Source organism: Chryseobacterium sp. 2987, from assembly GCF_031456375.1.
Classification (GTDB): Bacteria; Bacteroidota; Bacteroidia; order Flavobacteriales; family Weeksellaceae; genus Chryseobacterium; species Chryseobacterium vaccae.
In genome coordinates, this window is record NZ_JAVDUN010000005.1 from 115343 (window position 1) to 173013 (window position 57671).

Consider the following 57671-nt stretch of genomic DNA (forward strand, 5'->3'; position numbering starts at 1 on the left):
TCATAAAGCTTAAGGCTGTCTTTTGCAATGTTAAAATCATGAACTACAGCATCCGCATTTTTATAAAAATCGGTGTATTTATTATGAGCGTGTGTAAAACTGTGATTAGCCAGCTCAATCAATGGATTGCTTTTTAAAAGTTCCATATCATCTTTCTGTTTTTTGCTGCCATAAGCATGTTTTCCAACTAAAAATGCCGTAGCACACACATTTCTTTTATTAAGGATTCTGATGAGATTTTCTGTACCCTGATTGGGACCGTCATCAAAAGTAAGATAAATGACCCTTTTATCCGGATCTATCGTTTCTTCATCAGACCCGGGAACTATTTCTGCGGGGGGATATTCCTGTGAAATGACCTGTTGGGATTCTTTCACATCAGTTTTGTAATTACAGCTGTTTAGTAAAAATGAAGTTGCACTCACCAATGCAAGCATCCCTAGAAAAGTCTTGTTTACTGACTTTTCCGCAAAAATTTTTCTCATAAAGATAATGGAATTTTAAATTGTTAAAAAATCGTTAAAATTAACATGTAAATGTTAACAAAATATATGCCAGTATTTGTTAAAAATCTGCTTTTTAAGGTTATTTTAAGGTGTTTTCTTTTTAATGTTTTTTAACTAAAATGTTAAAATTTAGTTTATGTTTGATTATCTTTATTTTTTAACATTTATTGATGTTGACAATATTTCTATTAATGCTTTTTCTGATGAATAATACATTCTTCTTTTCCTGGTGATTTATTTTAATTGAAAACTTTATACAGGTTTGAAGCTGGGAGCCGGAAGAGGGAGGTTCTGAAGGTCATCAATAATAGATTTCCCTCTTTTTAGCTAATTTGATTTTACAGAGGCTTTCAGTATCTGTAACTAAAAGTAACTTCCAGCGTTATTATTTCTTAAATTCTGCTAGAATAATGCTATTCTTCTTATATTCGGAACTTATTTTGAAATCATGAAACTTAAATACCTACTTCTGCTGTTGGCGGCAGGAAAATTATCTGCTCAACAAATATCAGGAACAATTGTTACTGAAAAGCGTTCTCCGGTTTCCGATGCAAGAATCGGAGTTGAAAATACAGATATTGGAGATGTTACAGATAGGGAAGGAAAGTACATAATCAATCTCGAGGGCATTGAAAAAAATAAAACCTTAAAAATAGCAGTGAATGGTTATGAATCCTTTCAGATGAGTGTTTCGACGTTTGAAGCATTGGAAAACCATACGATTGTTCTTAAAGAAAAGACTATTGAAATAGATAAGGTGGAAATTACCCCTAAAAAATACATTCTGAAAAATTTTGGAACCAGAAATGCAAAGAGAAGTTACTGCGGCTATAACTCGGAAGATCCATCAAAATTATTCAGGGAATACGCTATAAGGGTTAAGAATACTAAAAAAGTTAAGATGAAGGAGATAAATGTTAACCTGGCCTTTTTTACATTGGAACAGCCTGTTACATTGATCTTTGATATTCAAAAATCTGAAAATGGTTTTCCGGGGGAATCTTTGGCCAATGAAACGCTGAAAATGACTGTTACCAAGGACGATATTAAAAATAATACGGTTTCTCTTGATGTGAGTGATAAAGGAATCTGGACTAATGAAGATTTTTTTGTGTCAATGAGAGTTTCTGAAGATTTTAAAGGAAAGCTTTACCTGGCTGGAAATATTTTTGCTTTTTCAAAGAATACTTATTACAGAAACTATTTTGGAGAATGGAAGAAATTTTCAGCGGGTGAACCTTCCATTAATGTGAATGTTCTGGTAGAAAAATGAAAATTCTAAATGTCTTTCTTAGTTTAATCCACTTCTAAAAGCTTTTTTAAATACAAAGCATTATTGATGGCCGCTGTTCCCCAGGTATTATTGAAAAATATAAAGACTTTCTTTTCCGCTTTGAGTATTTCTTCCGCAAGGCCATCAAGGAAGCTATAACTATATTCAGATTTGTAAAGGATAGGTTTTCCGTGAAGCCTGTAATAAAGAATTTCAGGATGATTAATGATGATATCCTGCGGGAGATCGCCCGGAAAGCTGACACCGGAAAAAATAATCTTGTGTTCTTTTAATAAGGTAAAGATATTTTCCTGCCACCAGGAATGATGACGGAACTCAATGACATTAATATATCCGAAATTAATATTGTTGAGGATCAGGTCCAGATTTTCCGGAGAATTTTTAAAAGAAGGCGGGAACTGATATAAAAACCCGGAAAGCTTTTCTTTTAAATGATCAGCAATATGGCTGCAGAATTCTGTAATCTCTTCTTTACATGCTTTCAGACGTTTTTCATGCGAAATGATTTTTGGGATTTTGATGAAAAATCTAAAATGATCAGGGGTTTCATCATGCCATTTCAGAAGAGTTTTAGCAGTTGGCTTACGGTAAAAAGTTGAATTGATCTCCACCGAATTAAAGACTTGTGAATATAAAGTAAGAAAGTCTTTACTTTGGGCATTTTCAGGATATAATGACCCTTTCCAGTCATTATTATAAAATCCCGAACATCCAATGTAAAGACTTTCTTTTTTCATGTGATGTAAAATTGAGGTTAATAAACCGTTTTTATCTCTGCTTAATATCCAGATCTACAGAATTTAATCTTAATGAATTCAGGATCACAGATAAAGAACTGAAACTCATGGCTGCTGCAGCAATCATAGGAGACAGCAGAATTCCAAAGAAAGGATACAATAATCCTGCCGCAACCGGAACTCCCAATACATTATAGATGAATGCAAAGAATAGATTTTCTTTAATGTTTTTAAGAAGTTTTTCACTCAGAAGTTTTGCTTTGGCTACTCCTAAAATATCTCCTTTCAAAAGGGTGATTTCTGCGCTTTCAATGGCTACATCAGTTCCTGTTCCCATAGCGATTCCAACATCAGACTGGGCTAAAGCAGGGGAGTCGTTGATTCCGTCCCCGGTCATGGCTACAATCTTACCTTGCTGCTGTAGTCTTTTTACTTCGTTTAATTTATCTTCAGGAAGGCAGTTGGCTTTGAAATGTTGGATGCCCAGCTCATCGGCAACTGCTTTTGCTGTGTGTTCATTATCTCCGGTCATCATAATGACATCAATTCCTTCATCCATCAGCTGTCTGACTGCTTTTTTGGAGCTTTCTTTAATCTTATCCGTAAAGCTGATGAAGCCCAATACGGTTTGATCCTGTGCAATATAAGAAATGGTGTGCGCCTTTGACTGTACTTCTACCGCTTTTTGCTTTAAATGTTCAGGAATGCTGAGATTATGGCTGGTCAGAAGGCTTTCGTTTCCTAAATAAACTGTTTTTCCATTGATATTTCCTTTTACACCTTTTCCGGAAATATTTTTAAAATGATCCACTTTTTCGGCAGAAATATGCTCTTCTTTTGCTCTTTTGATTACGGCGTTCGATAATGGATGTTCTGAATTCTGATTCAGTGAAAATGCCAGTTTCATCATCTGGTTTTTGTCTTCACTGCCGGTTGTTTCAATATATTCCACAGACGGTTTTCCTTCTGTAAGAGTGCCGGTTTTATCCGTAATTAAAACATTTACTTTATTCATCTGCTCAAGGGCTTCCGCATTTTTGATCAGGATTCCGTTTTTGGCTCCTTTTCCGATCCCTACCATTAAAGACATGGGCGTTGCAAGGCCAAGTGCACACGGACAGGCTACAATTAAGACCGCTACGGCGTTAACAAATGCGAAAAGGCTTCTTTTTCCTTCCGGTCCGAAAAATTGCCATAGAACAAATGTAAGCACCGCAATCAGAATAACTACCGGAACAAAAACTTTGGAAACTTTATCGGTTAGTTTTTGAATAGGAGCCTTACTTCGGCTGGCTTCATTAACCATTTTAATGATTTGTGAAAGAAGGGTTTCATCACCTACTTTTTCAGCTTTCATTATAAAAACCTGATTTCCGTTGATGGTTCCCGATGAAACTTTATCATCAATATTTTTCTCTACAGGAACGGGCTCTCCGGTAATCATACTTTCATCCACTACAGAATTTCCTTCAATGATTTTTCCGTCTACCGGAATTTTTTCTCCCGGCTTTACTTTTAATAAATCACCGATTTTAACCTGGGAAAGAAGAACTTTCTTTTCCTCTCCGTTCACCATAAGATTGGCTTCATCAGGTGAAAGGTTCATCAGCTCTTTAATGGCATTTCCTGTTTTTTTATGCGCTGCTGCTTCCATAAGCTGCCCTAAAATAACCAATGTTAAAATAACACAGACCGCTTCAAAATATAATGGAATCTCATGATTATGTCCACGGATTTCATGCGGGATAATATCCGGAAAAGCAATAGCGGTTATACTGAAAATAAAAGCAGCTGCAACCCCCAATGCAATAAGACTGAACATGTTTAAGTTCCATGTTTTGAAAGAAATCCAGCCTCTTTTCAATAAGAACCATCCTGAATAAAACATAACAGGCAGCGTTAATATAAGTTCTATAATTCCCTGTATCTGATGAGAAAAAGGGAAATTAATAAACATTCCGCCCATCGAAAGAATGAAAACAGGAATGGTAAAAGCAAGGGAAATAAAGAATTTCTTTTTTAAGATATTATAGGTTTCGTCCTCTTCATCGTCTCCGCTGTCAGGCATTCTTACGAGGTCCATTCCACAGATAGGGCAGCTTCCCGGTTCATCGCTGATGATTTCCGGATGCATCGGACAGGTGTATTTTGCGGTTTTTTTTTCGGGGTATTTTACCAGATCCATTCCACAGACGGGACATCCTACATTGGAGTCATAGGTTTTATCCCCTTCACAGTACATCGGACAATAGTATCTTCCTGCCATTTCATCTGTTACTGTCGGTGCTTCATGATGATGGTGTCCGTGATGATGGTCGTGTGAATGCGAATGTGAATGGTTGTGTTGTGAAGCATTCTTTACCAGTTCTTCAGTGATGGGCTCCAGGTGAATATGGCAAACCGGGCAGCCTGTATCTGAATTGTAGGTTTTATCCCCTTCACAGAACATTGGGCAATAGTATTTTCCAATATTATTTTTAAAACTTTCCGGTAGGTTTGATGAAGAGTAAGTAGGTTTGTGATTGGGATCTTTAGCGTGTTTTTCTTCAATAGGTACGAGGTACATACTGCAAACCGGGCATCTTTCACCTTGTTTAAAGTATACTTTATCTTCTTCACATTCCATCGGGCAATAATATACTGAAGAAGGGGAAACTCTGTCCTGAGGCTTTACAAATGCCTTTTCCGGTTTTTCCGGGTCTTCCAGTCTGTATTTTCCTATTTCTGATAAAGCCTGATTTAAAGCTGAAAGCTCAATTTCGTGATCGGAAGTGATGGTTGCTGTACTGTTTTCCAGATTCACATCGGCTTTAACACCGTGAACACTGTTGAGCTTTTCTGAGATTTTTTTCTGACAGCCGGAACACGTCATTCCGAGGATATTATATTGTCTTTCCATGATCCTTGAATTTTATAGTACAAATTTCCAAAAACGGAACTTAAGCCTGTTATAAATTTAAGGATAATAGTTATAGAATTAGGAAAGGTTATTGAGATGAGGGTTTTATAGGTTTAGAAAAGAAAAAGAATTTGAGAGAGTGGGGAAGCCTGTGAGACTGTTTTCCCTTTAAAATAATTATTTTACTCATATTATCTCTCTCAAACGATCTGATTTTAGATTTTCTTTTTACTTAGACGCTGTCCAGCGGTTTCCTGTGATGATCTTTAAGTTTTTTGAATTCAGTAGGAGTAAAGCCTGTAATGGTACGGAATTGTGTAGACAGGTGCTGAACACTTTTGTAACCAAGCTTGCCTGCAATTTCCGTAAGGTTGAACTCATTATACAACAGAAGCTCCTTGACTTTTTCAATTTTCTGCAGGATAAAAAACTGTTCGAGCGTGATATTTTCGTTTTGAGAAAAAGTTTTTGAAAGAGAGCTGTATTCTTTATGAAGTTTTGAACTTAAATATTCAGAGAGGAGAAAGTTTTCGTCAATATCCATCCCGCTGATCTTGATGATGATGATGTTCTTAATCTTATCAACCAGCTGATGGGCAGAATCTTTAATCCTTTCAAAGCCTGTTTCCAGCAGTTTTTCTTCAATCTGATGCATAACTCCATCTGGAATTTCAGCTTCTGTTTCGGCTTCTCCAAGAATAACTGAATGAAGCGGCGTCCCGGCATCGTTAAATATTTTTTCAACGGCAGCAATACATCTGTTGCATACCATGTTCTTGATGAAGATCTTCATGGCTTGCTCAGTCTGTCTTTCACAAATTCAATCTGGGTTTTTCCGTGAGGAGCCGGATTTCCGTCAGCATCAAGGTTTACCATAACAATTTTATCAACGGTGATAATGGTCTGATGGGTCATTTTGTTGCGGACATCACATCTTAAGGTAATGGAAGATGATCCGAAATGTACAGCTTCAATTCCTATTTCAATAATATCTCCCTGTTTGGCAGAGCTTACGAAATTGATCTCTGAGATAAACTTCGTAACTACTTTTGTGTTTTCCAGCTGGATGATGGCGTATAGAGCAGCTTCTTCATCAATCCATTGAAGAAGTCTTCCTCCAAAAAGTGAATGATTGGGATTCAGGTCTTCGGGTTTTACCCATTTTCTGGTATGGTAGTTCATGTCTTTAATAATTTGCACGACAAATTTAGTGTTTAAAACCGGGTTTATCAAGGAAATACTATTTACTGATCTGAAGAAAACCATTCATTTTCTCAATCATTTTCTTTTGGAGCGCATTGCTTTTACTTTAACAACTGAGCTGTCATTTAACAATTGCTGGTATTCCTGGCTTTCTGCGGGATAAACAGCTACTTTTCCTTCCTTATTATGATGAAACCCGAATCCGTAGCGTTTGGCTAACGGAGAAGATCTCAGACATGGCTGCCCTTTTGAGAAAAACCTAATTCTTTCTGATTCTTTTTCACTTTCAGTAATATCATTCTTTAAAGCATAGCATTCAAAAATAATATCATCTGACGAAAACTGATACGGATGTCCGGAAATTATTCCATACTGAAGGCTGGCTAATGTTTTTTCTTTCTTTTCAGGCGGGATTTGTGCCTGAGACACGGGGCAGTCTTCCGCCGTTTCAATAAGAGTATTGAGGTAATTGGTGGTATGCTGTTTCACATCAACGGATTTTTAATGACTCTAATATAATCTAAATTGGGATAAGATTATAGGAGGGAAGTAGTTGGCCTCAGATCACAAGTTCATGCTTCCCTCTTTCAGGGTATGATTTCTTATTCCTTATATTCCAGGATGTCTCCGGGCTGGCATTCGAGGGCTTTGCAGATGGCTTCAAGAGTACTGAATCTTATGGCTTTTGCCTTTCCGGTTTTCAGAATAGAAAGATTGGAGAGTGTAAGATCTACTTTTTCCGAAAGTTCGTTCAGTGACATTTTTCTTTTGGCCATGATGACATCTAAATTTACAATAATCGGCATAACTTATATGGTTAATTCATTTTCAGACTGAAGTTCAATTCCTCTTTTAAATACCTGGGCAATGATAAAGATAATTCCTCCGAAAAACAGATATTCAGATCCGGAACCTATAAATTCATACAGATTGGTAATGGGAGAAATCCCGGTTGTTACAGAATCTTTATCAAAAAAATAAGACTCGGCAATAAGGGAAATAAGACCTATTGAAAGGGCTGCATAGCTAATTTTAGTAATCATTATTCTGATATCCTCACTAAAAGGTGCTGCGAGATTGAGCTTCAGGAAAATTTTCACCACAAAATAGGTAAGGTAGGCTTTGTAGCAGGCAAGGAAAATAATAGTGGTCATTATCTGATAATACAGCTGTGAATTAGATTGATACAGATTGTAGAAACTAATGCCTTTATAGAGCTTTTTTGCTGCTTCGGGATTAACTACAGTGATAATGTATGAACAGGTTAATGCTCCTGCGGTAATACATGCTCCGATAAAAACGATCCATGAAATAACATTCATGATCGAAAGAACTCGTTTAGTGTTGGTTTCCATTGTTTTCATATTTAAGAAAAATTTATGAAAACAAATATCGGTAAATATTTATTGAAAAACAATAAATATTTTTCTTTTTTCAATTAATTATATTTTTGAATTCAACATAATGTGAGAAACACTGTAAAAAAAGCTTTGATTTGAAATTTTTAATTGTATCTTGCATACGTTTATATTTGGAATCAATATTTGTTCATTAATTTATGTTGTTTTTCTTTTATATACCCAAATTTTTATTAATTTTTTAATTTTATTTAAAATGAACATTTTTGTTTCAAACATCAATTACGCAACTAAAGAATATGAGTTGCATGATCTATTTGCAGAATTCGGTGACGTATCATCAGCTAAAATCGTTACTGACAGAGAAACTGGCCGTTCAAGAGGTTTTGGTTTCATCGAAATGGGTGATGAAGAAGGAAAGCAGGCAATTGAGGCTCTTAATCAGAAAGAATTCAACGGAAAAACTTTGAACGTATCTGAGGCTAAGCCAAGAGAAGAAAAGCCAAGAAGAAGCTTCGACAACAACAGAGGCGGAGGTTACGGAAATAACAACAACAGAGGCGGAGGCTATGGTAACAACAACCGTGGCGGAGGCGGAAATCGTTGGTAAAAATATAAGCGGCTTTTTTAAGCCGCTTTTTTTATGTCTGTTTTTAAATGGTTGGATTTAGCTCGGTCAAAAAACTAACTGATTGTCAACACTCCTTCCGCGAACCTACATTATATAGAGAGATTAATCTTTTTTCTTCTTTTTCTTCTTCTCTTTACTATCCTTGCTTTTCTCTTTTTCCTTTCCTTTCTTCCCTTTTTTAGGATTGAGTACTTCTTCAGCAATTTCAAATTTAGGTTCTTCAGCTTTGGCTGGCTTTATTTCTATTTTAAGGTCAAAATAACCCTTCAGGTCATTTTGTGAGATTAAATTTTCGTTAAATAAAAACTCAAGAATTTCCTTTCCGGAATCATTGAAAAAATGATGAGCAAGTTCTTTCAGTAAAAATTTCCTGTATTCTTCCATAGGAACAATCACGGAATATTTGAATATTCTGCCTTCTTTTTCTGTAGTAAGATACCCTTTTTCAACAAGTATTTTTAAATAAGTAGAAGCCGTATTTTGATGAGGTTTAGGCTCAGGATGCTGCTCCATAACGTCTTTCAGGTAAAAAGATTCCAGCTTCCAAAACAGTTTCATAAAGTTCTCTTCCGCAGACGTAAGATGATTAATTTTCATAGATGTTCTTAATGTTGAAATTGTATATCGCAATAAAGATAAACAAAAGATACCAGAAATGCTATTCCGGCCCCCATAAATACTTCTTTTATTGTATGTCTTTTTAATATAATTCTTGTAATTCCTACCAGTGTGGCGATGCCCAGCCAGACAAGGCCCATCTTCCAGTCTAGTGTAAAAAATAAGGCAGCCACAAATATATTGAAAGAAGTATGCATGGAACTTTTAATGAAAAAATTACTGATCTGCATGGTGATGAGAAGGATCAGAATAAACAGCATAACCAGATCGATGTATCCATTCCTTATATAGTGAAAAATAAGATAACTCATTAGACAGCCTGCTACAAATATATATAAAGTTTTCCTTTGTACACGGTCAGATACATCCATATTGGTGTATCTTCCTGTTTTTACATTCCAGATCAGCCAGATAATGACAGGAATAATAGTCATTAAAAGAATAGGAACAAAATAAAACAGAGAATCTTTAAGTGAATATTCTCTTACACTCATATAAAGGTAGAAAATAAACAGAGAAACTAAAGGGTTGAAAAAATCAGAGATGACTTTTGAAATTTTATGTACCAATGACGGCTGTTTTTCTTCCATGTTTAAGTTTAAAATTCAAATATAACACTATAAGCAAAAAAACAATTAGTATGTATACGATAAAAACAAAGTTTTTTTTATAATTTTGCTCAAATATTTCATCATAAATAAGCAAGAGCTATCACATGAAAGAATTTTCTAAAGAGGTATACCTGAAGTGGTATGAAGATATGACTATGTGGAGAAGGTTTGAAGACAAATGCCGTTCTCTTTATCTAAAACAAAAGATCAGAGGTTTTTTACATTTGTATAACGGCCAGGAAGCTATTCCTGCCGGCTTCACGCATGCAATGGATTTAACGAAGGACAGTATGATTACAGCTTACAGATGTCACATCCATCCAATGGCGATGGGCGTAGATCCTAAGAGAATCATGGCTGAACTTTGCGGTAAAGCTACCGGAACATCAGGAGGTATGGGTGGTTCTATGCACATTTTCAGCAAAGAGCACCGTTTCTACGGAGGTCATGGTATTGTAGGTGGACAGATTCCTTTGGGAGCAGGTATTGCTTTTGCAGATAAATATTTTGACAGAAAAGCGGTGAATATCTGTTTCTTCGGAGATGGTGCTGCCAGACAGGGGTCTTTACATGAAACATTTAATATGGCAATGAACTGGAAGCTTCCTGTAGTATTTGTTGTAGAGAACAACCAATATGCAATGGGAACTTCTGTAAAAAGAACAGCCAACCACGAAGATATTTATAAACTGGGTCTTGGATATGAAATGCCTTGTCTTGCAGTAGATGCAATGGATCCTGAAAAAGTGGCTGAAGCTGCTTATGAAGCGATAGAAAGAGCAAGAAGAGGAGACGGACCTACATTCATTGAAGCAAGAACATACCGTTACAGAGGACACTCTATGTCTGATGCTGAACCTTACCGTTCTAAAGAAGAAGTAGCGGTTCATAAGAATGATGATCCTATCGAACTGGTAAAACAGAGAATTTTGGCTAACGGATGGGCTACAGAAGAAGAGTTGGAGACTATGGATAACAAGTCAAGAGATTTTGTTGAAGAATGTATCGAATTTATGGAAAATTCTCCATATCCGGATGCTGAAAAAATCTATGAGTATGTGTATGCTCAGGAAGATTATCCATTCTTAGATAAATTAGAAAATTAATAAATAAAAATTAATTTGAAATTTGAAGTTTGAAATTTCCGAATTCTCAAATCTCAAATCTCGAATCTCAAATCAATATAGATTATGGCAGAAGTAATTACGATGCCCCGCCTTTCCGACACTATGACGGAAGGTAAAGTGGCGAAATGGCATAAAAAAGTAGGTGATAAGGTAAAAGAAGGAGATATTTTAGCTGAAATTGAAACAGATAAAGCTGTTCAGGATTTCGAATCTGAAGTAGAAGGAACTCTTTTATACATAGGAGTAGAAGAAGGCGGTGCAGCTGCTGTAGACTCTGTTTTGGCTATTATCGGAAATGAAGGAGAAGATATTTCAGGATTAACGGGAGGAACAGCTACTCCCAGTGCTGGCTCCGAAGAAAAAAAATCAGAAGAGCCTAAAACAGAAACTCCTGCATCTGCTGAGCAGACTGTAGCAGAAGTTCCGGCTGGGGTAGAAGTGATTACTATGCCAAGACTGTCTGATACAATGACAGAAGGTAAAGTAGCTAAGTGGCATAAAAATGTAGGCGATACTGTAAAAGAAGGTGATCTTCTTGCGGAAATCGAAACTGATAAAGCAGTACAGGATTTTGAATCCGAATTCAACGGAATATTATTGAAGCAAGGTGTAGAAGAAGGCGGAGCAGCTCCGGTTGATTCCGTTTTAGCAATTATCGGTCCTGCAGGAACAGATGTTTCAGGTGTAGGAGCTCCAAAAGCAGCTTCCCAATCATCAGAAAAACCTGCCGAACAAAAAACTGAAGCTAAAGCTGAGGAAAAAGCAGCTCCGGCTGTAAGTTCATCCTCTTCTGACAGGGTAGCAATTTCTCCTTTAGCTAAGAAAATGGCTCAGGATAAAGGAGTGGACATCCACGATATCCAGGGTTCAGGAGAAAACGGAAGAATCGTTAAAAAAGATGTTGAAAATTATCAGCCTGCTGCGAAAACAGCTGCGTCAGCTCCGGCTGCAAGTGCTGCTGCTCAGGTTGCTGTAAGCTTTGTTCAGGGTGAAGATACGGAGACACCAAACTCACAGGTAAGAAGCATTATTGCAAAACGTCTTGCTGAAAGTAAGTTCTCTGCACCTCACTACTATCTGATGGTAGAGATCAATATGGATAAAGCTATTGAGGCGAGAAAAGAGATCAACTCTATTCCTGATACCAAAATTTCTTTCAATGATATGATTATTAAGGCAACTGCAATTGCTTTAAGAAAACATCCGCAGGTAAATTCAAGCTGGGCAGGAGACAAGATCATCCACAGAGGAAATATCAATATCGGTGTAGCTGTAGCTATTCCGGACGGATTAGTGGTTCCTGTATTGAAGAATACAGATCAGATGAACTACACTCAGATCTCTGCAGCAGTAAAAGATATGGCTTCAAGAGCGAAAAGCAAAGGTCTTAAAGCAAATGAAATGGAAGGTTCCACATTCTCTATTTCCAACTTAGGAATGTTCGGAATTGAAACATTTACAAGCATCATCAACCAACCGAACTCTGCAATCCTTTCAGTAGGAGCAATCATTGAAAAACCGATTGTTAAAGACGGTCAGATTGTTGTAGGAAACACCATGAAGCTTTCATTGGCATGTGACCACAGAGTAGTGGACGGTGCTACCGGTGCTCAATTCTTACAGACATTAAGAACATATTTAGAAAGCCCATTAACTTTGTTACTGTAATTTTCTAAACTGAAAATAGTGAAGCCTCCCAATCCGGGAGGCTTTTTTTTATAGTTGCTAAATGATATTTTATTTCCATGTTATTTGAGGAATACTTATTATATTTAGTTATTGAAAAAACAAAAATGAAAAAGTTCATCCTTATTGCATCTCTCCTTCTCAATATGGTTTTATTGGCTCAGGAAATTAAAGTAGGCCAGGTCATTCCTAGTTTTACGATTAAAAGTGAAGAAGGAATGATAAGATCATCTGATCTGAAAGGGAAAGTTGTTCTGATCAATTTTTTTGCAACATGGTGCAAACCCTGTATGCTTGAGCTTCCTCATTTACAGACAGAGATTTGGGAAAAATATAAGAATGATAAAAGGTTCTCCTTACTTATCATTGGACGTGAGCATTCTCAAAGTGAAATAGCAGAATTTAAGGCAAAAAAAGGGTTTCAGCTGCCTATTTATCCGGATGAAGACAGATCTGCTTATTCTCTTTTTGCCAAAGAATATATTCCCAGAAACTATATCATGGATAAAGACGGGAAAGTGGTGTTTAGTTCTGTTGGCTTTAATGAAGCAGAATTTAAAGAAATGATAAAGAAGGTTGATGAATTATTAAGATAATATTCACTTCAATCTCATCAAAAATAAATTAGAATGTTTGCTTTGAAACATTTCGTATATTTATGTTTATTCACTATTTTTGAATCATGATTAGAGCAAGGAATATCCATAAATCATATGGGAATTTAGAAGTACTGAAAGGAGTTGATATCCACATTAAAACAGGTGAAGTGGTGTCTATCGTTGGAGAATCAGGAGCAGGAAAATCTACACTTTTGCAGATTCTTGGAACACTGGATCTTCCAACCAATTCCAATAAATACAATACAGAAATTTCTATTGCAGGAGAATCTTTCATTAATATGAATGATAAGCAGCTTTCTAAATTCAGAAATCAGAACATTGGTTTTGTATTTCAGTTTCACCAGCTTCTTCCGGAATTTACTGCATTAGAAAATGTTCTGCTTCCAACAAAAATAGGAGGAGCAAATGAGAAAGAAGCCCTTGAAAAAGCATACGCCTTATTTGAAGATCTTAGGATAGAGCAAAGGCTTCATCACAAGCCTAATCAGTTATCAGGAGGAGAAGCACAGAGGGTTGCTGTTGCCAGAGCTTTGATCAATTCACCGAAGATTATTTTTGCCGATGAGCCTACCGGAAATCTGGATTCAAAGAATGCCGATGATCTTCACCGGTTATTTTTTGACCTTAGAGATAAATACAACCAGACTTTTGTGATTGTCACCCATAACCCGGGTCTTGCTGAAATTACAGACCGGAAATTGGTGATGAAAGACGGTATGATCATAGAATAAACCTGCTTTTGATAATGAAAAAATTGATATTCCTATTTCTTTTTATCATTTCCTGTGCTAAATTTGAGTCGCAGGGAACTCCCGTTTCCGGAGGTATTCCGAAAGAAAAGATTCTGGAAATTAAAAGTTTTCTGAAGGGCAAAAATTACAATCAGGATATCGCGGTTTTTATCAACTTTAAAACCTATTCAGGACAATACCGTTATTTTGTGTATGACCTGAAAAACAATAAAATACTACAGAAAGCAATCGTTTCTCACGGTTCCGGTTCTGTAGTACGGAATTCAGAGGCTTTAGTATTCAGTAATACGGAAGGATCCTATCAATCTTCCCTTGGAAAATATGAAATTCTGCAGAGCTATAACGGAAAATTCGGTAAAGCTTACAGGATGAACGGTCTCGATGCTTCCAACAGCAGAGCTATGGAACGGGCAATTGTATTACACTCACTGGGATGTGTTCCGGATAAAGAATCATCATCTCCGGCCTGTTTAAGCTTAGGCTGTCCCATGCTCTCGGTAAATGCTTTCAATGAGACTGCAAAATACCTTGATCAATCTAAATATCCGGTTATTTTATACGCTTTCTATTAACAATCTATAACTCATCATTTATACCCTAAAAAAATGCCCATAAAACTTCTTGCCGAAGATGACAGACCCAGAGAGAAATTTTTGCTGAAAGGCCGAAATTCACTTTCTGATTCTGAATTACTGGCTATTATTATGGGAAGCGGAAGTAAAGATGAAACGGCTGTAGAACTGGCAAGAAAGATTCTTTCTTCAGTAAACAACAGCTGGCATCAGCTAAGTCAGCTTTCTACCAAAGAATTGATGAAGTTCAAAGGGATAGGAGAGGCTAAAGCCATTTCTATTATCGCAGCCCTAGAGATCGGGAGAAGAAGAGCTGTTCAGGATATTCCGGAAAGAGCCGTGGTTGTAAATAGTAATGATGCCTATCTTTTATTAAAAAATCAGCTGTCAGATCTGAGAACCGAAGAGTTTTGGGGAATATTTCTTAACCAGAGCAACAAAGTCATTCATATTGCCCAGCTGACTCAAGGAGGCATAAGCCAGTCTATCGTAGATGTAAGAATATTATTCAAGACCGCTCTGGATCATTTTTCAACAGGGATTATTATCGCGCACAATCATCCTTCAGGAAGCCTGAAGCCCAGCAAAGAAGACTTACATATTACACAAAAAATAAAAGAGGCTGGGAAAATACTGAGCATCCAGCTTTTAGACCACATTATTATTACGCAGAACTCATACTTTAGTTTCTCAGATGATGGATTATTATGATTAGAAGAGTGAAATATAACGAGATTGATTTCGTAAAATATACAAAATGCCTGGAAAATTCTGAACAGAGAAACTGGTATGCCAGAAAGGAAATTTTAGATCAGCTTTCAGGCAGCTGGCATGTCCTGGTTTATGGAGATTATGAAGCGGTAATGCCTGTTCATATAGATCGAAAAGTAGGAATTAATTTCGTTAATATGCCACTTTTCTGTCAGCAGCTTGGGGTTTTTTCAAAAGCTGATGATTCAGGAATCAATGATCTGTTTTTACAGTTTTTAAAAAAGAAATATATTCTTTTTCTCTATTCATTTAATCAGCATAATACATTTTCATCGGAGCCGGAAAAAAGAAAAAATTACATTATTCCCATTTCTGACTATGTCCTGTTAAGAAGAAAAAAATACTTTAAAGGAAGAAAATCTACCGCTAAAATGGCTCAGCACCTTCATTATAAGGAAATCGAGCTTAATGACCAGAGCATTCTTTTTTTTCGCAGTAATTTAAAAGGACTTTCCAAAGAATCGGATTGGCAGAAACTTAAAAATTATCTGTTCTTTCTTTCCGAAAATAATTCCCTTAAGCTCTGCGGGGCATTTTTTAATGATATATTAATCAGCCTGGCTGTTTTAGTTTCAGACAAAGAACAGTTTTCTTTGCTAAGTTTGGTCAATGATGAAAAATATAAAAATGAAAATGGGGCTTCTTTTGTAATCGACAGAATTCTGAATCTGTATATTCATGAAAAATCATTCAATTTCATGGGAAGCAATATCCGGGGAATTCAGGTTTTTTTCAAAAGTTTTGGAGCAGAACTTCATGAATATGGTGTTATTGAAAATAAATTTCTTAAAAGGTTTTATTAGACAATTTTGAACGCAGGACGTTACTCAGACCTATAAGCCTGTTTCTGCTCGTTAAATTTTTTCAGTAGAGATAATTTTTTTTAACTCATTGAAAATTAAATGTATATATTTTCTTGTTTAAGAGGGTATCCGAATTTATTATTTCATAGCTTAATCCTCACAAATTTGTGATTTTTTTCTCTTACAAAGTTTTTGTAAGGTAAATAGTTGTATATTCATGGTGTAAAAAAGCTAAATAAACCATAAAACTTAAATTTAATCATCATGAAAAAAACATTCATTTTGGCGGCTATTGCTATGGCTGCATTCTCAAATGCCCAATCAACATGGAATCTACTAGGAAATTTAGGAACCTCTCCGGGTAAAGAATATATCGGAACAAGAGATGAGCAGGATCTGGTTATAAAAACAATGAGTACTGAGCGGATGAGAATTCATGCGAAAGGAAGCATAGGAATCAATACAGCTCCTGATCCTAACTACATTTTTAAGGCAATGGGCAGGTCCCAATTCATTTCCACCACCACTTCTGATACATTTCAGGTACTGAATCACGGAGCCAATGTTGGGAATGGCTCTTCTTTGGTGTGGCTGTCGTACAAGGAATATCAGCCCAATAATCCAGGGATTTTTGATGTCTCAGGAATAACAAGCCTTAACGGTCCTTTTGAAAGTATCTTATCATTGAAAGCAAACGGTAAAATGGTTTTAGGACCTTCAAGTCTTACTTTCAACTGTTCTGACTGTAACGATTACAGATTATTTGTGAAAAACGGAATCAGAACTGAAAAAATAAAGGTTGACATTGCAGCAGACAACGGCTGGGCAGATTATGTCTTCGAAAAAGACTATAAACTGATGCCATTGAATGAATTGGATAAGTTCATCAGTGAAAACGGCCACCTTCCGGAGGTACCTACTACAGAAGAAGCTATCAAAAACGGGGTGGAGCTGAAAGAAATGAATATTCTCCTGCTTAAAAAAGTAGAAGAATTAACACTATATATGATTCAGCAGAGTAAAGAGATCAAGGAATTAAAAAATAAAGTACAGCAATATGAAAAATAAAGTATTAATTGCTGCATTTTCTTTATGGTCCGCCTTATCTTTTGCTCAAAATAAAGCCTACTATATAGAAATTGCAAACAACGATAATGTTCCCAAAATAAAAAGCAATGGTAAAAACCTGTTTTTAGAACATACCGACAGATCTGTTACACAAGTTTTATCGAAATATGAAATCTATAAATTTGAAAAAGCTTTTCCCCTGGCAGTTACCCCATTTCTGCAGAGAATATATCTGCTGGAGGTTAATAAAAGTGAAGTTTTCGAGGATTTAAAGCAATTCAGTAGATATTTTCCTCTGATAGAAGAAACCCGTAAACCGGAAATTTTATATACCCCGAATGATTATCATTATCCCATTGGAAGCTCAGCTCCCCGCAAAAGTCTTGATCTCATCAATATAACAAATGCCTGGGATTACACTCATGGAGATCCTAATATTAAAATAGGAATATGTGATACCCCTATCAGGCTTACCCACGAAGATCTTGTAGGAAAAGTAACCAGCCTGGATACTTATACCTATCCGGATTCTCATGGAACAGCAGTAGCAAGCCACGCTGCGGCAAATACCGATAATGGTAAGGGAATCCCTGGAACCGGGTTTAACTCTACTGTACTTTATAAAATGAACAATAGTGTTAACGGATTATTGGAATTATCAAAAAAAGGAGCAAGAGTAGTTAATGCCAGCTGGCATAACGGATATTGTGCACCAAGTACTATTGAACAAAGCGTTATTGATGAAATATATGCTAATGGAACAGTAGTTATTGCAGCGGCAGGAAATTCATCTACCTGTGGAGGTCCTTTCACTTATGTATATCCTGCAAGTTACAATCATGTGATCAGTGTTTCTACCGTGGGACATGAAGATGTAGGCTTTACTTACAACAATATTCCGATGATCTGGAAAGATCGAGTAGAACATAACATCGGAGATCCTGCAACCATTAACAGAGTGAACGATAAAGTGGATGTGTATGCTTCAGGATATAATGTTCTGGGAGCAACTGCAGAAAGTGACACTTCTTATGGAGGCGCGTGGGGAACTTCTTTATCAGCCCCGCAGATATCAGGTGTTGTGGCCTTATTATTTTCAGCTAATAATTGTTTGAATGCAGATGAAGTAGAGTCTATTCTGAAATTAGGAGCATCCGATCTTGATACCATTCCGGAGAACCTTCCATACGTCGGAAGAATGGGAGCGGGTAGAATTGATGCGGGAAAATCAACTAAACTGGCCTGGCAGATGAATCCGGTAAACGGCGGTGAGATGCTGGTTTCAGGAAGAGATTTTAACCGATATAGTTTTGAGCTGATTAATTCTCCTCAGAAAGTAAGAATAAAAGATCAGTCATTTGTAAACCAATCTGAAATTACCATTAAAGCAAAAGACTATATCCTTCTGGAAAATAATGTTGTATTGGCACCGGATCCTGGGAAATCAAATTACCTTTATATTGGCGATAATTCATGTTATACCTTCGCACCGGTGGCCACTAAAGCTTCTGAAACAGAACGAAACAGCAAATTATCAGATGTGCAGATCGCAGAAAGTAACCTTTTGGCTGTTGAAGTGTATCCTAATCCGTCATCAGGACTTATTTACTTTAAAAACCTGGAAAAGATCAGTGCTGGCGAAAAAATATCTGTAGCAGTTTATGATCTTTCGGGAAGACTGGTCATCAATAAACCGAATCTATCCGTATTAGGTATTGTACGTAACGGGTTTGATATAAGCGAATTAAAACAAGGCTCCTATTTGGTTGAACTGAGTTCAGGTAAAGAAAAAGTCAATAAGAAAATTATTAAAAAATAACTAAACAGACAGTCGGAGCTTTCCGGCTGTTTTTTTTTTTCTCTTTCCCAATTCCTGAAGGTTATTTTCCTGTATAAGGTTTAAAAAATTTCTATTAACGGATATATGCAAAAAATCTTTAGAACCCGGAAAATAATTAGTAATTTTGCGGTCTAAAATTATGACTAGTTTTTCAGGATATTTACCTTATGCTTTTGCATTGATTATTGCAATTCCTTTTCTGGTTTTGCTGAGACAATTTGTACATACCTATATTACCCTTAAAAATCAGGAGATCAAACTTCTTTCCGTAAAATCGAATACAGAAAACAAAACCCATTCTTATGAAAGGATGACTCTCTTTCTGGAAAGAATGAAACCTTCCAATCTTATTCAGAAATTTGATAAAGATCTTGCGGTTCATGAATTTATTTTCCTTACTGAAAAAGCAATCAATGAAGAATTTGAATATAACTCTTCACAGCAGCTTTATCTGACAAAAAATTCATGGAAGAATATCGTGGATTCTAAGAATGCAGTGATTGATCTGCTTCATAAAACGTATGAAGGGTTGAAAGGAAATGCTGATCTGGATGAATTCAAGACCATTTTCATCATGAATTACATGGAAAGTGAAGATTATATTGCCGATACAATAGAAGATCTTCGAAGAGAAATTTTAATAATAACTTAAAAAATAACAGATAAATAATGATTCCAAATTTTAAAGCACATCCATGGCATGGAATTACTGCGGGAGAAGATGCGCCAAATGTTGTAAACGTATTTGTGGAAATCGTTCCTTCAGATACCATTAAATATGAAGTTGACAAAGAAACAGGATTTTTGAAGGTAGACAGGCCTCAGAAATTTTCCAATATTATCCCTGCTTTGTATGGTTTTGTTCCAAGAACATACTGCCATAATGAAGTAATGAAACTTGCTGTAGAAGCAGGAGCAGATGATGTAACCATGGGAGATCATGACCCTCTTGATATTTGTGTATTAAGTTCGCACAACATTCACTCCGGAGGAATATTAATGGAAGCTATTCCAATCGGTGGATTTAAAATGATCGATGGAGGAGAAGCAGATGACAAAATTGTTGCCGTAATGATCGGAGATCATGCTTTCGGACACTTCAGAGATATCTCTGAGCTTCCTGAAGCTGAAGTAAAAAGATTAATGCACTACTTCCTTACGTATAAAAATTTACCGGATGAGCCTGCAAAATGCAGAATCCATGAAATTTACGGAGCGGAGCACGCTAAAAAAGTGATCAAAGCTTCTCAAACAGATTATGCCAATAAATTTGGCGGATAATATTCGCTGATTTTTATTATAGAAAAAGGGTAAACGATTCTTCGTTTATCCTTTTTTATTGGCTGTTTACAGGGATCAGGTCCAACACTTTTCCAACGCCGCAACTTTAAACTGTTGATTTTTTTTGATGTTTTAGTGATAATTATTTATTATATTTAATTTTCTATTATCAAAAAAATATTAAACTATGGATCTATTTGTGTTAGTGCCAATTTTTGGTGTTGTTGCGCTGTTGTATACTTTTTTGCAGAGCAATTGGGTAAGCAGACAGAATGCCGGAAATGAAAAAATGAAAATAATCAGTGGACATATCGCTGATGGTGCAATGGCTTTTCTAAAGGCCGAGTACAAGATTTTAACCTATTTCGTAGTAGTAGTGGCCATCCTTTTGGCTGTAATGGGTTCCAGTAACGCCAATTCTCACTGGAGCATCGGAGTTGCTTTTGCCGTAGGAGCTGTATTTTCAGCCCTGGCAGGATTCATTGGAATGAAGATCGCTACAAAAGCCAATGTAAGAACCGCAGAGGCAGCAAAAACATCCTTATCAAAAGCACTTAAAGTATCTTTTACCGGAGGTTCCGTAATGGGAATGGGTGTTGCCGGACTGGCTGTTTTGGGCTTGGGATCCTTATTTCTGATTATTAAACAGATCTTTGCTCCGGAAGCTACTGTGGATTCCCATGAAATGGAAAGAACCATTGAAATTCTCACCGGATTTTCTTTAGGAGCAGAATCTATTGCTCTTTTTGCCAGAGTGGGAGGCGGTATCTATACAAAAGCAGCAGACGTTGGCGCTGACCTGGTAGGAAAAGTAGAAGCTGGAATTCCAGAAGATGATCCAAGAAACCCGGCTACCATTGCAGATAATGTAGGAGATAACGTGGGAGACGTAGCAGGCATGGGAGCCGATTTATTTGGTTCTTATGTGGCAACTGTATTGGCAACCATGGTTTTAGGAAGAGAAACGATTTCCAATGATGCTTTCGGTGGATTTGCCCCGATTCTTCTGCCGATGCTTATTGCGGGAACAGGAATTATATTTTCTATGATAGGAACTTTATTCGTAAGAATTAATGATAATGAAGGCTCATCTACTTCCTCTGTTCAGAATGCCCTGAATCTGGGAAACTGGGGAAGTATCGTAATCACTGCCATATCATCTTATTTTTTGGTAAATTATACACTTCCAGAAACCATGACCCTCAGAGGGCATGAATTTACAAAAATGGGCGTTTTTGGAGCAATAATGGTAGGTCTGGTTGTGGGTACCCTAATGAGTATTATTACAGAATATTATACTGCCATGGGTAAAAGACCGGTTTCCAGTATTGTGAGACAGTCTTCCACAGGGCATGCAACCAATATTATTGGCGGCCTTTCTGTAGGAATGGAATCAACGCTGCTTCCGATTATTGTGCTTGCAGGAGGAATTTACGGATCTTACTTATGTGCCGGACTATACGGAGTAGCAATTGCTGCCGCCGGAATGATGGCTACAACAGCCATGCAGCTTGCAATTGATGCCTTCGGGCCAATTGCAGATAACGCCGGAGGTATTGCTGAAATGAGTGAGCTTCCGAAAGAAGTCCGTGAAAAAACAGATATTCTTGATGCGGTAGGAAATACAACTGCAGCTACAGGTAAAGGATTTGCAATTGCTTCTGCAGCATTAACAGCACTGGCCTTATTTGCTGCTTTCGTAGGAATTGCAGGAATTGATGGTATTGATATTTACAGAGCAGATGTTCTGGCCGGATTATTTGTAGGAGGAATGATTCCTTTTATATTTTCCTCTCTGGCTATTACAGCAGTAGGACAGGCAGCCATGGCTATGGTGGAAGAAGTAAGAAGACAGTTTCGTGAAATTCCGGGAATCCTGGAAGGAAAAGCACAGCCTGAATATGAAAAATGTGTCGCCATTTCTACCGATGCCTCTATCCGGAAAATGATGCTTCCGGGGGCGATTGCTATTGTATCTCCTTTGTTGATCGGGTTTATTTTCGGACCTGAAGTATTGGGAGGTTTCTTAGCAGGAGCTACCGTTTGCGGAGTTCTTATGGGAATGTTCCAGAATAATGCCGGCGGTGCCTGGGATAATGCTAAAAAATCTTTTGAAAAAGGCGTAGATATTAACGGTCAGACCTACTACAAAGGTTCAGAGCCACATAAAGCTTCTGTAACCGGAGATACCGTGGGAGATCCGTTTAAAGATACTTCCGGACCTTCTATGAACATTCTGATTAAGCTGATGTCCATCGTTTCACTGGTAATTGCTCCAACACTTGCAGTACTGCATAAAGATAAGATTGAAGCTAACAGAAAGGCTAAGCTGGAAAGTCTTATGGGAGCATCGCAGGCACATTCCACTACCGTGAGTGCTGTTCAGGAAGCTATTCCGGGAGAAGTGAAAGGGCATCTTAATGAAAACGGAGACTTTGTATATGAAACCGGAAATGTTCAGGAAATTAAGCTGAAAGGAGGAAAAACAATTGCTATTGGTGAAGGAAGTAAACTATATCAGCTGTATAATGCAGTAGATAAGAAAGATAAATCCATTTTAGATCCCAATATCTGGTATACTATTGAAAACCTTTATTTTGAAACCGGATCAAGCGACCTGAAAGCAGGGTCTGAAGCACAGCTGAATAATCTTGCTGAGATTCTGAATGCGTATCCGGATCTTAAGATCAAATTAGGTGGATATACAGACAATACCGGAAATGAAGAAAGCAATCTGAAATTATCTAATCTGAGAGCTCAGACGGCGAAACTTAAACTTCTGGAATTGGGAATTCCGTCAGATAGGGTAGAAGCAGATGGTTATGGTTCACAGCATCCCGTATGCGCGGCTAATGATACCGATGAATGTAAAGCTAAAAACAGAAGAATTGATGTAAGAGTTCTGGCTCTGTAGCCTTGAAACGATAAAATATATTAAAAGACACCGCATTTGTGGTGTCTTTTTTAGTTTTATAGCATTGAATTAAAAATCTGTTCAATCTGCAACAATTGCGAAAAAAAATATCCAGAAAGGTTTGTGCGAAATAAAAATTAAAGATTCCTTCTCAGGTACTCCATCGCCTGAATAATCACTTCATCCTTTTTAGCAAAACTAAATCGCACATAATCTGAGTTCTGTTTTGAATGATAAAATGCAGAGAGAGGCAAACAGGCTGTTTTCTTTTCAACAGTCAGCCATTTGGAGAACTCTACATCGGTCATTGTTTTGGAAATATTTCTGAAATTAACAATTTGGAAAACACTTCCCTCTGCTTTCTGCAGGGTTTCTAAAGGAGTGTTTTGAGCCATATCATAAAACAGATCTCTCTTTTTCTGCATCAATCTTTGGTTTTCAGACGGATCAAAGACTTCCAAGTATTTTGCCAGTGCATATTGTGCCGGAGCATTGGCACTATAAGAAATATACTGCTGATAGCACCTGAACTTTGAAGTCAGATCTTCGGATGCTGCCAAATAGCTTACTTTCCAGCCGGAGGTATGAAACATTTTTCCGAAAGAAAAAATACAGAACGTTCTGTTTTTAAGTTCCGGATGCAGCAAAGAACTGTAATGCTCGACACCATCATAACAATAAGTATCATAAATCTCTTCTGAAATCAGGTAAATTTCCTGATCTTTAATCAGCTCGTACAACTGCTGCCAGTCGTTTTGTTTCCATATTTTTCCGGTAGGGTTTTGGGGTGAATTAACGATGATTGCTTTTGTCTTTTTAGAAATACATTGTTGAAACTTTTCCCAGTCTATAGTAAAATTTTGGTCGAGATCATAATAGACAGGAATACCTCCGTTGATCACTACAGATGGACCATAGGTATAATAAGAAGGCTGTATAATGATGACTTCATCTTCCTGATTCAAAACGGATTTTAGTGCAGTATGTAAAGCAAAGGTTGCACACGGGATAATCGTGACTTCAGTTTCTTTAAGCTGAATACTGTTTTTTCGCCGCCCATTAAACTGTATGATATTTTTTATAAGAAACGGATTGCCTGCCAAAGGTTCATAATGATGACTGTCATAATCTGCGGCTTCTTTTAAAAATGTTGTCAGGCGCAGATCAATGTCAAAATCGGGAATTCCTAAAGAAAGATCAAAGCTGTTATGCCTGATGGCAAGATCAGACATTTCTGTGAAAAATGAATAATGAGTAAATCCGTAAATTTTTTCCATCTATTCTGTATTTAATTCAAATATAATGAAATTAGTATCATATTTTTATACAAAACAATGTTTTAATGTGATTTGCATTGTTAATTATGTTTTTTATTGGTTATATTTTAAATTTAACTTGTTTTAAACATAGATGAAAATAAGTTTTATGATCATAATTCCCTTAAATAAAGCCAAATTGTAAGCAGTATCGTTCCGGTTAAATAAAATTTGTTATTTTTAGACAAATAATTATTCTAATGAAAAAATTACTTATACCGTTATTTTCCGCTGCTGTACTGGTAAGCTGCGGAACTGCAAAAATAGCTGAAAGAGCACCGGATCAGTCTTCTTCTTCCGCTAAAGGTGATAAAGCTTTTCTTTCTGCATATAAGTTCATTAAAGCAGATGAGTTAAAGAAAAACTTATATGTGATTGCTTCTGATGAAATGGGAGGAAGAGATACAGGAAGCCCGGGGCAGAAAAAAGCGGGTGAGTATATGATCAACTATTATAAAAGTCTAGGAATATCATATCCGAAAGCACTTGGGTCCTATTATCAAAAGGTTCCGGCTGAATTTATGAAAAAAAGAGGCGGTGGAAATCTTCCGGATTCAGAAAATATCCTTGCATTTATTGAAGGAAGTGAAAAACCTGAAGAAATTGTAGTGATTTCGGCACATTATGACCATGTAGGAACCAAGGACGGTGTGGTATATAACGGGGCTGATGATGACGGAAGCGGTACCGTAGCCGTGATGCAGATCGCCAAAGCTTTTCAGGAAGCTAAAAAAGCAGGAAAAGGACCTAAGAGATCTATTTTGTTTCTTCATGTAACAGGAGAAGAGCATGGCCTGTTCGGATCAGATTATTATACCAGCAATCCGGTGTTCCCGTTGGCGAATACCGTTGTAGATCTTAATATAGACATGATTGGGCGTGATGATCCGGATAACAGAGGAAAACAATATGTATACGTAATCGGTTCCGAAATGTTGAGCTCACAGCTTAAAGTGATTAATGAAGAAGCCAATACCAAAACCAATAATCTGGAACTGAACTATAAGTATGATGATCCGAATGATCCTCAGCAGCTGTATTACCGTTCAGATCATTATAACTTTGCTAAAAATAATGTCCCGGTAGCATTCTATTTCGACGGAATTCATGAAGATTACCACCGTCCTACAGATGATCCTGATAAAATCGACTATCCTTTGCTGGAAAAAAGAACCCAGCTTGTTTTTGCTACGGCCTGGGAAATAGCCAACAGAGCAGAAAGAATTGTTGTAGATAAAAAATAACTTTAGATTGAATTATAGAAATGCAGGATTTTATGCTCTGTATTTCTGTATTTATCAAAATACCATCACCTTACATGAAAGTAATAATCCGAGAAGCATTACCAGAGGATATTTTTCAGATTCAGAGAGTCAGAAACTCTGTAAAAGAGAATGTATTGTCAGATCCTGGATTAGTGACTGATCAGGATTGTGAAGAGTTTCTTTTTGAAAGAGGAAGGGGCTGGGTGGCAGAAATTGATTCTGAAATTACAGGATTTTCAATAGTTGATCTGAAAGAACATAATATCTGGGCACTTTTTGTTCATCCTGATTTTGAAGATCAGGGAATCGGAAGACAGCTTCATGATCAAATGATCGACTGGTATTTTAAACAAACCCAACATGATGTCTGGCTGGGAACAGCTCCCAATACCAGAGCAGAAACATTTTACCGAAAATCAGGCTGGAAAGAAAACGGAATGCACGGAAAAGGAGAAATCCGTTTTGAAATGGACTGGTCGACATGGAAAAACAGAAAATAATGAAACAGCAGGTAAAATCCATCCGCCCGTTTATTGGTGCCGAAAATTTTGAAATAAGCCGTCGTTTTTACAAAGATCTCGGATTTGAAGAATTCATTCTCGAACCTAAATTATCTCTGTTTAAAAAAGGAGAAACCGGTTTTTATCTTCAGGATTACTATGCGAAAGATTGGGTAGACAATACCATGATTTTCATGGAAGTGGAAGATACAGATAACTTCTATAAAGAGCTTTTGGCTCTGAATTTCACAGAAAAATATAAAGGAACCAGACTTACTCCGGTGAGAACGATGGAATGGGGAAAAGAATGCTTCGTACATGATCCGTCCGGGATTTTGTGGCATTTTGGTGAGTTTTTTTAAGTTAAGAATACTATGATTTACGCTTTTGATACCTACTATTATGAGGATCACGCCAATACAGTATGTATTGCATTTGAAGACTGGACTTCTGAAAAAGAATCTGAAATTTTTACCGAAAAAACAGAGATCAGCTCTGATTATGAAAGTGGAGCTTTTTACAAAAGAGAACTTCCGTGTATTATTAGCCTGCTAAAGAAAATAACCTTAAAAGAAGGAGATATAATCATTGTAGACGGCTATGTTACCTTAAATAACGATGGAAAGATAGGATTAGGAGGCTATCTTTATGATGCACTTGAACAGAAATATCCCATTATCGGAATCGCAAAAAATGAATTTGCGGCCCCGGATTCTTTACGAAAAAATATATTTCGCGGAGAAAGCAAAACTCCCTTATTTCTTACGGTGAAAGGTGCTGATTCTGATGAAATTCTTAAAAAAGTAGAACAGATGCATGGTCCATACAGAATTCCTACATTACTAAAAAAGCTAGACCAGCTTTCAAGGGCATAAAACAGGCTTTTTTAACCACACAGGCACAAAAGAAATTTAACACTTAAGAATTATTTTAGGTTTAAAACTTTGCGCATAGAAGTTCACAAAGTTTTTAAGCATCTACAATTTTTATTTCCCATAGAATAAAAAATCTGCGTAATCTGCTGGATCAGCGAGAGAAAAAATAGCAGGCAAACATCTTCTGGTATGTAGAATTTATTCAATAGAGGTGGACTTTAGTCCGCCTAAATAAAAAAACAATCCATTGGCTCTAGCCAAAGTCTATACAGCCAGTTTGTAAAATCCACAATAAATAAAAATTCGTGGCAGAAATGTTTTCCCACAAATAGCCCATATTTTCAGGGATGAGAGTGATAATTATTTGTAAATCAAAATGAAAAAGAATGATTAAATCGCAGATCAGGCAGATTCTGTTACAGTCTAATTCTTGATGGATTAAGAGTATTAATTTTATTAATATTCTGATTTTTAGCCTTATATATTGTTGTATTTCATTAATTATCTTGTTAATATTCAAAAAATGACAAATATCATTAGTTTATTATTTTTATTAATTCTAAATAAATATAATTTTGTCTCAAGAAAATTAAGAAATACATGAAAAGATTATCTACTCTTGCAGCTGTGCTGTTTTATATGATGATGGATGCGCAGTACTGCAGTCCGGCATTTCAATACGGAGCAGACAGCAATATGATTACCTTGGTAAGTTTTGGAAATATCAACAATACATCGCCGTTTCAGTCTGGAACTACACCTGTATATGAAGATTTTACCTCAATATCTACAGACCTGCAGGCAGGAAACAGTTATCCAATCTCTGTAAAAGGTCCTTCAAGTACATTTCCGAGTGATGTGGTCGTTTTTATAGATTTCAATCAGAATGGAAATTTTAATGATGCCGGAGAAAGTTTTTATGTCGGAAGACTGGGGGCGGCCAATCCTGCCAATGCCGAAACTGTGAGTGGAACGGTTACTGTACCGGCAAACGCTTCTTCGGGAACAACAAGAATGAGAGTGCTTAAAAATAACAATACAGCAGCTTATTCGGATCCGAATGCACCTAGTTCCATCAGTACAGCCTGTGATACCAATTTAAGATCGGGACAGGCAGAGGACTATACCATTTTTATTGCCGGAAATAATGTTGGTTTCCCGGCACCTTACTGCGGCACTGAAAATATAAGTACCCATACCGTAAGTGAAATAAGCAGAGTAGAATTTGCAGGAAAAAGCAATGACAGCAATATCGACGGGAATTCAGAAGTGCTGGAAAATTTCACAAATATTATATTTGATGTGAACAGAGGTGGTTCTTATCCTATTACAATGACCGGAGGAACCCACGGTCAGACTACTGTTTCAGCGTATGCCTATATAGATTTTAATCACAATAATATATTTGATGCCGATGAAGCGTTTAACCTGGGATATTTAGACAATTCTGATCCTATTGGCCATGAGCAGTCGGGAGTGACTTCAGGAACAATTGTCATCCCTTCCAATGCGTTGCTGGGGGCAACCCGTTTCAGGCTGGTAAAAGCATATGAGTCAAGTTCGTGGATGGGAACGCTGGAAAATCTTCCGTGCCCGTCAGGATGGTTCATAGGACAGGCAGAAGACTATACCATTAATGTACAGGCAGAAAATCTTGCTATCGCAGAAGTATCAAAAAAAGCTGTCGCAAAAATATTCCCGAATCCAACATCAGGTTCTTTAACTATAAGAACGGAAGAGAAATTGGAAAAATATGAGATATATGATCTGACAGGAAGAAAATTATCAGAAGGAAACACTGCTGTTGTAAGCTTGGATGAGTTGGCAGCGGGAACTTACCTGATAAAAATTCAGACTAAAGATCATAAGGTTATCACCGAAAAAATCATAAAAAAATAAACACATATCTAAATCATATCCATATCAATTTTTGTTTTTTAAACCGGCAGGCCATATTCTGTCGGTTTTTTCTTTTTTTCAAAATAAGGAATTGCTGAAAACGCCTGCATTTAAGAGACTTTTAACTAAAATGCTATTCCTGTGGATTATTGTTAAAACATTACTGTTCCTTTTAACATTTTATCCCTGAAATTTATCAAAACTTTATATTTCCGGAGTTTTTATGTGTTGAAAAATTGAACTTATTTTACAGAAATTTAAAAGCCGTGAATTCATGATCAGATCGTTTGTAAAAGGTGTCTTACAAATATTCTGTTTTGTTTTTCAGGCTGCTTTTAATGAAAAATAATAACATGAAAAAAACAGTACTTATGGCAGTTCTGGCTGCCGGCTTTTGGGCTAAATCCCAGACCCACCGATTCATCTATGATGTCATTTACAAAAAAGATGCAGATTCAGAAGTTCTGACCAAAGAGAATTTTCATCTGGACATCCATCCTGAAAAAGTAGAATACTACCAAAGGGATTTCTTTATTGCAGACTCTCTGATCACCAATAACCTTCAGTTTCCTAAAGATAGCAAATTGAATACCTCAACCATTATTTATCATAAAACCGGAAATGAAAATTATGATGAATATGATCTTATGGAAGATACCGTTTTAAAGCTTCAGACCAAAGATTCCCAACAGTGGAAGCTTACTGGGGAAAGTAAAAAAGTGAAAGATATTCAGCTTCAGAAAGCAACAACAAGCTATGGTGGAAGAGAATGGACCGCCTGGTTTGCCAAGGATATTCCGTTTCAGGAAGGACCGTATAAATTTCATGGTCTGCCGGGGCTTATTGTAGAACTTTACGATGATAAGAACAATTACAAGTTTGAGTTGGTAAAGTCTGTGAAATTGGATAAACCCGTTAAAAACATGTTTATTGACATGTCGAGGGAAAGAAGCGTTCCGGTTACCTGGGAAAAATATAAAACAACGAAACTTACATTCTATGAATCTCCGATTAATTTCATCAGGAACGGAGCAGAGGGTGATCAGTTCTTCCTGAATGACGGAACAAAAGTAAATGCAGCCAATAGACGGGAAGTGAATGAAAGAATGAGACAGAATATCAAAAGATTCAACAATCCTGTTGAGCTGGATAAAAAGATTATGTATCCTTAAATTAATAAATTTTCGGGCATTCCGGAACGGAATGCCCGAAAATTTTTATCATGATTTCGAGTCTAAAATTTCCAGCAGATCATGCTTAGATAGTTTCTGAATACCCGCTCCGTCTGTTTTAAGAAGGTTTTGAGCCAGTTCATTCTTTTTCTTCTGTAGAGTCAGTATTTTTTCTTCAACCGTATTGGTACAGATCAGCCGGACAGCAATGACATTTTTGGTCTGCCCGATACGATAACTTCTGTCAATAGCCTGGTTTTCTGCCGCAGGATTCCACCACGGATCTACCAGATAAATATAATCAGCTTCCGTAAGATTAAGCCCGACTCCTCCGGCTTTTAAGCTGATCAGAAAAACACGGATCTCTTCATTTTCCTGGAAATTTTTTACGGCTTTACCGCGGTCCTTAGTCTGCCCGGTAAGGTATTCAAAAGAGATATTCCGGTCTTCAAGTTCAGTTTTCAAAAGATCCAGCATCTCCACAAACTGGGAGAATACAAGGATTTTATGGTCTTTTGATTTACTTTCAATCTGTTCCATCAGTATTTCTGTTTTCACTGAATGTTCACCGGAATAGCCCTCTTTCAAGAGAATAGGTGAATTACAGATCTGGCGGAGTCTGGTCAGCCCAGTCAGAACATGCATGCTGTTCTTGTTCAGATCGTCATCGTCATTGGCTGCAATAAATTCACGAAGTTCTCTTTCATAAGCATCATAAATCTTGCGCTGCTCGCTATTCATTTCACAATAGATTACCATTTCTGTTTTCTCAGGGAGCTCTTTGGCCACCTGTTTCTTGGTTCTGCGGAGGATAAACGGCTGTATTTTCTGCTGAAGTTCCAGAGCGCGTTTGCTGAACTCGAATTTGTCAATAGGAATAGCATAAATATCTTTGAAATACTGTTTGCTGCCCAATAATCCAGGACAGGCAAAGGAAAGCTGGCTGTACAGATCAAATGTGTTGTTTTCAATGGGGGTTCCGGTAAGGACAAACCTGTTTCTTGATTGCAGAAGACGGGCTGCTTTATATCGTTCAGAGTCAGGATTCTTAATCGTCTGTGATTCATCAAGGAAAATACAGCTGAAATGAAAACTCTTCAGAAAACGAATGTCGGAAAGCAGCATTCCATAGCTGGTAAGCACAATGTCGTAATCAGCCATATGGTCTGAAACTTTTGGTCGATCGGAGCCATAATGGACCAGAACTTTTAGAGAAGGAGCAAATTTGCCGATCTCTTCCTGCCAGTTGAAAAGGAGGGAAGTGGGAACTACGACCAGATGGGTTTTCTGACCCCGTTTTTCTTTCTGAGCGAGAATAAAAGCAATAATCTGAATTGTTTTTCCAAGTCCCATATCATCAGCCAGACATCCTCCGAAATTAAATCCGTCCAGGAAGCTCAGCCAGTTCAGTCCGTCATGCTGATAGTCTCTTAATATAGCCTGCAGTCCATCAGGAACCTGAATCTGGGGAATATTTTTAACCGATGAAAACTGAAGTGAATAGGAGGTGATTTCCTGCTGCACTTCTTCACTTAATACTTCTTTTTCAAAAAGTGAAGAGACTTCGGTAAAATTAATCTTAGGGATTCTGAGTAGCTCAGCATCAATCTCTCCTGCCTGAAAATAAGCAGAAATACGGCTGATCCATTCTTCAGGAAGAATTCCCTGTGTGCCGTCATCAAGCTGTACAAATTTGCTTTTGTTCCGGATGGCTCTGTGAAGCTGTTTTAAGGCTGCATCTTTTTCTCCGAAACTTACTTTCAGTTTTGCATTGAACCAATCCAGTCCGCTGGTGATCCGAATGTTGATCTTTGCCCGGTTAGGATTAAGTTTATTGTTTTTTAGTTCATTAAAGCCCAATATCACAATGCCTTCATTCTGCCAGGTTTCAAAGGCGGTAAGAAACCAGTTGTCATCCAGAAATTTATCCCTGTGAAGATAAAAATATTCATATCCGTCCATCTGTTCTTCAAATTCAGGATGCTGTTGCATAACGAGTGAAGTGAAACGTGCTTCAGCATTTTCATTCCTGTTGACTTTAAACGGATTTCCGTTTTGGTCAGTATCAAAAAGTTGTTTTTTTGAATAGACCGGGACTTCTGCCATTCCATACTTCATAACAGGAGTTATGGCAATGTAATTCCCCTGTTCACGAAGATAGATAACCCGTTCGGTCTGATAATTTTTTTCTTCAAGCTGTACCTGAGTTGCTGGGTGTATATAGCTATAATTGATGTGAATGATCTGTTCAATGGAAGAAAGAACAGTCTGCATGAATTCCTCGTACTTTGAAGCATGAACCAGCAGGATCTCATGATTGGCTTTAAAAAATTTAATAACTCTGAGCATATCCGGATTATCCACGAAGCTGAAAGTATTCTTGCTATAAACGAAACATTCATTCCTGAGTATTATGTTTTTAAAAGGTACAGACACATCATTGAACAGAAGTTCTCCTGTAACTTCATAAAAAGGATCTTTTTTAAAGACATTCAGCTGGATTTCGGCTTGAAGTGTCTCAAGCTTTACAGGAACCAGAGATTTTGCCGATAGAGTTTCTGAAAGCTCCCTGTCGTGATAGTAAACGTTCAGGTTCAGAGGATTGTGTACGATCAGACTGAGGGCTTCTAGTTCAGAGGTTGTATAATCTTCACTGTAATTGTTCTGGAAAGAGGAAACTGCCGTATAAAACTTAATATCGGAAGGCTGTTCCGCTTTCCAGATCAGCTGTGTGGTATCCACGGTATTTACCGGATTTTTAATCTTTCCGTTCTGAGTAGTCTCAGCCTCCATTAAAGAGAAATTCAGATGATTATAGTAACGGTGTCTGCCGATGACCAGTATTTTTTTTCGGCCTGTTTCCCGGAGAGCAAGTTCATCGATAACGGAAGAACGCTGTGGCAGCAGATGCTGTTTAAAAGTCTGCTCATCTATTGGCAGCATTTCTTTAATTCTGGGATATACCTCAATTTTTCCGTCAAGATATTCAAGTCTGAAATAAACATCAAGATCAGGTTCACGGTCCAGTCCATAAACTCTCGCTTTAGAAAGGAACTGTTTTTTTCGGATAAAAGAATCAAAAAAGATCTTAAAATTATTGACCTCTAAAATACTATGGATGATTTCTGCCTGATGTTCGCAGAGCTTATTTCTGGTATTACCGCAGCTGCAGGTGCTGACTAGCGAACTTCCAACCTGACTGACAGAGACAGAAGGGAAATCCTGAAGAGTTTTTTTCGTAAATACACCCGCATCATTTTCAATGGCAAGGGGATAAATATGTTGAAAATCCTTGATCTCTATAAACGCACTGCTGTCAGTGTGTTTCAGAAGATCATACACAGAAAGTGTGCTGATGGTGGTGTTTTCAAGAATATAGGCTGCCATAATGATCAGCAAACTTACAAAAAACAGCTGAAAGATAAGAACAGAAATAAGTCCGTTTTGGCTACATGTTTCCCCGTTTTGGCAACTCTTTACTTTTCCCTTTAGCGGAAATTTGTCCTGTAATTTAAATACAGAAAAATAGAATGAAAACAATTTTTATAACAGGTGCTTCCACAGGATTAGGAAAAGCAGCAGCACAGTTATTTCAGAGCAGAGGATGGAAAATTATTGCAACAATGAGAAATCCTGAAGCGGCCGGAGAATTAGCCGGATTAGAAAATGTGACGGTTCTCCCGCTGGATGTAACCAATCTGGAGCAGATCCGGTCTACGGTAAGCAAAGCTATAAACCTTGGTGAAGTGGATGTGGTTTTTAATAATGCAGGATATGGTCTTATCGGTCCTTTGGAGGCATTGACAGATGAACAGATTCTGAAACAGCTGGATACCAATCTTTTGGGAGTGATTCGTGTTACACAGGCTTTTATTCCGTATTTCAGAGAGAAAAAGAACGGGGTGTTTATTTCCACAACGTCTATTGGAGGATTGATTGCATTTCCTTTCGGATCCACTTACCATGCTACCAAATGGGCTTTAGAAGGCTGGAGCGAGAGTATGGCTTTTGAACTTGATCCATTCGGAATAACCATCAAAACGGTTTCTCCGGGCGGTATTAAGACAGATTTTGCAGGACGTTCCTTAGACTCAGCAGTAAGTCCTGCTTATGAAGGAATGCTCAATTCCATGTTTTCCAATATGGAAGGCATGATGGAAACAGCTTCTTCACCGGAACAGATTGCAGAAGTGGTATATGAAGCTGCTACAGATGGAAAGAAAAAACTGAGATATGTAGCAGGAGAGGATGCTAAGGCTTTATATGCCCAACGTCTTGAATTGGGAGATGAGGCATTCAGGGAACAGCTGGGAAAACAGTTTCTTTAAATAAACCTATAAATAACAGCATAGACGCTTGATTTATGCTGTTTTTAAACCTAATAATTTTTTATCTTTATAGTATGGAAAAGAAAGAACACATTCCGCTGAAAATCTCATCCATATCAGAACTGCACAACATGTTACAGCTTGCCAAGCCGCTTCATCCTCTGGTGAGCCTGATAGACAATTCCACAATGAAGATCAATAAGGAATTGCTGAACCGAAGTTTTATTATGAATTTCTATAAGATCTCCTACAAATTTTCGGAGAATGGAAAGATGGGATATGGGCAGGGATATTATGATTTTAATGAAGGAGGTATGATGTTCACATCACCAGGACAGATCCTTTTTACTGATACAGAAGCAGAGTACTGCGGGTATACAATACTGATACATCCTGACTTTATCCGTAACTATCCTTTGGCAAAAAACATTAAAAAATTCGGTTTCTTTTCTTATGATACCAATGAAGCCCTTCATCTGTCTGATCAGGAAAAAACAATTATTACAGGACTTCTGGATAATATAAAAAATGAGCTTAATACTGCCATAGATGAAATCAGTCAGGATGTGATTGTTTCCTATATTGAAGTTTTGCTGAATTACAGCAACCGCTTTTATAAGAGACAGTTTATCACAAGGAAAACCGTGGGAAGTGACTTGTTGTCTAAAATGGAAACGATTCTGGATGATTATTTCAATCAGCAGGAAACCCTTACCAATGGTCTTCCGACAGTGGAATATCTGGCATCCAGTCTTCACCTTTCACCGCATTATCTTAGTGATATGCTTCGTAACCTTACTGGGCAGAATGCTCAGCAGCATATTCATGAAAAGCTTATCGAAAAAGCAAAGGAATACCTTATTTCAACCAGTTTTTCAGTATCAGAGGTGGCCTATGCATTGGGATTTGAGCATCCGCAGTCATTTAATAAGCTGTTCAAAAAGAAAACAGACAAGACACCGTTAAGCTTCAGACAATCGTTCAACTAATCTATAGATTTATCCATAAAAAATGCAAGTAATATGCGAAGGATATTAAATAAAATGATATATTTTTGATTCAGATACAATTTGGAGATAATTTACGTTATATTTATAGACCAATTCAATTCAATGATGAAAAGAATTAAAAAGGAATATAACTTTCATGACAAGCAAAATAATAGGAGTAGGAAACTATATTCCGCCGGAAACCATTACTAATTTATTTTTTGATCAGCATCATTTTATCAATAAAAGCGGCGAATCATTAAAAGAGACTAATGCCGTTATAGCCCAAAAGCTTAAAGAGATCACGGGAATAGAAGAAAGGAGGTATGCCTCCAGCCATCAGGTCACCTCAGATTTAGGATTGATAGCAGCCCAGCAGGCCATAGAAGATTCAAAAATAGATCCTGAAACATTAGATTACATCATTTTTGCCCATAATTTCGGAGATGTCCGTTTCGGGACGGTTCAGTCTGATACAGTTCCCAGTCTGGCTGCCAGGGTAAAACATCTTTTAAAGATTAAAAATAACTTTTGTGTAGCCTATGATGTGCTTTTCGGCTGTCCCGGATGGATAGAAGGCGTAATACAGGCCAATGCTTTTATAAAATCAGGGATTGCCAAGCGCTGTCTGGTTATTGGTGCAGAAACTCTTTCCAGAGTGGTAGATATTCATGACAGAGACAGTATGATTTATGCTGATGGTGCCGGAGCGGTTATTCTGGAAGCATGCAACAATGAAAGCGGTATACAGTCTCACTTGTCCGCATCCTATACCCTTAATGAAAAAGATTATCTGTATTTCGGAAAGTCATACAATAATGAAAGCTGCCCAGATACAAAATATATCAAGATGGATGGCCGGAAAATCTATGAATTTGCTCTGATAAATGTACCTGAAGCCATGAAATTGTGCCTTGAAAAAAGTGGCTTCTCCATTGACAGTGTCAACAAGATTATCATCCATCAGGCTAACGAAAAAATGGATGAAGCCATTGTAAAGCGTTTTTATCAGCTTCATAACCAACCGATGCCGGAAAATATTATGCCGATGGTTATTGAAAAGTTAGGGAACAGCAGTGTTGCCACAATTCCTTCTCTGTTGAAGATGATTTTAAATGGAGAACTTCCTTCCCATCAGATCCGGAGAGATGAGGTTGTTTTATTTGCTTCTGTAGGTGCAGGAATGAATGTTAATGCATTTGTCTATAAGTTCTGATCCTCTAAAAAATATATTTTTGCAATATCCGGGACTGTCTTTTTTAGGCAGTCCCGATACTTTTAGGTCTCCTAAATATTGATGTTGCCTTTTCATAAAATAAGGTTTCCTTTTGACATAAAAAATACCTGATTTCCGGTATAAAAAAATACTTTTTTTTAAGGATTGATGATCGTTGAGGTAAAATATAGATTTGTCATAAAAAACACTTCATTATAAATCACTTCAGTAAACTTAAAAAAATGAAAAAGCTAAACTTTATTTTATTTGCTGTTATCGGGGTAATGGGATACGCCCAGCCTTCGATAACGAGAGCAGGAGTAGATCGTATTAACGTTCCTATTACATTCCGGGCTGATGATTTTACAGCTACTTCTATCAGTGCAGGACCTGCGGGAGCTAATATGACCTGGAACTTTTCTGCATACAACGCAGTGAATGTCACAACATACACTACCAATGCCTGTCCGGGGCAGGCCAATTGTTTCAGGTTTCCCGGAGCTAACAGAATCACTAAGCCGGCACAGGCAGAAGTTTATGAGTTTGTCTCCATGGCAGATACAGAAGCAACGATGCTCGGAACCTATTCTGGACCGACTGTAGGGGAAGGAACCTCAACCTATACTGATCCATTAATCGAATATAAGTTTCCGATTACTTATCAGCAGCAGTTTGATGATACATATCAGTTCAACGGAGTTTCTGCAACAAGCAATATGAGTGAGTCGGGGCAAGTATCCTTTGTTGCGGATGGTTACGGAACAGTGATTACCCCCGTTGGGACTTTTTCCAATGTGATGAGGGTTAAAAGAATAAGATCAGCCACACAAACTATTCCGGGATTACCCCCGGCAACCTATAACCTTGAATCCTATCAATGGATCAGCCAGAATGAAGGAGTTGTGTTGAGTTTTACGATCAATACTGCTACTTTCAATGGAAGTTCCACTACTACAAAATTAATGTCTTACCTTGTTCCAGGGTCTTTATCAACTGCGGAAACAAAAAGCAGATCATCAGATATTGCAGTATATCCAAATCCAAGTGCAGATTTTTTTACCTTAAAATCAAAAGAAGATATTAAAAAGATAACGGTTAATTCTTTGGATGGAAAAGTCATGCTGACAGCTGAAAACAGTAGAAATATTGATATTTCAGGCTTGCCTAAAGGGGTATACATTTTACAGGGAACCTTAAAGAACGGAACTTCAGTATCGAAAAAAGTAATTAAAAAATAAAGAGAATTTCATAGGTCAGAAATTAAACTATATGAATCTGAAAATTTTATATTCGATTGTGGGACTGATCAGGAGAATGTATCCTGGCAGATGAAAACTTGAGTTTAAAAAAACTCCGTTTTCGAAAGTGGTTTTTAAAGGAATGGAGCTGACGGAATTTTCTGACAGCTCTTTCCGTTTTCACAAAGACCGCCTGAAATTCATACAGATAAAAAATAGATGATGTATTGATTCTTATTGTATTTTTGAGAAGAGATTCCTGATTCTCAACATAATAATGATAAAAAATATTGCTAATAAAACTATCCCGGATATGATAAGCAGATTAAAAAACGATGTAACACAGCCGTGCAGGCCCATAAAGTTTCTACAAAAAATCAGTTTTCTGATGATGGTCATTTTTACGGGGCTTTTATGTGAAGCACAGCTGCCTCTTAATCACAAGGCTTACCATGACAGTCTTTATTCAGTATTCCGGACTCAGAAAAATGACAGTGCAAAAGCCAGAACAGCGTTTCAGCTGGCTCATTACTGGGCAGTAAAAAGAGATCAGAAGAAGGCAGAAAAATATCTTGCTGCCGGAAGATCCTGTTTTAAAGATAACCGTTTTCTACTTGGGATGTATTATAGCAGTGTCATTGAAGTATACCTGGATACAGACCCCGTTAAAACCCGTAAAGCTCTTCATAAAGCCGATTCACTGCTTTCTGTATTTCATTCTTCAGATGCTTATTATACGCTGGCAAGATCCTGGTACAGTGAAGCGATCAATGCCCAAAAAGTAAACGATGAGAAGAAAGCCCTGGAAATTATTATCAACAAAGTAATTCCTTTGGTTAAAAAAAGCGGAAAACAAGATTCTCTGGCCATGTTCTATTCACAGGTGGGAATTTTGTTGATGAATTCGGACCAACTGGAGAATGCAGAAGAGTATTTTTCCAGAATCATTGAGATGAAAAGCAGCCTTCCGGCTAACAGCAACATTCTGGTGAGGGCTTATATTTATTCGGCAGAAGCATTTGTGTATGGCAAGAAACTTCCACAAGCCAAATCCAGACTGGATAAAGCCTGGGAAATACTGGCCAAAAATCCGGAATCCACAGATTACGGGGATTATTATAAAGTAACAGGGAACTATTTTGAAAAGACAGGAAAGCATGATGAAGCTATCCGCTATTATGACAAAGGGATAGAATTTGCAAAAAGTATTGAGGATACCTACCTGGAAAGTGATCTTGTGAGATACCGTTTAGGTCTTCTTTTTGAAACCAAACAGTATGATCAGGCTAAGAAAATGCTGAATCAGGTGATGCTTAGCAGCCGGTATATGGTAGATCTGGATAACAGAAAAGAAGTGTATGGACAGATGGCCAAAGTTTCTCATGCATTAGGTCAGGATACTGAAGCCTATCAATGGCAGCTGAAATACAGCTCATTGAGCGACAGCCTGCATGTAGCCCGTTCGGATGAAGATATTGCGGAGATAGAAGCAAAATTTAAAAACTCTGAAAAAGAAAAAACAATAGCCCGGCTTCAGGCTGATAAAAAGCAAAGTGAACTGAACAGTAAAAACCATAAACTAACCAGCTGGATATTAGGAATAACGGTTACCACGCTTCTGATAGGGGTTCTTTTTCTGGCCTATTATTATAAAAGTGCAAAAAAGCTGGCGAAACAGAAAGAAATTAATCATGAACAGCATTTGAAAGAAATGGAAAATCAGCACCGGCTGACTCTTGTTCAGGCGATGCTGGGAGCGGAAGAACGCGAGCGCCAGAGGATAGGACGTGATCTGCATGATGGCTTGGGAGGAATGCTGGCAGGAATTAAAATGAATCTTTCCCAGCAGCCTCAATCAGAATATCATAACCTGAACATAGTCATCAGCAGACTGGATGAATCAGTAACAGAACTCAGACGTATCGCGAGGAATATGATGCCGGAAAGTCTTTTGAAAATCGGGTTGGAAACTGCCTTGCGCGACCTTTGTGAATTACTGCAAAATGATGATACCGAGATTGAATTCCAGGCTATAGACATAGATGAAAATATTCCGGCTGCCACACAGATGCATATTTATCGTATTGTTCAGGAGCTGCTTTCCAATGCCGTACGTCACGGTAAACCTTCGCATATCATCCTTCAATGCAGCCAGAACCATAACAGGTTTTACATTACGGCAGAAGATGACGGAGCCGGATTTGATACCAGCCTGATCGAAAAAAGTCCGGGAATTGGTCTCAGCAATATAAAAAACAGAGTCGCTTATCTCAAAGGAACTATGGAGATTGCATCTGCTGAAAATGAAGGAACGGTCATTAATATCGAGCTTGATGTAGAGGCAGGAAGTCAAAATAGGGTAGTCTGATAATCCGGTTGTTATCCCTGAAAATTCAGCACTGATTTGAAGGTCTCAGTACGCTCTGCCGGACTAACTTTTGTAAGAATGATGGATTCACAGTCATTAAATCTGGCAAAACGTTTCACGGATTCGATAAAAGGTTCAACCCATATATCTATATTGATACGGATATTTTCAATATGCAGATGGATAAGTTCAAGACGTTTGTCTTTTCTGTGAGCTTTACAATCTACACGGCCGATAAAGGTGTCTCCGGACAGGATAGGTAAACAGAAATAACCATACTGTCTTTTTTCCTGTGGAGTGTAGCACTCAAGGCGGAAATCAAAATTAAAAACCTGGCTGATACGGTCCCTGTGAATAATAGAATTGTCAAAGGGGGATAGCAGATGTATTCCCGCAGTTGGTTTTTTGAATGTTTTTTCGAGCAGTGTAGTTTGTATAAAAACAGATGGCATCCCTTCAATAGCTACCTTCTGAATACTTCCTTCCTGAAGCATGGACTGTAAAACTTCATTGATATTTTTCTTCAATATTTCCCCTTTTCTGAGATGGGTAATTTGTTTTAAGGTAGTAAAACCATAAGCCCGGAGGTGTGTTTTTACAAGATATTCTGCCATTTCCATTGGAGAAGGTTCTGTGGTATTAACGGTTGAGGGAAGTACTCTCTCACAGAGGTCATACATTTTCTGCATGCCGTTTCGCCCGCAGATCATCAGGTCTCCCTGCATAAAGAGTCTTTCCAAAGCCAGTTTTGTCGGTTTCCAGTTCCACCAGCTTCCGGGCTTTTTGGTTTCACTTTCAAAATCTCTTGCTCTTTTAGGGCCTTCAATACGGATCACATCAAGAACATGCTGCATTACTTCGGGGTTGGCGTTATAATAATGAGATTCACTGTGCTTAATGCTATTCATCCGGGGTAAAACAAAACGAAAATCCCTCATGGGAAGATAAGAAGCTGCATGAAACCAATATTCAAACACTTTACGTTCTTCTACCAATTCTTCCAGGTAATCCGGCTGATAATCCGGAATTCTTGTCCAGAGTGTATGATGATGGGCACGCTCAACCATTGAGAGCGTATCGATCTGTATGTACCCGAGATGCTCCAAAGCATTAAGTACTGCTTTTTTCCCTTTCCCGAACGGAAGAGGCTTTGTTAATCCCTGACTTTCCAATGTTGCACGTTGTAATTGCTGCAGCGTTAATTCTTTTCTCATAGTTAAAGTAATATACTCATATTTCCTGGTATCAATGGTAAATGTAAAATGAATTATTTTTATCATAATCATTTTGGAAGATGAACAAGTATGAAGCAGCTTATTTTTAAAACGTCTTCATGGATAAACTATATAAATAATGCATCTTCTGCATTATTGAATAATTTACCAGCTTCTTATCGTATTGAGTAGGGCGAAAATGGAGTGTAAGAGATTAATTTTCTTTTTTTAATTGTATAGCCTTGTAAACTGACAAACCTTTGAAAAAACCAATAGATAAAATTATTACTGAACATTGTATAGTAGCCCCACCAGGAATCGAACCTGGATCTAAAGTTTAGGAAACTTCTATTCTATCCATTGAACTATGGGGCCTGTAAATGTTTAAAATTACAAATTATTTGAACAAAGACAATCATATATTTAATACACTAAAGTATATTATTGCCTGCCTTTTTCAGCATTTGTTATTGCATGAAATAAAATAGTCGGAAGACCAATCTTCCGACTATTACTGGATTAATTTTTAGTATTTACTTTTTGATGATTTTTTTTATTGTGGTCCTATTATTGTTGGTTGATATCTTTAAAATATACTCACCTTTTACCAAATTATTTAAATTAATTGTCTTCTCATTAAGAGTACCCTTATTAACTAATTTTCCCGAAATATCATAGAGCTCAAAAGATTTTAAATTTTCGCCTTTGATAGTAATTATACTGGTAAATGGAGAGGAGCTGATCCGCAATTCCCCATAAAAATTAGACCGTTTGCATCTAAAAACTTTCTATTCATTGTGTGTTGTTTTTTAGATTTTTCCATACAAAAGACTATTGTAATTTATAGTATACTTATTTCCGTACCAAAAAAAGAATCCGCTCTTTAGAAGCGGATCCAATAGATAATACATCTCATTTTTTTAATTAGACAACAATAAAAAAGCACAGCCGACAATGCTGTGCTTAAATTTTTATTTCAAATTTAATTGCAATTTCAAAGCTGAAAAAGACAAAAAATGTTTTCACTTCAGTTGTATTACATAGTAAATGTAGTGATATTTTTAATACGATACATGAATTAAATGTTAAAATTTGCAGTCTTTTTTACAGCTCATTTCTAAATCCTGAAAAAATCTGAAAATTTCCTATCTTTAAACCATCAAACTCGCTTTGTAAAATATTACCCCCTATTTCAGATGCATATTGTATTCTGAATACTAAAGGTTCAGATTCCCTGAGCCATTATTATCTATTTTTTAAACGGAAATATCAGAAAACTACTTTCTGCTATTTTAAACTGAACAGCTGGCTGCAATAGATGCTGAAGCTGTCAGCAATATTATTAAAAAAATTATTATGAAATTAAATACAATTGCCGTTATCGGCGGAACCGGAAAATCAGGAAGATTTCTGGTGCAAAGACTTATTAAAGAGGGATACCCGATAAAACTTTTACTTAGAAATCCCGAACTTTTTACCTTAAACCATCCTATGATCGAAACTGTACATGGTGACGCAAGAGACTTTAATTCCATCAGCAGGCTGGTTAAAGGCTGTAGCGCTGTTATCAGTACACTGGGACAACCAAAAGGAGAACGCTCCATATTCAGTGATGCTGCAAGAAATATCATCGGAGCGATGAGTCTTTATCAGGTAAAAAGATATATCGTAACAACAGGCTTAAGCGTAAATACTCCTTTCGACCGGAAAAATGAAAGAGTAAGCATGGCCACAAACTGGATGTATCAGAATTATGCAGAAACCACTCAGGACAAACAAAAAGAATATGAACTTCTTTCAGAAAGCAACCTAGACTGGACTTTGGTAAGACTGCCATTAATAAGCCTGACAGAAGAACATTGTAATACAGAAACAAGTCTTGAGGACTGTAAAGGAGAGGGAATAGGTGCTGCAGATCTGGCGGCATTTCTGGTCTCTCAAATTGAAGGAAAGGACTATATGAAGCAAAGTCCGTTTTTGTATAATGTTTAATAATTGGTTTCAATAAAAAACAGAGAGCTATTTTGGGACTCTCTGTTTGTATTTAGTTTTCAAGTTTTTCTTTGATGTATTTCGCCGTATGGGATTTTTTATTCTTCGCCAGTTCTTCCGGAGTTCCCGCAAAAACAACCTCTCCGCCGTATTTTCCTGCTTCCGGGCCAATATCAATAATATGGTCCGCACATTTAATAATATCCGGTTGGTGCTCAATAACAATAACCGAATGTCCCAGATCAATCAGAGCCTGCAGAGACTTCAGAAGCTTTTGAATATCGTGGAAATGCAGACCTGTAGAAGGTTCATCAAAGATAAACAAGGTTTTATCATTGGTCACTCCTTTTACAAGGAATGAAGCCAGTTTCACACGCTGAGCCTCACCTCCTGAAAGAGTAGATGAACTCTGACCGAGCTGAAGATAACCTAAACCTACATCCTGGAGCGGTCTCAGTTTGGTAACGATCTTTTCTTCATTATTATCTTTAAAGAATTCCAATGCTTCATTTACCGTCATATGAAGAATATCGGAAATACTTTTTTCATCAAATTTTACTTCGAGAATTTCATTTTTGAATCTGGTTCCTTTACATACCTCACATTCCAGCTCAATATCTGCCATAAACTGCATGGATACATTGATGACCCCTTCTCCTTTACACTCATCACATCGTCCGCCATCTACGTTGAAAGAGAAATGTTTCGGCTTATAACCCATCATTTTAGCGACTTTCTGCTTAGCGAAAAGATCTCTTATGTCGTCATAGGCCTTCAGGTAAGTTACAGGATTGGAACGCGAAGATTTTCCGATCGGGTTCTGGTCAATCAGTTCAATATTTTTGATCAGTCTTTTAGGAAACTCTACAGAATCATAATCTCCCTTTTTGCCGCCCATTCCAAGCTGGATCTGGATGTCATTGGTTAAAATTTCCTTCATCAGGGTAGATTTTCCACTTCCGGAAACCCCTGAAATAACGACAAGACTTTCCAGAGGAACATCTACATCTATATTTTTAAGGTTATTCTGTCTTGCCCCTTTAATATGAATCCATTCTTTGGCCTTTCTTCTTTTCTCAGGAACCTCAATTTTCAGTCTTCCAGTGAGGTATTTTGAAGTAAGGGTATCAGCATTTTTCAGATCCGTATAATCTCCGGCAAAAACCAGCTCACCTCCGAGATAACCTGCCTCCGGACCAATATCAATGATATAATCCGCTTCTCTCATAACGTCTTCGTCATGTTCTACCACAATCACTGTATTTCCAAGGTCTCTGAGGTTTTTTAAAACACCGATGAGGTTTTCCGTATCTCTGGAATGAAGTCCGATAGAAGGCTCATCCAGAATATAGATTGATCCAACCAATGAACTTCCAAGGCTTGTTGCCAGATTGATCCTCTGACTTTCACCACCGGATAATGTATTGGAGGTTCTGTTGAGGGTTAAATATCCTAAGCCGACTTTTAATAAGAACTCAATACGGGTGGTAATCTCGTACATCAGTCTTTTAGCAACTTCCTGATCATGTTCGGAAAGTTTAAGGCCTTGTATCAATGGGAATAATTCATCCAACGGAAGTTCAATCATCGATTGAATATTATGTCCGTCTATTTTTACCCAGCTTGTTTCCTCACGCAGCCTCAATCCCTCACAGGTTGGACATAAAGTTTTACCTCTGTATCGGGAAAGCATAACGCGGTATTGTATCTTGTACAGGTTTTCCTCCAGCATTTTAAAGAAATTGTTGATGGAGGGGAAACTGTTTTTTCCGTCACCTTTCCAAAGAAAACTTTTTTGTTCTTTGGTTAATTGATGATAAGGCTTATGAATAGGGAAGTCACCCGCTTTTTTAATGAATTCTTTTTTCCATTCGCTCATCGTTTCGCCTTTCCAGGAAACAACGGCATCTTCATAAACGGATAGGGTCTTATTCGGAACGACAAGATCTTCATCTATTCCGATTACCTTTCCATAACCTTCACAGGCAGGACAGGCTCCATAAGGGTTGTTAAAACTGAAAAAATGAACATTCGGCTCTAGAAATTCTATTCCGTCCAGTTCAAATTTGTTGGAAAATTCTTTTACTTTTCCGGTATCTGTATTTTTCAGGGAACAGTAGCCGCGTCCTTCATAAAATGCCATCTGGATAGAATCTGCAAGACGCTGAAGGAAACTTTCATCTTCTTCATAAGAAAAACGGTCGATCACCAGATTGATCACCATTCCTTTTTCAGGGGCAAATCCAAAACTTTCAAGATCTTCAATTCCGGCCAGATTTCCACTGATCTCCAGTCTGGTAAATCCAGCCAGTTTTAATATATTCAGAGTTTCCTTGAAGTTGGCCGCATCATATTCCAAAGGAGCAGTCAGTAAGAATGAAGTATCTTTTTTAGAAGCTTTGATAAAGTCTACCACATCAGATACCGAATCTTTCTTCACTTCTTCACCAGAAACCGGGGAAAATGTTTTCCCGATCCTCGCGAATAAAAGCTTCATATAATCGTAGATCTCAGTAGAAGTTCCTACAGTAGATCTAGGATTGGAAGAAATAACCTTCTGCTGAATGGCAATAGAAGGCGCAAGCCCTTTAATGTCATCTACTTTCGGCTTTTCTAATTTTCCCAAAAACTGACGGGCATAAGAGCTTAAGCTTTCAACGTATCTTCTTTGTCCTTCGGCATAGATGGTGTCAAAAGCCAGTGAAGATTTTCCGCTTCCCGAAACGCCTGTGATCACAATCAGCTTATTTTTCGGGATCAGTACGTCAATGTGTTTCAGATTGTTAAGATGAGCATTCTTAACGAATATCTGTTTTTTTATATCTATTTCTGTTGTTTTAGCCATGTTTTTTCTTCCTTAAATTTTCTGTAATCCTACTTTCCATTTTATATTCTTTATTTAAAAATGCCTATAAAAAATAAGAAAAGGAAGATTATTTTCATCGTAAAATTAAGACCCACAAAATTACGAATTTTTGGTGAAAATAATAGGCTAAAAATAGGTCCTTCAACAGAATTAAATCAGGTTTAATTTTTATCCCTGGTAAAAACTGTTAAAAAGAGGCTTGGAATAAGTATTTAACAGTCATAAGGTTATATGATTGCTGTGTCGTTATTCTATTTTCAATCTTCTTTACAATTTTAACTATATTTTTCCCAAGTTGCTATTGCTTTGTATTTTAAAATTATTTAAAATTGCATTCATAAATAGGTAATATAGAAATGAGAAAATTTTTCAGAGATCTAGTTACACATTTAATGAGAAAAAGATAATTACTCCCTCACACAAGCTGTCTCTATGAGATAGCTTTTTTGTTTTCGGACTTAATCTGTAGCTTCATCGGTTCAATGTAATTGATTCCATTCTTAACTTCCTAAAAATATGTATACAGAAGTTAAAACCTAGCGTGACAAAAAATAATATTAATACAAACTAAATTTCCTGCTGGTTTTTTAGATTTCACAGATGTTTATTTTTTTAAGCTCACAGATTGAAATGCAATATAATCGCCACGAATAAATGAATAAAAATGATTCATACCTATCCCCATTTATGAAAATATGCATGCTGCATTACGTGATGATACTGATAAAAGATAGAGTCTCATTATCGTTTTTATGATAACTATCATTTGGCTGTCTTGGCGAACTCTCTTACTTTTGAAGCCGTTATTAAAGAAACTGACTTAAGGATAAAAACGGAGAGAGTTATGATCAAAAAGATTGGAAGTATATTTTTACTGGGTTCAATGGTTTGGAGCAATGCACAGGAAAAAACTACAGATATTGAAAATATTGAATTTCAGGGAAAATTTATTTCCACACCCTATAAAAGTGCCAACCAGAATATTGCAGTAATCACCAAAGAAGATATTGCCAGTTCTCCGGCAAAAAGTATTGATGAAATTCTTCAGCAGGTTCCGGGGATGGATATCAGAAGGAGAGGAGCTAATGGAGTGCAAAGTGATATCGGCTTCAGGGGAAGTTCTTTTGAGCAGGTTTTACTGCTTCTGAACGGGATCAGAATGAATGATTCCCAAACGGGGCATAACTCTATGAACGTTCCTGTAGATCTGGAAGATGTAGAAAAGATTGAGATCATCAAAGGCCCGGCTGCGAGGAGATTCGGACAGAATGCGTATGCCGGAGTAATCAATATTATTACAAAAACCAATCCTGGAAAACGGGTGAAAATAAGTGCAGAAGGTGGTGATTACGAGACCTATGGATTCGGATTTAATGCACAGCTGGGAAATGAAAAGTTTTCCAACTCACTTCAGGCTAATTCAGCTTCTTCACAAGGGTATATGTACAATACCGATTACGAGATCAGAAATGTTTTTTACCAGAGCAGACTGAATATCAAAAACGGAGATCTTAAATTACAGGCTGGTTTTTCAGAGAAAAAATTCGGAGCCAACGGGTTTTATGCTTCTAAAGCTGCCACTGAGCAGTATGAAGAAACTCAGGCATCTATTGTAAGTCTTGCTCATCAGCAGAAATTTGGAAATTTAAAGCTCAGCTCAAATGTTTACTGGAGAAGAGGGCAGGATATGTATCTTTATGACAGGAATAAACCAGATGGTTACCGAAATATGCATATCGGAAATAATGTTGGCGGAGAGGTAAACAGCAGCTATCAGTGGGGGCTTGGTACTACCGGTGTAGGGGTTGAACTCAGAAAGGAGCTTCTGGCAAGTAATAATCTGGGAGAAAGAAACCGTTTTGTATCTCAGGTATTCTTTGAGCATCATTTCTCATTATTGGATAAAAAGCTGAACATCAGCCCGGGAATTTCGTGGGCGAATTATTCTAAAGAAGGGAACTTTTTTTACCCGGGACTGGATGTAGGGTATAACTTCAACCTGAATCATAAGATTTACGGAAATATTGCCAAGGTACACCGGGTTCCTACATTTACCGAACTCTATTATGTAAGTAAAACAGAACAGGGAAATCCTGACCTGCTTCCTGAAAATGCGGTTTCCTCAGAAATTGGATATCAGTTCCAGAATAACAAAATTTTGGCTAAAGTAAGTGGGTTCATGAGAAATTCCAACAATTCTATAGACTGGGTTAAAAAAACATTGAAAGATCCGATATGGTATGCCCAGAACGTAGGGAAAATTGATACCAAAGGTTTTGAAGCAGAAATCAACCACAAGGTATTTGACTGGCTTAAATATACAGTTGGCTATACTTATATAGACAGTAAAATAGAAGAATCCAATGATTTTGTTTCAAGATATATTCTCGATAATCTGAAGCATCAGTTCATTGCCAAACTGGAAACTAAATTTCTCAGAAATTTCACCAACGAATTGGTGTACAGATATAATGAACGTCTTGGATTGGGAACCTACAATCTTGTTGATGAAAAGCTGAGCTTTGCCAAAAAAGACTTTTCTGTATATGTTTTGATCAACAACCTGACCAATACAAAATATACCGAAGCGTTTGATGTCGCAATGCCTCAACGATGGTTTCATATAGGCTTTTCATATACGATTAACATTAAGTAAATATTAATCTGATGTGAATGAAAGTTAATATTACTAAATTGTTAAATCCATTATTTTTGCAAAAAATTTTTATGAAACTTTTTTTAAGCCTGAGTTTACTTTTCAGTATGACCTTTTTCAAAGCACAGGAACACATTTCCAGCTTCAATGCAGTGACTCTAACGTATAAGTTTCATCCCAAATTTTTCCTCTATGCGGAAGGTCAGCTTAGAGGAAATGAAGATTATACCTATCCGGACTATTATGAAATTAAGGGAGGAATAGGGTATAATCTTACCAAGAATCATAAACCTTTTGTAGGTCTGGGAAGATATGTCAACTACAAAGATCATAAATTAAGCAGAGAGGAGTTCAGGGTATGGCTTCAGGACGTGATTGATTTCAAAAAAGGAGTCGTGAAGTTTGAAAACCGTTTCCGTGTTGAGAAAAGCTGGTTTTATGAACCTGCTACTGATAAAGCTTCTCAAAGAATGCGTTACAGATACCGTTTGAACATCAGTGTTCCCCTGAATTCAAAAACCATTAAAAAAGGGACTGTTTTTGCGAATGCTTATGACGAAATGTTCCTGGTAAGCCCAATGAAACCGACATTTGCCAGAAACAGGGTATACGGAGGATTCGGATATCAGATCGATGATTACTTCGGAATTCTTACAGGTTATCTGTGGCAGCGTGAGTTTGAAGCAAAAGGAAATAAGAATCTGCATTTTATTTATCTTGCTTTAAACATCAACATCGATGGAACCAACCATCCTACAAAAACATATGACTTCCCGGGAGCGGATTAATATTTTTCAATCAGATAACGATAGGCTTTCAGATATTTATTGAATCTTTTAATGTCTTTAGGTGTAAGCTCCCTGTTTACTCTTCTAAGATCCATATTATCACGAAGATCATTAAGCTTTACAGCAACAGCAAGGGGAGACCTTTCGGTTCTTTTGATAAATTCGTCATAATCTTCTTCAGGATCAAATTTGGTCAGGCAGCTGACTGCGAAAATAATGTATTCCGGGAAACCCTCACTTCTTAAATAATCGAAGCTGAACTCTGCCGGATGATCTTCCACTACATCATGGAGTACCCCTACGATCTTTTCATCCATGGTTTTGCCATATTCCATAACCCGCATGACATGGGCAATATAGGGTGCGTGGTATTTATCTGTCTGTCCTTTATGTGCCTTATCAGCTATTTTAATTGCTTTGTGCAGCAGTTCTTCTTTTGTCATTCTATAGAAAAATATAGACTACAAAAATAAAAAAATGCCTCAAAAAAAATAAGGCATTTATAAAGATTATTTTATATTAAACTGAGTTCAGGCTGGAAGTTACTTTTAGTTATAGGTATTGAAGAGTATTGTAAAATCAAATTACCTTAAAAAAGATAAAAACAGTGTTGCCTTATTATTGATAACTTCCCTCTTTCAGCTTCAAATCTGTATAAATAAGAAATTCTTATCTAGGACTGATGTTGGTTTAATAAAATTGACAAAATAAGTTGAAAGTTAGGGATGGTCTGTTTTCATCATTACCATTTTTTTCAATAGGATAATGAGGGTATTTTTCAAATTGACAACAATATTTGGTTAAAATATTACTTGTTAAAATCTGATTAAGCGCTTATAATATTCGTGTTTAAACTACTTTAAAGTGATTTTTTTGGGCTTGAAAAATGAGGGACTTGTTATTAACATTCTTTATTTTTTAATTTATTTAATTATAGATATTTATGTTTTTTTTAAATAACACTTTTTATTGAAAAAAGTGTACGAAAACGAGTGTTTTTGAGGGGTGATTTTTGTGTATCTATTACTATTGATATAAATTGAAATAAGTTTAATCATAATTATAAAAAGGAAAACTATTTATAATGTATGAACGGAGAATTAATTATCTTTTTCAATTAGTCCAATTAAAAAAATAATGATGAAACAAAAATTATTCCTTAAAATTTCATTGCTTATTGTATTTATTTTAAGTATAAATTCTATAGCAGCCCAAACATTATATTGGACGAATTCCACAGGAAACAATAGATGGAGTATTCCTGCAAACTGGAGTGCGGATAACCCTAGCGTAGTTACCACACCTGCTCCTGCAGTCTCACCTCCTACGGCTTCTACTGACGTTATTTTTAACGCAGGAAGCTTTAAGACTGCTACCAACCATATTATTAATCTTGATCTGGCTGTACAGGCTAAAAGCATATTTGTATTAAGCATTGGTGCTGCCAACCAGGTTACGGTAAACGGTGGTGGTATTTTATCTGTATTTGGTGGCATACAATTGTTACCAGAGACCTCTAAATTCTTTTATAATGGAACAGGAAATTTAATTTTAAAATCAAATAGCATGGGTAATATCCTTGATATGAAAGGACAAAACCTTGAAACAACGGTCCAGTTTGATGGAGTGGGTGGAGGATGGCAGTTTCTCACCCCTGTAAATACAAATTCTTCTAAAGGAATTAACGTTTTAAGAGGAAGTGTTGACTTTCACGGACTAACGTATAATATAGGTAATTTTTCATCCTCAACCGGAGGTACAGCCAGAGCGATAGATTTTGGTAATTCTAATTTTAATATTTCAAGTAACACATGGAATATTTCTAATGCCGGCCTTATATCCCTGGCAGGAAAGCCCAATATTAATTTTTTAAACGCTTCAACTTTCTATCATCAGAATACAGGATTGACCAATTTTCATTATGGCTCTATTACCATGGCGAATGGAGCCGGGATAACCTTTCTTCTGAATAACGGAAATTCAAACGAAAGTGACATTGAAGAATTCAATGGATATGATATTTTACTTTCCGGAGGAACCAATACTGTAATTAAAAATTTAAATCTAAATTATGGCTATACAGGCTCACTCCAGGGCAGGAGAATTGTTGTAGATAAGCTATCATTTATTGGAGGAAATACGTGTGATTTATATCATTTTACTGGTGGAAGTATTGCATTTACCAATTTATCTGCTCAATTACAGCCTATTGACCGTCTGTGGCTGAATTCTACAACTGCACAAATCCCAAACGGAAGTGGAGGCTATATCATAGCGTCACCATTGGTACAGGTTAGTAACGGAAAAGACGATGGAGGTAATGCAGGATGGAATATAAGCAGTATCACAGGAAGAAGTTTATATTGGATTGGTAATTCAGGAGAATGGCATAATCCGCTTAATTGGTCATTAACTTCAGGTGGGGTCTCTTTGGGGGCTTCCGGGTGCCCTCCGAATATTACGGATAACGTCTTTTTTGATGCCAACTCATTCAATGCCAATAATCAGGTTATGACCATTGGGACTAGTACAGACGCTTACTGTAACAATATGACCTGGGCAGGATTGGATCAGACCGGAATAGATTGGCAGGGAACAAAATCCCTGAATTTAGGGGGAGACATCACTTTAGATCCTGGTATGACAGAATTTATCAGCTATAATCAACAAATAAAATTCTATGATAAAGTTGAAGCAAGAGTTGATTTTAAAAATGACAGCCAGAACAGGAAAATGTCCAATGTAACATTTTATGTACAGGATCAGGCAAAGGTTAATCAGGTTTCTAATCTGGTTTATATATCTATTATGACGATGGACCGAAATACAGCTAGGGTGTATAACGTTGGTGGTGCCGGCCATACTCTTCAGGTAAAGGATGGTCTGAGAGAAAACGGAACCATAAGAATGAATGATGCAACGATTATTAATGAAGGAACAGGTTTGGCGGTTTATTATAGTATTAACTTAATTTTTAATGCAAATTCTGTCTGGAAAGCAACGGCGCCGGGTACCATACAATACCGTTTTGTAACCAATAACTTTCCTACATTTATACAAACTGATCCGGCGGGAGTATTGAATTTTCAAAACCAGGGAAGTTCACTTCACGTACAAGGAAATTTAACGGTTAACGGCAAAATCAATGATATAGGATCTGCAACAGTAACCGGAACAATGAAATTGTCTGATAATACGCATCAGTTCTCTGATGGGGCAACTATTACTGTGGGGTATTTGGATGCAGCAGGCGATAACTGTGGTATTGCTCCAAAAATTAAAAGCTTATCCGGAGGTCAGTTTAACCTGAATGTTCCTAACGGAAATGTCCTGGCTAACTATGCTGGTTTTTCAGATATTAAATATACCGGTAATGCTGCTCATTTGAACCTTAATGGGCAAGGTACTTTAAATGTGGGTAATAATACCAATATAGATTTCGGATTGCCTGTAGAAAATATATTTTATTGGCGCCCGAATTCTGATGACAATACATATACCGGAAACTGGACCAATCCACGGTATTGGGCACTGAACCAATCTGATGTATTTGGACAGAGCAGTTCTACCGGTTGTATTCCTACAATAAATGATAAAGTTGTTTTTGATAAGCTATCAGGAAATGGAAGTTCAATGACGGTTACAATCAATGACGGAAGGGGAGCGAAGTCTGTAGAATGGATAGACAGTGGTGCTGATGCTATACCGAACAATATGAACTTTTTAATTACAAGCACAGGAAGTCTTGATATTAAAGAGAAAATATCACTGGGAAGTAATATGACACCGTCTTTTGGAGGTGCTCTTAATTTTTTAGGTACCATAAATGAAGATGTACTGGTGGATCTTAAAAATAAAACTATAGGCGGAATGTTCATTGTAAGTTCAGGAAATGTAAGATTACAAAATGGTTTCCTGGGGGGTGCCAGAATAAAAGTAAATGGCGGAGCATTTATTACCAACGGGAAAAATATAACGGCAGCTACATTATGGTCTGTCAATACCCAAAGCCGTAAAATAGATCTTACGAACAGTTCCGTTACATTAACAGCTACAGAACAATATCCGGGGGCACTTGCTGGTGATCCCAGGTATACCTGGAACATACAAAACTCCGTGGGTAATCTGGATTTTATTTCCACAAATTCTATTATTAATATCAAAGGGAATTTTAACCCTAATGGTAGCGGGGGAAGCTATTTTTTAGGAGACGGGCTTGCCTATAAAGACATTCTGTTTTCGTCTGCAGATGGTACGGATAATTATTCTCTTGAATTTTTAGGTAATAATACCGTTGCGGGAATACTTTCTGTACAGGGAACATTAAATGCCAGGCAAAGTTTTACGGTTAATAATTTAAATCTTAAGACTGATAGGAACCATGTGTTTTCCGCAGGGCAGACCACTACATTTCTGCCAACTGGTAATATAGAGAAAAACGGAGATCTGAGTGCTATTCTTAACCTGAGAAGCTCCAATAGCCCGACGTTACACAATTTTGTGAAACAATCAGGAGGAAATATATTCATCTGTAATATAGGAATTATTGACATTCAGGCAACCGGTGTACCTTTTAAAACAAATTCCGTAAGTACATATAACGGTTTGGCGGGTGCTGCTGCAAATCCTCCGGCAGGAACTTCCTGGGATTTTAATTCCGCGACTGCGCCAGCTCAGATTACCCTTACGGATCCTTCGGATGTTCATATAAATTTAGGGGATGAAGCTAAAATAGGATATGAGATAACATTAAATAATACAGGACCTTATCAGACCGTAATTAATTTATTAGGAGTGGCAACCTCATTTACAACCCTCAGCAGCGGAAATGCCACTACAACCGGCAATTTTATACTAACGCCATCTGCTACGGGTGATGCTGTTGTAAATAATTTCAGCTACTTTGATTGTCCGGGGCAGTATGATCCGGGGACAGTGATAGATGGAATAACACCAATAAAAGTACCTCCTGTAAATATCAATGGACTTGCACTGAATGGAGAAACTGAAACTTATCCTTTTTCTAATTTGCCCAACAAGATTTTTGTAATGAATGAAGCTGATAGACTCACGAATGTTGCTACTTTTGGCAATAGAAAAACACAGGTCAGAATACAGGATAAAGTAGATGCCTCTGATACACAAAGTCTGAATAATGTAAAAGTAACCACTCATATAGATGTGGCTGAGATTAATTTTAGTTCAAAAGTATATGCAAAGAGAAGATGGGAGCTGGCGACTACCGGAGCGGGAGGAGCCATTGTAAGATTTTATATTACACAGGCTGAACTTACATCTCTTAAAACAGCAGTAAACAATACTGGTTCCGATTTAGATTTTCTGGCATCATTATCTGTATTTAGATTCAATTCTGGGGTTACTCCATCCGCAGGACAGGTAAATACAGAACAACAAATGCTTAGTTCAGGAATAGCTGCAGAATTGGTTGACGGGACTAACACTTACTATTATGTGGAAGCTAAGCTCAGTGGATTCTCCGGATCGTATGCATTAGGAGCCGCTTTAAATTTGTGCTACAAACCAGCTGCCTCTACAGGAATAACTCTGAGTACTAAGGCAGGTATCACATCACTTGGAAGAGCCGGAGCAAATGATGAAAACTGGCCAATGGTAAGAAAAGGGGGATGGATAGCTCTGGAATCTAAAACAAAAGCATTGGTTATTAACAGGGTTTCTTTCAATAGCTCTAACAATCCTGTTGGTATTGCTTCCGCTGATTTTGTAGAAGGAATGATGGTCTATGATACTACCAATAACTGCCTGAAGCTATATACTTCTGTAGATAACGGGATTACTTTTGGATGGTATTGCTTAAATACCCAAACATGTCCTGATTAAAATAATTCAATTTTCCGAAGGATAATTTGAAGCTTTGGAATATTTTTTTAACTAAAATCTCATAAAATGAAAAAAATAATTTTAAGTATTATGTTTTTTTCTCAAATCTTTATCAATGCTCAAGTCGCAATAGGGAAAAATACGGTAACTAATCCATCAGTATCATTAGAATTTTCTACTGTTGAAAACAGAGGTTTGATATTGCCTTATGTAGAAAATAAAAATGGGATTACCCAAAATGGAAGTATGATATATGATACCACTGATCATAAAGTTAAGATTCTTAAAAATGGTACTTGGTTTGATCTGAGTGTAGATAATACAGGAAACGCTGATATTACCATACAAACTTCTAAAACGGAAAATTTGAATGCGAAGGTTAATATTGGAATTCTTGGTGCCGCACAGGGAATTTTGGTTTTAGAAGATAATAATAAGGCTATGGTATTGCCAAAAGTAGCGAGTCCTCATTTGAATATCATTAACCCATCTGCAGGAATGGTTGTTTACGATACTACTAAGCGTCAAATGGCTGTATATAACGGTACCGTCTGGACATTCTGGATGCCATAATTTGAATTTATAAGACAATATTATAATAGGTAATGCAGTTTTCAAATTAATTGAAATAGTGGGAAAAGTATTTTCAAACATTAATTTCAGTAATAGTTCTATCATCTTGTAGCGTATATAAGAGAAACAACTTTGAATACAGAAGTAGTGAAAAAGTTAACAAAAATAGCAATAAACATTTTTTTACAAAGCAATTTAAAGATGGTGTTTTTTATAAATGTCTAAAATATGGATATGGTGAGAATTTAAATTTTCAAATAGGTCAGTTGATGGCTCAAAAAGATTTATTTAGTCCATCTGATGATCCTGACTCTAAAATAAATAATATCCAAGATAGTTTAGCAAAGAAAATTATAAATAATTTACCTCCTGTTTACTTGCATGTTGAAGATGAAAGCACAATTAAAGGAAAGAATTTTATAATCTCTACATGTCTCTCTTACTATGAAAGTAAAGAATTAAATTCCCTTGCACAAAAACTTTACAAAGAAAAAGTTAAGCATGAAAAACAAATATGGGGTAATTAGGTTTAAATAAAATATGGGAGTTTCAACCATAAAAATATAGTATGAGATCATTTCTTTGTTTTATTGTTCTATTAAGTTCTTCTTTCCTGTATGCTCAGGAAATCTCAAAAGTTGAAAAATTAAAAATCGGTAATTATGTTTATAGTAATTATCTGTATCCCTTTTTCAACTATGAGCGAAATATAGATGGAATGTCATTTTATATAAGATTAAATGATAAAAAACAGTTTTTAGGAACCGCAATAACTTATAGAAGAACAAATTCTTCTAAAAATTATGAAAAGAAGGGGAGTAAAGAACTGCCCCCAGATGTGAGATCTACCTATAAAGATGGAGTTATTCTGAGTGAAGGAAAAATTGATATCGACGAAAAAAATAAAATGATTACCATTGTTGAAAACACATTCACAAAAGATAATGGATTTGAAAATGAACCAGATTCTGTAAAACGTGTTTACCGACAACGAAAAGATGGTCTTTTCAATTTGATTTTACTTACAGAATATAGAAATGGGCAGGAAACGATTATTGTAAAGAAATAATACTTTAAACAGTCGTTATGGGAATTATAAAAAATAGATACATATACTTTTATTATTGATGAGTATCAATATTTACTCGCAAACAGTAGACGTTAAAAAGAGTGATTCTATTGTATTAAGAAAAGCAAATAGTAAAAATGAATACTACGTTATTTTATTTAATAAAGAAAATATTAAATATAATAAAAGCAACGGAT

Annotated in this window: 49 protein-coding genes and 1 tRNA gene (2 of these 50 running past the window's edge); 33 read left to right on the forward strand and 17 right to left on the reverse strand. The window is 36.9% G+C overall.

Annotated features, from left to right (window positions below; all coding sequences use genetic code 11):
* On the reverse strand, positions 1-485 hold the 5' portion of the coding sequence (locus J2Y40_RS15950; RefSeq protein ID WP_153391886.1) for a polysaccharide deacetylase family protein. The gene continues 382 nt to the left of window position 1, outside the view; the window shows 485 of its 867 coding nt (coding positions 1-485); the start codon lies at positions 483-485; its stop codon lies off the left edge, out of view.
* Between the two features lie 469 nt (positions 486-954).
* On the opposite strand from J2Y40_RS15950, the gene J2Y40_RS15955 reads away from it, so the two are divergent.
* Positions 955-1779, forward strand: coding sequence for a carboxypeptidase-like regulatory domain-containing protein (locus J2Y40_RS15955; RefSeq protein ID WP_310000036.1), 825 nt, complete (start codon positions 955-957; stop codon positions 1777-1779).
* Positions 1780-1802: 23 nt separating this feature from the next.
* On the opposite strand, the gene J2Y40_RS15960 is transcribed toward J2Y40_RS15955, so the two are convergent.
* From J2Y40_RS15960 to J2Y40_RS15990, 7 genes are all read right to left on the reverse strand, one after another.
* Entirely contained in the window at positions 1803-2537 is a 735-nt protein-coding gene (locus J2Y40_RS15960) for a DUF72 domain-containing protein (protein ID WP_310000038.1), read from the reverse strand.
* A 31-nt stretch (positions 2538-2568) separates the two neighbouring features.
* The gene (locus tag J2Y40_RS15965) at positions 2569-5436 is read right to left on the reverse strand and encodes a heavy metal translocating P-type ATPase (RefSeq protein ID WP_310000040.1); all 2868 of its coding nucleotides are present in this window, start codon (positions 5434-5436) and stop codon (positions 2569-2571) included.
* A 232-nt stretch (positions 5437-5668) separates the two neighbouring features.
* Entirely contained in the window at positions 5669-6229 is a 561-nt protein-coding gene (locus tag J2Y40_RS15970; RefSeq protein ID WP_153391894.1) for an AraC family transcriptional regulator, read from the reverse strand.
* Entirely contained in the window at positions 6226-6618 is a 393-nt protein-coding gene (locus J2Y40_RS15975) for an acyl-CoA thioesterase (RefSeq protein ID WP_062699151.1), read from the reverse strand. Before J2Y40_RS15975 ends, J2Y40_RS15970 begins: the two co-directional genes overlap by 4 nt.
* 96 nt (positions 6619-6714) lie before the next feature.
* The gene (locus J2Y40_RS15980; protein WP_153391896.1) at positions 6715-7128 is read right to left on the reverse strand and encodes a DUF6157 family protein; all 414 of its coding nucleotides are present in this window, start codon (positions 7126-7128) and stop codon (positions 6715-6717) included.
* 113 nt (positions 7129-7241) lie between these two features.
* On the reverse strand, positions 7242-7445 hold the full coding sequence (locus tag J2Y40_RS15985; RefSeq protein WP_153391897.1) for a helix-turn-helix transcriptional regulator: 204 nt from the start codon (positions 7443-7445) through the stop codon (positions 7242-7244).
* Positions 7446-7448: 3 nt separating this feature from the next.
* Positions 7449-8003 carry a DUF2975 domain-containing protein gene (locus tag J2Y40_RS15990; protein ID WP_153391899.1) on the reverse strand — a complete coding sequence of 185 codons (555 nt, stop codon included), beginning with the start codon at positions 8001-8003 and terminating at the stop codon, positions 7449-7451.
* A 250-nt stretch (positions 8004-8253) separates the two neighbouring features.
* Between J2Y40_RS15990 and J2Y40_RS15995 the strand changes: the two genes are divergently transcribed.
* Complete coding sequence (locus J2Y40_RS15995) at positions 8254-8607, forward strand: RNA-binding protein (protein ID WP_027375202.1); 354 nt, start codon at positions 8254-8256, stop codon at positions 8605-8607.
* Between the two features lie 123 nt (positions 8608-8730).
* Here the strand turns inward: J2Y40_RS15995 and J2Y40_RS16000 are convergent, their stop codons facing one another.
* Together J2Y40_RS16000 and J2Y40_RS16005 are read right to left on the reverse strand one after the other, a co-directional pair.
* Positions 8731-9225, reverse strand: a complete 495-nt coding sequence (locus J2Y40_RS16000) for a BlaI/MecI/CopY family transcriptional regulator (RefSeq protein WP_153391901.1) — start codon at positions 9223-9225, stop codon at positions 8731-8733.
* Positions 9226-9233: 8 nt separating this feature from the next.
* Positions 9234-9836, reverse strand: coding sequence for a phosphatase PAP2 family protein (locus J2Y40_RS16005; protein ID WP_153391903.1), 603 nt, complete (start codon positions 9834-9836; stop codon positions 9234-9236).
* Between the two features lie 125 nt (positions 9837-9961).
* Here J2Y40_RS16005 and pdhA point away from each other — a divergent pair, with 125 nt between their 5' ends.
* The 12 genes from pdhA to J2Y40_RS16065 all read left to right on the forward strand — a co-directional run bounded on the left by pdhA (position 9962) and on the right by J2Y40_RS16065 (position 23291).
* A complete protein-coding gene (gene pdhA, locus J2Y40_RS16010) occupies positions 9962-10963 on the forward strand; it encodes a pyruvate dehydrogenase (acetyl-transferring) E1 component subunit alpha (RefSeq protein WP_153391905.1) in 1002 nt (333 codons plus the stop codon).
* A gap of 84 nt (positions 10964-11047) precedes the next feature.
* Positions 11048-12652, forward strand: coding sequence for a pyruvate dehydrogenase complex dihydrolipoamide acetyltransferase (locus tag J2Y40_RS16015; RefSeq protein ID WP_153391907.1), 1605 nt, complete (start codon positions 11048-11050; stop codon positions 12650-12652).
* A gap of 125 nt (positions 12653-12777) precedes the next feature.
* The gene (locus J2Y40_RS16020; RefSeq protein ID WP_153391909.1) at positions 12778-13266 is read left to right on the forward strand and encodes a TlpA disulfide reductase family protein; all 489 of its coding nucleotides are present in this window, start codon (positions 12778-12780) and stop codon (positions 13264-13266) included.
* A gap of 86 nt (positions 13267-13352) precedes the next feature.
* Positions 13353-14021 (forward strand): ABC transporter ATP-binding protein, encoded by a 669-nt coding sequence (locus tag J2Y40_RS16025; RefSeq protein WP_153391911.1) that lies wholly within the window; start codon positions 13353-13355, stop codon positions 14019-14021.
* A gap of 14 nt (positions 14022-14035) precedes the next feature.
* On the forward strand, positions 14036-14614 hold the full coding sequence (locus J2Y40_RS16030; protein WP_231128613.1) for a murein L,D-transpeptidase catalytic domain-containing protein: 579 nt from the start codon (positions 14036-14038) through the stop codon (positions 14612-14614).
* A gap of 33 nt (positions 14615-14647) precedes the next feature.
* A complete protein-coding gene (radC, locus tag J2Y40_RS16035) occupies positions 14648-15325 on the forward strand; it encodes a RadC family protein (protein ID WP_153391913.1) in 678 nt (225 codons plus the stop codon).
* Positions 15322-16188 carry a hypothetical protein gene (locus tag J2Y40_RS16040; protein WP_153391915.1) on the forward strand — a complete coding sequence of 289 codons (867 nt, stop codon included), beginning with the start codon at positions 15322-15324 and terminating at the stop codon, positions 16186-16188. Before radC ends, J2Y40_RS16040 begins: the two co-directional genes overlap by 4 nt.
* A 264-nt stretch (positions 16189-16452) precedes the next feature.
* Entirely contained in the window at positions 16453-17256 is an 804-nt protein-coding gene (locus J2Y40_RS16045; protein WP_310000055.1) for a hypothetical protein, read from the forward strand.
* Complete coding sequence (locus tag J2Y40_RS16050) at positions 17246-19075, forward strand: S8 family serine peptidase (protein WP_310000056.1); 1830 nt, start codon at positions 17246-17248, stop codon at positions 19073-19075. The genes J2Y40_RS16045 and J2Y40_RS16050 overlap by 11 nt, the downstream gene beginning before the upstream one ends.
* Positions 19076-19235: 160 nt before the next feature.
* A complete protein-coding gene (locus tag J2Y40_RS16055; RefSeq protein ID WP_153391921.1) occupies positions 19236-19748 on the forward strand; it encodes a hypothetical protein in 513 nt (170 codons plus the stop codon).
* A 17-nt stretch (positions 19749-19765) separates the two neighbouring features.
* A complete protein-coding gene (locus tag J2Y40_RS16060) occupies positions 19766-20377 on the forward strand; it encodes an inorganic pyrophosphatase (protein WP_153391923.1) in 612 nt (203 codons plus the stop codon).
* 187 nt (positions 20378-20564) lie between these two features.
* Positions 20565-23291, forward strand: coding sequence for a sodium-translocating pyrophosphatase (locus J2Y40_RS16065; RefSeq protein WP_153391925.1), 2727 nt, complete (start codon positions 20565-20567; stop codon positions 23289-23291).
* Positions 23292-23428: 137 nt separating this feature from the next.
* Here the strand turns inward: J2Y40_RS16065 and J2Y40_RS16070 are convergent, their stop codons facing one another.
* Positions 23429-24568 (reverse strand): aminotransferase class I/II-fold pyridoxal phosphate-dependent enzyme, encoded by a 1140-nt coding sequence (locus tag J2Y40_RS16070; RefSeq protein WP_153391927.1) that lies wholly within the window; start codon positions 24566-24568, stop codon positions 23429-23431.
* A gap of 239 nt (positions 24569-24807) precedes the next feature.
* On the opposite strand from J2Y40_RS16070, the gene J2Y40_RS16075 reads away from it, so the two are divergent.
* The 6 genes from J2Y40_RS16075 to J2Y40_RS16100 all read left to right on the forward strand — a co-directional run bounded on the left by J2Y40_RS16075 (position 24808) and on the right by J2Y40_RS16100 (position 30318).
* Complete coding sequence (locus tag J2Y40_RS16075; RefSeq protein WP_153391929.1) at positions 24808-25851, forward strand: M28 family metallopeptidase; 1044 nt, start codon at positions 24808-24810, stop codon at positions 25849-25851.
* 74 nt (positions 25852-25925) lie between these two features.
* Positions 25926-26372, forward strand: coding sequence for a GNAT family N-acetyltransferase (locus J2Y40_RS16080; protein WP_153391931.1), 447 nt, complete (start codon positions 25926-25928; stop codon positions 26370-26372).
* Positions 26372-26734 (forward strand): glyoxalase, encoded by a 363-nt coding sequence (locus J2Y40_RS16085; protein WP_153391933.1) that lies wholly within the window; start codon positions 26372-26374, stop codon positions 26732-26734. The genes J2Y40_RS16080 and J2Y40_RS16085 overlap by 1 nt, the downstream gene beginning before the upstream one ends.
* A 12-nt stretch (positions 26735-26746) precedes the next feature.
* Positions 26747-27247 carry an endonuclease V gene (locus J2Y40_RS16090; RefSeq protein WP_310000060.1) on the forward strand — a complete coding sequence of 167 codons (501 nt, stop codon included), beginning with the start codon at positions 26747-26749 and terminating at the stop codon, positions 27245-27247.
* Positions 27248-27847: 600 nt separating this feature from the next.
* Complete coding sequence (locus tag J2Y40_RS16095; RefSeq protein WP_153391937.1) at positions 27848-29146, forward strand: T9SS type A sorting domain-containing protein; 1299 nt, start codon at positions 27848-27850, stop codon at positions 29144-29146.
* 353 nt (positions 29147-29499) lie between these two features.
* A complete protein-coding gene (locus J2Y40_RS16100) occupies positions 29500-30318 on the forward strand; it encodes a GLPGLI family protein (RefSeq protein ID WP_310000062.1) in 819 nt (272 codons plus the stop codon).
* 48 nt (positions 30319-30366) lie between these two features.
* Here the strand turns inward: J2Y40_RS16100 and J2Y40_RS16105 are convergent, their stop codons facing one another.
* Positions 30367-33705 carry an SNF2-related protein gene (locus tag J2Y40_RS16105; protein WP_310000064.1) on the reverse strand — a complete coding sequence of 1113 codons (3339 nt, stop codon included), beginning with the start codon at positions 33703-33705 and terminating at the stop codon, positions 30367-30369.
* A gap of 143 nt (positions 33706-33848) precedes the next feature.
* On the opposite strand from J2Y40_RS16105, the gene J2Y40_RS16110 reads away from it, so the two are divergent.
* The 5 genes from J2Y40_RS16110 to J2Y40_RS16130 all read left to right on the forward strand — a co-directional run bounded on the left by J2Y40_RS16110 (position 33849) and on the right by J2Y40_RS16130 (position 40457).
* On the forward strand, positions 33849-34646 hold the full coding sequence (locus J2Y40_RS16110; protein ID WP_153391943.1) for an SDR family oxidoreductase: 798 nt from the start codon (positions 33849-33851) through the stop codon (positions 34644-34646).
* A 74-nt stretch (positions 34647-34720) separates the two neighbouring features.
* Positions 34721-35635, forward strand: a complete 915-nt coding sequence (locus J2Y40_RS16115; protein WP_310000067.1) for a helix-turn-helix transcriptional regulator — start codon at positions 34721-34723, stop codon at positions 35633-35635.
* 157 nt (positions 35636-35792) lie between these two features.
* Complete coding sequence (locus J2Y40_RS16120; protein ID WP_153391946.1) at positions 35793-36851, forward strand: 3-oxoacyl-ACP synthase III family protein; 1059 nt, start codon at positions 35793-35795, stop codon at positions 36849-36851.
* A gap of 242 nt (positions 36852-37093) precedes the next feature.
* On the forward strand, positions 37094-38089 hold the full coding sequence (locus J2Y40_RS16125) for a T9SS type A sorting domain-containing protein (protein ID WP_310000070.1): 996 nt from the start codon (positions 37094-37096) through the stop codon (positions 38087-38089).
* 388 nt (positions 38090-38477) lie between these two features.
* The gene (locus J2Y40_RS16130) at positions 38478-40457 is read left to right on the forward strand and encodes a sensor histidine kinase (RefSeq protein WP_310000072.1); all 1980 of its coding nucleotides are present in this window, start codon (positions 38478-38480) and stop codon (positions 40455-40457) included.
* Between the two features lie 11 nt (positions 40458-40468).
* On the opposite strand, the gene J2Y40_RS16135 is transcribed toward J2Y40_RS16130, so the two are convergent.
* The 3 genes from J2Y40_RS16135 to J2Y40_RS24015 all read right to left on the reverse strand — a co-directional run bounded on the left by J2Y40_RS16135 (position 40469) and on the right by J2Y40_RS24015 (position 42420).
* A complete protein-coding gene (locus J2Y40_RS16135) occupies positions 40469-41737 on the reverse strand; it encodes a DNA glycosylase AlkZ-like family protein (RefSeq protein WP_310000074.1) in 1269 nt (422 codons plus the stop codon).
* A gap of 237 nt (positions 41738-41974) precedes the next feature.
* Positions 41975-42046, reverse strand: a tRNA-Arg gene (locus J2Y40_RS16140).
* A gap of 158 nt (positions 42047-42204) precedes the next feature.
* Complete coding sequence (locus J2Y40_RS24015; RefSeq protein WP_409017713.1) at positions 42205-42420, reverse strand: T9SS type A sorting domain-containing protein; 216 nt, start codon at positions 42418-42420, stop codon at positions 42205-42207.
* Between the two features lie 607 nt (positions 42421-43027).
* On the opposite strand from J2Y40_RS24015, the gene J2Y40_RS16145 reads away from it, so the two are divergent.
* On the forward strand, positions 43028-43663 hold the full coding sequence (locus tag J2Y40_RS16145) for an NAD(P)-dependent oxidoreductase (RefSeq protein ID WP_153391954.1): 636 nt from the start codon (positions 43028-43030) through the stop codon (positions 43661-43663).
* Between the two features lie 52 nt (positions 43664-43715).
* Here J2Y40_RS16145 and uvrA read toward each other — a convergent pair whose 3' ends face one another.
* Complete coding sequence (gene uvrA, locus J2Y40_RS16150; protein ID WP_310000076.1) at positions 43716-46508, reverse strand: excinuclease ABC subunit UvrA; 2793 nt, start codon at positions 46506-46508, stop codon at positions 43716-43718.
* Positions 46509-47373: 865 nt separating this feature from the next.
* Here uvrA and J2Y40_RS16155 point away from each other — a divergent pair.
* Together J2Y40_RS16155 and J2Y40_RS16160 are read left to right on the forward strand one after the other, a co-directional pair.
* A complete protein-coding gene (locus J2Y40_RS16155; RefSeq protein ID WP_153391958.1) occupies positions 47374-49185 on the forward strand; it encodes a TonB-dependent siderophore receptor in 1812 nt (603 codons plus the stop codon).
* Between the two features lie 71 nt (positions 49186-49256).
* Positions 49257-49973: a DUF2490 domain-containing protein gene (locus J2Y40_RS16160; RefSeq protein WP_153391960.1), complete on the forward strand. Its 717-nt coding sequence runs from the start codon at positions 49257-49259 to the stop codon at positions 49971-49973.
* On the opposite strand, the gene J2Y40_RS16165 is transcribed toward J2Y40_RS16160, so the two are convergent.
* The gene (locus J2Y40_RS16165) at positions 49970-50416 is read right to left on the reverse strand and encodes a phosphohydrolase (RefSeq protein ID WP_153391962.1); all 447 of its coding nucleotides are present in this window, start codon (positions 50414-50416) and stop codon (positions 49970-49972) included. The genes J2Y40_RS16160 and J2Y40_RS16165 overlap by 4 nt on opposite strands.
* Positions 50417-51113: 697 nt before the next feature.
* On the opposite strand from J2Y40_RS16165, the gene J2Y40_RS16170 reads away from it, so the two are divergent.
* From J2Y40_RS16170 to J2Y40_RS16190, 5 genes are all read left to right on the forward strand, one after another.
* On the forward strand, positions 51114-55832 hold the full coding sequence (locus J2Y40_RS16170) for a hypothetical protein (protein WP_310000083.1): 4719 nt from the start codon (positions 51114-51116) through the stop codon (positions 55830-55832).
* A gap of 66 nt (positions 55833-55898) precedes the next feature.
* Positions 55899-56405, forward strand: coding sequence for a hypothetical protein (locus J2Y40_RS16175; RefSeq protein WP_153391966.1), 507 nt, complete (start codon positions 55899-55901; stop codon positions 56403-56405).
* Positions 56406-56674: 269 nt separating this feature from the next.
* The gene (locus J2Y40_RS16180; RefSeq protein WP_310000087.1) at positions 56675-56932 is read left to right on the forward strand and encodes a hypothetical protein; all 258 of its coding nucleotides are present in this window, start codon (positions 56675-56677) and stop codon (positions 56930-56932) included.
* A gap of 41 nt (positions 56933-56973) precedes the next feature.
* Positions 56974-57474 (forward strand): hypothetical protein, encoded by a 501-nt coding sequence (locus J2Y40_RS16185; protein WP_153391970.1) that lies wholly within the window; start codon positions 56974-56976, stop codon positions 57472-57474.
* Between the two features lie 58 nt (positions 57475-57532).
* Positions 57533-57671 carry the start of a hypothetical protein gene (locus tag J2Y40_RS16190; protein ID WP_310000091.1) on the forward strand. The gene runs 227 nt beyond the window's last position, so 139 of the gene's 366 nt are visible here — the first part of the coding sequence; the start codon lies at positions 57533-57535; its stop codon lies off the right edge, out of view.

What these genes read in the sequence shown, in the direction of transcription:
- J2Y40_RS16130 (WP_310000072.1), top strand. Translation starts at nt 38,478, where the DNA reads ATGATGGTCATTTTTACGGGGCTTTTATGTGAAGCACAGCTGCCTCTT.
- J2Y40_RS16175 (WP_153391966.1), top strand. Translation starts at nt 55,899, where the DNA reads ATGAAAAAAATAATTTTAAGTATTATGTTTTTTTCTCAAATCTTTATC.
- J2Y40_RS16105 (WP_310000064.1), bottom strand. Translation starts at nt 33,705, where the DNA reads ATGGCAGCCTATATTCTTGAAAACACCACCATCAGCACACTTTCTGTG.
- J2Y40_RS16015 (WP_153391907.1), top strand. Translation starts at nt 11,048, where the DNA reads ATGGCAGAAGTAATTACGATGCCCCGCCTTTCCGACACTATGACGGAA.
- J2Y40_RS15960 (WP_310000038.1), bottom strand. Translation starts at nt 2,537, where the DNA reads ATGAAAAAAGAAAGTCTTTACATTGGATGTTCGGGATTTTATAATAAT.
- J2Y40_RS16145 (WP_153391954.1), top strand. Translation starts at nt 43,028, where the DNA reads ATGAAATTAAATACAATTGCCGTTATCGGCGGAACCGGAAAATCAGGA.
- J2Y40_RS16120 (WP_153391946.1), top strand. Translation starts at nt 35,793, where the DNA reads ATGACAAGCAAAATAATAGGAGTAGGAAACTATATTCCGCCGGAAACC.
- J2Y40_RS16040 (WP_153391915.1), top strand. Translation starts at nt 15,322, where the DNA reads ATGATTAGAAGAGTGAAATATAACGAGATTGATTTCGTAAAATATACA.
- J2Y40_RS16185 (WP_153391970.1), top strand. Translation starts at nt 56,974, where the DNA reads ATGAGATCATTTCTTTGTTTTATTGTTCTATTAAGTTCTTCTTTCCTG.
- J2Y40_RS16155 (WP_153391958.1), top strand. Translation starts at nt 47,374, where the DNA reads ATGATCAAAAAGATTGGAAGTATATTTTTACTGGGTTCAATGGTTTGG.
- J2Y40_RS16100 (WP_310000062.1), top strand. Translation starts at nt 29,500, where the DNA reads ATGAAAAAAACAGTACTTATGGCAGTTCTGGCTGCCGGCTTTTGGGCT.
- J2Y40_RS16080 (WP_153391931.1), top strand. Translation starts at nt 25,926, where the DNA reads ATGAAAGTAATAATCCGAGAAGCATTACCAGAGGATATTTTTCAGATT.
- J2Y40_RS16075 (WP_153391929.1), top strand. Translation starts at nt 24,808, where the DNA reads ATGAAAAAATTACTTATACCGTTATTTTCCGCTGCTGTACTGGTAAGC.
- J2Y40_RS15995 (WP_027375202.1), top strand. Translation starts at nt 8,254, where the DNA reads ATGAACATTTTTGTTTCAAACATCAATTACGCAACTAAAGAATATGAG.
- J2Y40_RS16050 (WP_310000056.1), top strand. Translation starts at nt 17,246, where the DNA reads ATGAAAAATAAAGTATTAATTGCTGCATTTTCTTTATGGTCCGCCTTA.
- J2Y40_RS16045 (WP_310000055.1), top strand. Translation starts at nt 16,453, where the DNA reads ATGAAAAAAACATTCATTTTGGCGGCTATTGCTATGGCTGCATTCTCA.
- J2Y40_RS16110 (WP_153391943.1), top strand. Translation starts at nt 33,849, where the DNA reads ATGAAAACAATTTTTATAACAGGTGCTTCCACAGGATTAGGAAAAGCA.
- J2Y40_RS16030 (WP_231128613.1), top strand. Translation starts at nt 14,036, where the DNA reads ATGAAAAAATTGATATTCCTATTTCTTTTTATCATTTCCTGTGCTAAA.
- J2Y40_RS15985 (WP_153391897.1), bottom strand. Translation starts at nt 7,445, where the DNA reads ATGCCGATTATTGTAAATTTAGATGTCATCATGGCCAAAAGAAAAATG.
- J2Y40_RS16000 (WP_153391901.1), bottom strand. Translation starts at nt 9,225, where the DNA reads ATGAAAATTAATCATCTTACGTCTGCGGAAGAGAACTTTATGAAACTG.
- J2Y40_RS16125 (WP_310000070.1), top strand. Translation starts at nt 37,094, where the DNA reads ATGAAAAAGCTAAACTTTATTTTATTTGCTGTTATCGGGGTAATGGGA.
- J2Y40_RS16095 (WP_153391937.1), top strand. Translation starts at nt 27,848, where the DNA reads ATGAAAAGATTATCTACTCTTGCAGCTGTGCTGTTTTATATGATGATG.
- J2Y40_RS16020 (WP_153391909.1), top strand. Translation starts at nt 12,778, where the DNA reads ATGAAAAAGTTCATCCTTATTGCATCTCTCCTTCTCAATATGGTTTTA.
- J2Y40_RS16180 (WP_310000087.1), top strand. Translation starts at nt 56,675, where the DNA reads ATGGCTCAAAAAGATTTATTTAGTCCATCTGATGATCCTGACTCTAAA.
- J2Y40_RS15970 (WP_153391894.1), bottom strand. Translation starts at nt 6,229, where the DNA reads ATGAAGATCTTCATCAAGAACATGGTATGCAACAGATGTATTGCTGCC.
- J2Y40_RS16160 (WP_153391960.1), top strand. Translation starts at nt 49,257, where the DNA reads ATGAAACTTTTTTTAAGCCTGAGTTTACTTTTCAGTATGACCTTTTTC.
- J2Y40_RS16165 (WP_153391962.1), bottom strand. Translation starts at nt 50,416, where the DNA reads ATGACAAAAGAAGAACTGCTGCACAAAGCAATTAAAATAGCTGATAAG.
- J2Y40_RS15990 (WP_153391899.1), bottom strand. Translation starts at nt 8,003, where the DNA reads ATGAAAACAATGGAAACCAACACTAAACGAGTTCTTTCGATCATGAAT.
- J2Y40_RS15965 (WP_310000040.1), bottom strand. Translation starts at nt 5,436, where the DNA reads ATGGAAAGACAATATAATATCCTCGGAATGACGTGTTCCGGCTGTCAG.
- J2Y40_RS16070 (WP_153391927.1), bottom strand. Translation starts at nt 24,568, where the DNA reads ATGGAAAAAATTTACGGATTTACTCATTATTCATTTTTCACAGAAATG.
- J2Y40_RS16135 (WP_310000074.1), bottom strand. Translation starts at nt 41,737, where the DNA reads ATGATAAAAATAATTCATTTTACATTTACCATTGATACCAGGAAATAT.
- J2Y40_RS16085 (WP_153391933.1), top strand. Translation starts at nt 26,372, where the DNA reads ATGAAACAGCAGGTAAAATCCATCCGCCCGTTTATTGGTGCCGAAAAT.
- J2Y40_RS15955 (WP_310000036.1), top strand. Translation starts at nt 955, where the DNA reads ATGAAACTTAAATACCTACTTCTGCTGTTGGCGGCAGGAAAATTATCT.
- pdhA (WP_153391905.1), top strand. Translation starts at nt 9,962, where the DNA reads ATGAAAGAATTTTCTAAAGAGGTATACCTGAAGTGGTATGAAGATATG.
- J2Y40_RS16115 (WP_310000067.1), top strand. Translation starts at nt 34,721, where the DNA reads ATGGAAAAGAAAGAACACATTCCGCTGAAAATCTCATCCATATCAGAA.
- J2Y40_RS15975 (WP_062699151.1), bottom strand. Translation starts at nt 6,618, where the DNA reads ATGAACTACCATACCAGAAAATGGGTAAAACCCGAAGACCTGAATCCC.
- radC (WP_153391913.1), top strand. Translation starts at nt 14,648, where the DNA reads ATGCCCATAAAACTTCTTGCCGAAGATGACAGACCCAGAGAGAAATTT.
- J2Y40_RS16005 (WP_153391903.1), bottom strand. Translation starts at nt 9,836, where the DNA reads ATGGAAGAAAAACAGCCGTCATTGGTACATAAAATTTCAAAAGTCATC.
- J2Y40_RS16065 (WP_153391925.1), top strand. Translation starts at nt 20,565, where the DNA reads ATGGATCTATTTGTGTTAGTGCCAATTTTTGGTGTTGTTGCGCTGTTG.
- J2Y40_RS16055 (WP_153391921.1), top strand. Translation starts at nt 19,236, where the DNA reads ATGACTAGTTTTTCAGGATATTTACCTTATGCTTTTGCATTGATTATT.
- J2Y40_RS16025 (WP_153391911.1), top strand. Translation starts at nt 13,353, where the DNA reads ATGATTAGAGCAAGGAATATCCATAAATCATATGGGAATTTAGAAGTA.
- uvrA (WP_310000076.1), bottom strand. Translation starts at nt 46,508, where the DNA reads ATGGCTAAAACAACAGAAATAGATATAAAAAAACAGATATTCGTTAAG.
- J2Y40_RS16170 (WP_310000083.1), top strand. Translation starts at nt 51,114, where the DNA reads ATGAAACAAAAATTATTCCTTAAAATTTCATTGCTTATTGTATTTATT.
- J2Y40_RS16090 (WP_310000060.1), top strand. Translation starts at nt 26,747, where the DNA reads ATGATTTACGCTTTTGATACCTACTATTATGAGGATCACGCCAATACA.
- J2Y40_RS16060 (WP_153391923.1), top strand. Translation starts at nt 19,766, where the DNA reads ATGATTCCAAATTTTAAAGCACATCCATGGCATGGAATTACTGCGGGA.